We start from the raw sequence: 45,964 nt of genomic DNA, 5'->3' as shown, positions 1-45,964 counted from the left end.
GCCGAAGCTGGCGGACGTCATGGATGACGCCGGGCACGACGTCCCGACCTGCATGACCTTTCCGAGGGAGCATCGTGCCGGGCCGCGCTCCGCGACTCCGATCGAGCGTCCGAACGGCGAGATCCGGGCGGCGCACCGGAGGCGTCGGCGTCTTCCCGATGACGATGCCATCCTCCGCCTCGTCGGCCCGCCGCTCCTCGAACAGGACGATGAATGGGCGGTCCAGCAGGGGGCGGTACGTGACACTGGAACCCATGGACCCTTCGAGCGAAGATGCCATCGTCAGCCTGCCCGTCGCAGCACGCCGATCAGGCACACCCGCGCCGGACGTCATGGCGATCCTCAAGGCCAGATACACAGGTCAGTGGGATACGATCGACGGCCTCGAAGCCTTTATCACTCCTGAAGCGACGCCAGGGCCTTCTTGATCCTCTTGAGCAGGTCCGCCCGGTCCTCGCCTTCCATGCCTTCGCCCGATGCGCGCATGTAGGCCTTCTTGTCGTCGCGCCATTGCTCCAACATGCGGATCTTCTCCGCGCGGCTCAGATCGGCGTCGCGCAGGATGTCCTCCGGCGCTGTGTATTTTCCATGGTAGCTCAAGACGGAACCCCCGTTTGGTGACTTCGCGAAGGGATAACATGCCCGCCGCGACGCCGACAGATCGAACCTTGCCCGAGGTCCAGCTGCCGGCAGCGGCAGGCGGACGCTTTCCGGACGGTCAGTGGCCATACTGCGGTGGACCCCAGCCCTGAGCCTCGCCATCATGTCCCGGCCTATGGCCCACCGTGCGCGCAACGGCCTGCAACAACACCTTCCGGACAAGGGGCCCGGAACGATGAAACGACTTCTCCCCGCCTCCGGCATCGACCGCTGGAGCTGCCGGGCATGGACGACCGGAGCGAATGGCAAAGACGATGACGAACCTGCTCAAGCGACATGGATGGTGGGCGATCCACGCCATCCGCATGACCGTCGCCGGCGTCGCGGCGCTCGCGGCCGTCTATGCGCTCGGCCTCACGGTGGAGCTCTCGGCCGTCATCAGCGCCATCGTCGTGACGCAGAGCAACATCGGCGGCTCGCTGGGCAAGGCTTTCGAACAAGGGGCCGGGTCGTTCCTCGGCGCCGTCGTCGCCGCGGTCGTGGCCCTCCTCCTCCGGCCGGACGATCCCCTTTCGTCCGCTCTCGCCCTGACGCTCGCGCTTGTTCCCCTGTCGGTGCTGGCGGCGTTCTCGGTCGGGTTCCAGATCGCGCCGATCACCGCCACCGTGGTTTTGCTGGGCGCGCCGGGTCTCGACGTCGGGCCTGACGTCCTGGCGGCCGAACGGTTGCTCGGCGTCACCATCGGCTGCGGCGTCGGCCTCCTGACCGGCGTGCTGGTGTTGCCGGCCCGGGCGTCGCGCTCGGCCGTCGCGGTGGCGGCGACCGTCGCGGGCCTGCTCGCCGCTCAGCTGCGCGCCATCGCGCCGGACGACGGCACCGGCGAGGATACGCTCGCCGCGCGAGCGAGCGAGATCCGCCGCGCCCTGCTGGAGCTTTCGACCTTCGCCGCCGAAGCGGCAAGGGAGCGGCGCTTCGCCATCGGTCGCACGCCCGATCCGGAACGGGCGCTGCGCGCGCTCCGCCGCGTGCGTTTCGACGTGGACATGCTGCGCCGCGCCGCGCGGGGCGCGGGCGACGATACGCTCACGGATGCGCTGGCCGAGCCGTGGCGGCGTGCCGCGACCGGCGCGGCAGGCGCCCTAACGCATGTCGAGGCGCTGTTGGCGGGCCGTCCCATCGCCGGCCCGGCCGTGTCGCTGGCGCCCATCGTGCGCGACTACCGCGAGGCGCTGAACGGGATGCGGAAGGCGGGCCGCACGCGCAGCATGTCGACCCCCGAACTCGCCCGTCTGTTCGGGATCAAGTTCGCCCTGCGGCAGCTTGAGCGCGATCTCGTCGAACTGGACGCCGTGGCGCAGGATATCGCGCTTCCCCGCCGGCGTTGGGGCTCCTGACCCGCGCGGGTCCGGCACGCGCGGACCCTATGCGCTCAGGTCAGGACCTCCGGGGCCGCGCCATTTCGACCCAGCATCATGTCGGCCACGTTCTCGGCCAGCATCATGGTCGGCGCATTCGTGTTGCCTGCCACGATGTTCGGCATGATCGACGCGTCGACCACGCGCAGACCGTCGATGCCGCGCAGACGCGCTTCGGGGTCGACGACCGACGCGGCGTCCGTCCCCATCCGGCAGGTGCCCACCGGGTGATAGATCGTCTCGGCCCGCGCGCGGATATCGGCGATAAGCTGGGCATCCGTCCGCACCTCGGGGCCGGGCAGGATCTCGGCGCGCACATGCCGGGCCAGGGCCGGCGCCGCCATGATGCCGCGGGCGATCTTCAGCCCGTCGAGCAGCGTGCCGATGTCGTCGGGATGGCTTAGATAGTTCGCCTCGATCCGGGCGGGCATCGACGTGTCGGGGCCGTTCAACCCGATCCGGCCGCGGCTTTTCGGCAGAAGGTCGCAGACGTGGAGCGTCATGCCATAGCCCCAAGAAAGCTTGCGTCCGTGGTCGCGCAGAAGCGCCGGCAGGAAGTGGAACTGGAGGTTCGGCCGGTCCCGCGACGGGTCGGACCGGACGAAACCGCCCGCTTCGGCCACGTTGGACGTCAACTCCCCGGTCCCGCCCCGCCAATAGGACCAAGCGGCCCGGACGGCGCGGGGCAGGAAGCTCGGCGCCAGCCCGATCCCCTCCCGCCCCCGGGCGGAAGCCATGACCGTGATGTCCAGATGGTCGGCCAGGTTGCTCCCGACCTCCGGCGCATCATGCAGGACGGGGACGCCATGCCGAGCAAGCTCCTCCGCCGGCCCGATGCCCGACAGCATCAGCAGATGCGGTGAGTTCACCGCTCCGCCCGACAGGATGACCTCTCCGCCCGCGTTCAGGCGCAGGTCGCGGTCGCGCAGCGCGACGCCGACCGCCCGCCGTCCCTCGAACAGGATCCGCTCGACCGGCTTCCCCGTCAGCGTCGTGAGGTTCGGCCTGTCCCGGGCCGGTTCGAGAAAGGCGCGCGCCGCGCTGAACCGCCGCCCCTCCCGCTGCGTCACCTGATAGAGGCCCACTCCCTCCTGCCGCGCACCGTTGAAATCGGGATTCTCGGGATACTGGCACTGGGTGCCCGCCTCGACGAAGGCGTGGCTGAGCGGATTGACATGGCGCAGGTCGCTGACGGCAAGCGGCCCGTCGGTGCCGTGATGCGCATCCGATCGCGCGGTGTTTCCCTCCATGCGCAGGAACAGCTCCCGCACGCGCGGCCAGCCCCAGTCCGGCCCCGCTGCCGCCTCCCACCCGTCGTAGTCCTTCGGATGCCCGCGCATGTAGATCATCGCGTTGATCGAGCTCGACCCGCCCAGCGTCTTGCCGCGCGGCCAGAACAGGCTGCGGCCGTTCAGTTCCGGCTCGGGATGGGTGTCGTAGGCCCAGTTGATCCGCTTGCTCCCCACCAGCAGCGCAAGGCCGAGCGGCATGTGGATCAGGGGGTTCGTGTCGCGGGGGCCGGCCTCGACCAAGCAGACGCGCCTGCGCGGATCCTCCGACAGACGGGCCGCCATGACGCACCCGGCCGAACCGCCACCCACGATGATGTAGTCGTACACTTCCTGCCCCCGCAGCCGCTTCGCCATGCCGCGCGACCCGGTCAACCCAAGGGCCCCCGGGTCCGCGGACAAGTGGCTAGCGGCGCATCCGCCGCGCCATGCGCACGGCACGGTTCACATGACGCAGGTTGCCCCCGGCACGGCCCCCGAGATAGCGGCCGAGGCCGCGCATCAGGATCATCTGGATGATACGTCCGAACATATGGTCCTCCCCTGTCGCCGGGCCCAATCAGCTTTCCTCCGGCGGCGACCTTTCGAACATGTCATCGGGCGCGTCATCTTCAACCCCCTGCGCCTCCGTCGGCGGCGGCGTGCCTTCCAGCAGACCCGCCGCGCGCAGCTCCTTCAACCCTGGCAGGTCACGGGGCGAGGACAGGCCGAAGTGGTCCAGGAACGCACGTGTCACGACGAAGGTGACCGGCCGCCCGGGTGTCTGCCGGCGCTGGCCCAGCTTGATCCAGTCCATCTCCATCAATTGCTCGACGGTGCCGCGGCTGACCGACACGCCGCGGATCTCCTCGATCTCGGCGCGGGTGACGGGCTGGTGATAGGCGACGATGGCCAGCGTCTCGATCGCCGCCCGGCTCAGCCTGCGCGTCTCGACCGTCTCGCGCGTCATCAGGAACGCCAGGTCCGGCGCCGTCCTCATCGCCCAGGCGTCCCCCACGCGCTGCAACCGGATGCCGCGCCCTTCGTACCGCTTCGCCAGACGCTCCAGCGCGGCAGGCGCATCGCAACCGTGCGGCAGCCGGGCGTGCAATTCCCCGACCGTCACCGGCGCGGCGGAGGCGAACAGGATCGCCTCGACCATCCGCTCCTGCTCGGCCGGGGGCGGCGCCCGGAACAGGCTGTCCTGGGGCGCGCCGGTCATGCCCGCGCCGCACGCAGGCGGATCGGCCCGAACATGTCGTCCTGACGCAACTCCAGCCGCCCGTTCTTCGCCATCTCCAGCGTCGCGGCGAAGGTCGACGCGGTGGCTGACCGCCGCCGCCCCGGATCGCCGTCCCAGCCGTCGGGCAGGAACGCCATCAGGTCGGTCCAGTCGCCCACGGCGCCGATGATCGGACGCAGGCGCTCCAGCGCCTCCTCCATCGTCCAGATGCCCTGACGGTCCATGACGAAGGGGCGGAAATCGTCGCGGGTCCGGGTGCGGGCATAGCCCTGCATCAGGTCGAGCAGGGTTGCCGTCCAGATCACCTTGCGCGACCGTTCCAGCCCCTGCGGCTCCCCGCGGGCAAAGACGTCGCGGCCGAGCTGATCGCGCGCCATCAGGCGGGCCGCGGCCGTTCGCATCGCCTCCAGCCGCTCCAGCTGGAACGCCAGATGCGCGGCCAGATCCTCGGCCGACGGCCCCTCCTCCTCGGGGTCGGGCGGCAGCAGCAGGCGCGACTTGAGGAAGGCGAGCCAGGCCGCCATCACCAGATAATCCGCCGCAAGCTCGATCCGCAGGGCGCGGGCGCGTTCCACGAAGGTCAGGTATTGCCGCGCCAGTTGCAGCACCGACACCCGGCGCAGGTCCACCTTCTGCGTCCGCGCCAACGTCAGCAAAAGGTCGAGCGGCCCCTCGAAGCCGTCCACGTCGACGATCAGCGCCTCGGCCGCCAGCCGTTCGGCCACGTCGTCGCGGGCCGGTCCCTCGATGAAGTCTTCCGCCATCCCTGCCCCTCAGGACGTGAGGCGGCCAAGTTCCGCATGGGCCGCTTCGATGTCAAGCGGCGCGGGGTCGGCCCGCATGGCGAGGGCGCGGGCGGCGCGGTCGGCGGAGCGGCCCTCCAGACGCGGCGCGGTCGCAGCCACGGCCTCCATCTCCGCCGCTTCGCCGTTGCAGTGCAGGATCACGTCGCAGCCCGCCGCGATGGCGCGCGTGCAGCGCTGCGCCATGTCACCCGGCAGGGCGCCCATGCTGATGTCGTCGGTCATCAACAGGCCGTCGAACCCGATGGTCCCCCGCACCTCGGCCAGCACGGCGGCGGAGATCGTGCCGGGCGCCGTGTCGATGGCGGAATACACCACATGCGCCGTCATCCCCATGGGCAGGTCGGCCAGACGGCGGAACACCTCGAAATCGGTGCGGCGCAGGTCGTCGAGCGGGGTGTCCACGCGGGGCAGGCCCAGATGGCTGTCCACGCTGCCGCGTCCGTGGCCCGGAATGTGCTTCATCACCGGCAGGACACCGCCCGCAAGACAGCCGTCGGCATTGGCGCGGGCCCGCGCGGCGACCGTATCCACCCCGTCGCCATAAAGACGCGACAGAAGGAAGGGATGCGTATGCTCGCCGGCGATATCGGCCGTGGGGGTGCAGTTCACGTCGATGCCCACGTCGCGCAACTCATGTGCGATCAGCGCGGCGCGCAGGAACATCGCGCGTTCGGGGTCGGTGGCACGCGACATCTGCGTCAGGGGACGCGGCCAGCGGGTCCAGAACGGCGGGCCCATGCGCTGCACCCGCCCGCCTTCCTGGTCGATGAGGACGGGCGCCTCGCGCCCCACCGCCGCGCACAGGTCGCCGGTCAGCGCGCGCAGGCGGTCGGGGGTGTCCACGTTGCGCGCGAACAGAATGAAGCCCCAGGGGTCGCTTTCGCGGAAGAACGCCGCCTCCCGCGCGGTCAGGTCCGGGCCCTCGCACCCGAGGATGAAGGCCCCGGCCATGCGGCCTTCAGCGGACGGTGACGGGGATGCAGGCGGCATCCTTGGCCAGAAGCTCGGCGCAGAAGCGGCGCGCGTCCGACCCGTCGTCGAAGCCCACGACCCGCAGGCGCCAGAAGTCGCGTCCGCCGGAGTTCGCCTTCTGGATCAGCCGCCCCTTGCCCGCCATGTAATCGCCGAAGCGGCCTTCCAGACGCTCCCACTCGCTGCGGGCGATGGCCTCGCTGTCGAAGGCGCCGAGCTGCACCACGCGGGTGCCCGGCACCACCGACGTCGGGTCCACGTCGCGGCCCAGGGTCGAGGTCGCATCGGCCGAGGCCACCAGCGTGCCGCGGGGCGAGGCCGGCGCCTCGGTCGGCACGGTGGCGGGCACGCGCACGGCGGCCACGGCCATGTTGGCGGGGCGCTGGCGCGGGCGCGACGAAAGGGCGACGCCGGGTCCGGCGGCGGCCACGACGACCTCGGGCTCCGCCGCGGCCGCGGTGGCGGCGGCGATGGCGGCCACGATCTCGGGCGCGGGCACACCCGCGGCGACCTGCTCGGGCAGGGTGTCGTCGGGGGTGGGCGCGCCGTCGATGGCGGCGACCTCGATCCTCGTGTCGGGCGCCTCGTCCTCGGGGGCGAGCGGCGTCTCGACCGTCTCGGGCTTCTCGGCGGAGGCCATGCGGTCGCCCAGCGCGGGCGCGTCCAGCGACACCGGCGGCGGGGCCAGCACGATCTGGTCGGGTGCGGGGGCGGCCGCCCCGCCCGATGTGATGTCCGACAGCGCGAGGCCCTGGAACGGCGCGACCGTGCCGCCGGGGTTCTCGGGCTCCACCCGCATCGGGCCCTCCATGGCGCGGATAACCGGCACGCCCGACACGTCGCGGAAGGTCAGGTCGACGGCCCAGACCGCCATCCCCGCCGTCAGGCCGAGCGACGTCAGCGCCCCCGCCCAGTTCGCGAACCCGAAGTTGCGCGCCGCTTCCATCAGACGCGACGGCTGCTCGACGCCGTAATCCGCACCGTAGTAATCGAAATCCGCCATGTGCCTGCCCTCCACCCCGGACGCGGCGACGCGTCGAGGGTCGTGTGTCACTGTCACCGAAAATGCGGCCGTGCCGATCTTCGCCTCATATCGTGGCGCGGGGTTTGCCCCGCTGCCGTAACTGCTCTCTCGGCCCGCGCGTCCGCCCGGTGTTCCGGGTCGGCGGCCCGGCCCCGGCGATGCCGGGAACCGTCAGCGCATCTGCTGCGCGGGCTCGACGCCCAAGATACCCAAACCGGACGCGATTACAATGGAGACCGCCCGCGCCAGCGCGATCTTGGACCGGCTGATTTCCGCGTCGTCCTGCACGAAGCGCAGCGCCGGCTCCTCGTTGCCGCGGTTGTAATGGGCATGCAGGGCCTGCGCCAAATCATAGAGGTAGAAGGCCACGCGGTGCGGCTCCTGCGTGCGGGCGGCGATCTCGACCAGGCGCGGCCATTCGGCCAGCTTGGCCGCCAGCGCCTGCTCGGCACTGTGGCCAAGATGCGTCAGGTCCGCGCCGGCCAGATCGGCGTCGGACACATTGATGCCACTTTCCGACGCCTTCGACAGGATGCTCATGATCCGGGCATGGGCGTATTGGACATACCACACGGGGTTGTCCTTCGACTGCTCCAGCACCTCGTCCACGTCGAAGTCGAGCGGCGCGTCGTTCTTGCGGGTCAGCATGACGAATCGGGTGACGTCCCGGCCCACCATCTCGACCACGTCCGAAAGCGTCACGAAGGTGCCCGCCCGCTTCGACATCTTCAGCTGCTCGCCCCCCCGCGTCAGCCGGACAAGCTGCGTCAGCTTGATGTCGAGCGGCACCGCCCCGTCGGTCAGCGCGGCCACCGCCGCCTTCATCCGCTTGACGTAGCCGCCGTGGTCGGCCCCGAACACGTCGATCAGCGCGTCGAACCCCCGCTTCGTCTTGTCGTAGTGATAGGCGATGTCGGGCGCGAAATAGGTCCAGCTTCCGTCCGACTTCATGATCGGGCGGTCCACGTCGTCGCCATAGGCGGTCGAGCGGAACAGCGTCTGCTCCCGCGGCTCCCAGTCGTCGGGCAGCTTGCCCTTGGGCGGCTCCAGCGTGCCGCGATAGATCAGGCCCTTGGCGTCGAGCGTGTCGATCGCCGCCTCGATCCGCCCCGTGCCGTAAAGCGCCTTCTCGGAGCTGAACACATCCATCTCGACGCCCAGGAGCGCCAGGTCGCTGCGGATCAGGTCCATCATCGCCTCGGTGGCAAAGCTGCGGACCTCGTCCAGCCAGTATTGCTCGCCCTTGTCCAAATAGGCGTCGCCCACCTTCGCCTTCAGCGCCTCGCCCACGGGGACCAGATAGTCGCCGGGATAGGTGCCGTCGACGAACTCCACGGGCTTCCCGTGCGCCTCCAGATAGCGAAGGTAGACCGACCGGGCCAGCACATCGACCTGCGCGCCGCCGTCGTTGATGTAGTATTCACGCGTCACCTCGTGCCCGGCAAAAGCCAGCAGCGACGCCAGCGCATCCCCGAAGACCGCGCCGCGGGTGTGGCCCACATGCAGGGGGCCGGTCGGGTTGGCGCTCACGTATTCGACGTTGACCTTCCGCCCCGCCCCCATGTCGGAGCGGCCGTAATCCGTCCCCTCGGCCAGCACGGCGGCCACGGTGTCCTGCCACACCCGCGCCGACAGCCGGATGTTGAGGAACCCCGGCCCCGCCACCTCCGCCGCCTCGACCCGCGGGTCGGCCGTCAGCCGGGGGGCCAGCGCCTCGGCGATGTCGCGGGGCTTCATGCCGGCGGGTTTTGCCAGCACCATCGCGGCATTCGTCGCCATGTCGCCATGGGCCGCGTCGCGCGGCGGCTCCACCGCCACGTTGCCGGTGTCGAGCCCGTCGGGGATCGTCCCGTCGCGGGCCATGTCGGCCAGCGCGGTCAGGGTCAGGGCGCGGATGTCTGCGAAGATGTTCATGGCGGGCCGTCCGATGTCAGGGGTCCCGCCCCTTTAGCCCCGCCCCGCCGCGGGTTCAACGCGCGCGGACCGGCGTCATTCGGCGTGGGTCAACACCACCATCATCGCCATCTCGCAGGTATCGAGGCCGGGCACCTCCTGCCCTTGGGCCTCCATCATCGCGGCTACGTCCATCGTGGTCTGCGATTCGATGCGGTCGGGGGCGGTGATGTGCATCCGCGTGGTGCCGATCCGGGCGCCGGTCTGCGGCAGGGTGATCGCCCCTTCCCAGGTGTCGTCGTCCGCGCGGGTCCATTCGACGCCCTGGCTTGCCGCGGCCAGGCTTTCCTGCGTGGGGTCGAAGGTGCCGTTCCAGACGATCTCGGTCGTCGTCTCCTGCGCCATCTGCGCGGCCATCTGCTCCAGCGCGGGGGCCATCGCCTCCGGGCAGCCGTCGCTCAGGGTCGCGTCCTCGGGCGTGCCGGTCCAAGCGCCGTCCTTCGGCACGATCTGCGCCTGTGCCAGCGCCGGCGTCAGGATCAGGGCAAGGGTCGCGATCTTCCGCATGTCTGTGTCTCCGGTATGCAAAGACGGCAAAGATGCAGGCGCGTCCCATGGCCCGCAACCCTGTCCGGCACCGCCGGCGGCATCCTGCCCGGCGCGTCAGGCCCCGCCGATGAGCCGGTCGTGGGACTGGAGCGCGAAGCGGTCGGTCATGCCCGCAATATAGTCGCAGACGATGCGCGCCAGCTCCTCCTCGGTCGCCGCCTCCTCCACGTCCTTGCGCCATTGCTTCGGCAGGTCGCCCGTATGCGCCATCAGCCAGGGGAACAGCTCGTCGAGAACCTGCGTCACCTGCCGCCGCATCTCGACCACGGCGGGAGCGCGGTACATCCGCTCGAACAGGAAGGCCCGGATCACCCGCAGGTCGGACCAGAGCGCGGGCGAGAACTGCACCATCATCCGCCCCGCCGCGCGGATGTCGCCGGCCGAGCGGGGGTCGAGGTCGCTCAGGTTCGCCTCGGTCACGGCGATCACATCCTCCACCAGCACGCCGAAGAACCGGCGCAGCGCCTCGTGCCGCCGGCGATAGTAGTTCAGCCCCGGATAGGCGGCGTCCACCTCGGCAAAGCAATCCCGCAGGATCGGCAGCTCCGCCAGTTCGTCGGTCGAGAACAGCTCAGCCCGCAGCCCGTCGTGCAGGTCGTGGTTGTTGTAGGCGATGTCGTCGGACAGCGCCGCCACCTGCGCCTCGGCGCTGGCGTGGGTGTGCAGTTCCAGATCGTGCCGCGCGTCGTATTCGGCCAGCGCATAGGGCACCGGCGGCAGGACGGGGCCGTTGTGCTTGGCGATCCCCTCCAGCGTCTCCCACGTCAGGTTCAGCCCGTCCCATTCCGCGTAATGCCGCTCCAGCCGGGTGACGATCCGCAGGGCCTGCGCATTGTGGTCGAACCCGCCCCAGGGCGCCATCAGCCGGTCCAGCGCCTCCTCGCCCGTGTGGCCGAAGGGGGTGTGGCCCAGGTCGTGCGCCAGCGCCACCGCCTCGGTCAGCTCCACGTTCAGGCCCAGGTGCTTGGCGATGGTCCGCGCCACCTGCCCCACCTCGATCGAATGGGTCAGGCGGGTGCGGAAATAGTCGCCCTCATGCTCGATGAAGACCTGCGTCTTGTGCTTGAGGCGGCGAAAGGCGCTGGAATGGATGATCCGGTCCCGGTCCCGCTGGAAGGCGGAGCGGAAGGCGCTTTCACCCTCCGGGTAAAGGCGTCCGCGCGTGTCGGCGGGATCGCTGGCATAAGGCGCGTGCATTGGGTCGCTCGGACAGGTCGGGTCGCGCAGGGGTATAGGCGACGCGGCGGCGAATGACAGCCCCGGAACGCGCGCGGCCCTTGAACCCCGGCGCCGTACCGCACAGATTGATCGCACGCCCCGTCCGAAGGAACCCCGCGATGAACGTTCCCCCCAAGGTCACCCCCCGCGCGTTCGAGCGCCTGTCCGAGATCGGCGCCGCCGCGCAGGGCAAGGGCCTGCGCGTCGCGGTCGACGGGGGCGGGTGTTCCGGGTTCCAGTATCGCATCGACCTCGACACGCCGGGCGACGGCGACCTGGTGCTGGAGGGCGAGGGCGAGCAGGTGATCGTCGACGAGGTGTCGCTGCCCTTCCTCGCCGACGCCGTCATCGACTTCAGCGAGGAGTTGATCGGCGCGCGCTTTACCGTGCAGAACCCCAACGCATCGAGCAGTTGCGGCTGCGGGGTCAGCTTCTCGATGTGACGGGCTCCATGTCGGCGCGGTCCACGATCCGTACGAACCGCCCCGTCAGCGCCACGCCCGCCGCCGCCAGCCCGATGACCAGCCCCATCCAGAGGCCGACCGGCCCCCAGTCCAGCCCGAACCCCAACCCATAGCTGACCGGCAGGCCCAGCGCCCAATAGGCGATGATCGCATAGATCATCGGCCGCCGCGTGTCCTGCACCCCGCGCAGCAGGCCCAGCGCCATGACCTGCGCGGCATCGACCAGCTGGAACAGCGCCGCCACCCGCAACAGCACCACGCCGAGCGCCAGAATGGCTCCCGCCTCCGGGTCGGAGGTGTCGAGAAACCGGCGCACCAGCCATTCGCCGGCCAGCAGATAGACCGCCGTATTCACCACGACCGCTGCCGCCGACAGGATCATCGCGGCGATCGCCGCGCGTTTCAGCCCCGTGGCATCGCCCCGTCCCCAGGCCTGCCCCACCCGCACCGTGGCCGCCGCCGACAGGCCGACATGCACCATGAAGGTGGCCGCCGCGATGGTGATGGCGATGCCGTGCGCGGCCAGCGCCGCCGTGCCGAGCCAACCCATCATCAGGGCGGTCGCGGCGAACAGGCTCGATTCGGCCAGATGCGTCAGGCTGATGGGCCAGCCCAGGCAGAAGATCTCGGCCATCGCGGGCCAGTCGGGGCGGTGGATGTTGCGCAGCAACTCGAACCGTCCCATGCCCGGCGCCCGCGTGGCATAGATCGCCAGAACCACCGCCGTCAGCGAATGCACCGCGACCGAGGCGATGGCCGCGCCCCGCACCCCCAACTCCGGCGCACCCCAGTTGCCGAAGATCAGCAGCCAGTTCAGCCCGGCGTTCAGCACCACGGCAGCCAGCGTCGCGAGCAGAACGATGCGGGTATGCTCCATCGCCGACAGGTGGCTGCGGAACGTCGCGGTCAGCAGCGCGGGGATCATCCCGAAGCCCGCGATCCGCAGATAGGCCTGCGTGTCGGCGGCCACCTGCGGCCCCTGCCCCGCCGCGCTCAGCAGCGGCCCGGAAAAGAAGAACAGCGGCAGCATCCCGAGCGCCAGCGCCCCCGACAGCCACAGCCCCATCCGCGTCACCCGCCGCGTCCGCGTATCGTCCAGCCGCGCCACGGCTTGCGCGACCAGCGGCATGACGGCGAAGGCGAAGCCCGCGCCGACGATGAAGAACAGGAAGAACATCGAATTGCCCAGCGTCCCCGCCGCCAGGGCATCGACCGAATAGCGGCCCAGCATGATCGTGTCGGTCAGCCCCACCATGATCTGCGCCAACTGGCTGCCGACCAGCGGCAGGCCCAGCACCAGCGTGCGTTTCAGATGGTATGACAAGCCGTCCATGGCCAGCCGCTAGCCGCCGCGCGAAGGTCTGGCAAGCGGGCTCAGCCGTCGATGCGGTCCTGTGCGCGGTTGATGACCGTGACGCAGGCGCCCCGGTGGCGGCCGAGCTCGTCGCGGGTCTCGGGGTCGGAGGCACGCGCCTCCACGTCGGTCAGAAGGTCGAGGATGCGGGTGCCGTCCCGCACGACGGCCTTCAGGCCGCTGCCTCCGAATAGCCCGCGCAGCCCCTCCACCAGGCCGGACGTGGCCGACGGCGGTGCCTCGCGGTTGACCAGCATGATCGACACATCCGACCGAAGCGCCGTCAGAACGTCGTGCCAGAGGGCCATGATCTCCAGGTCGGTCTCGGACGCGCCCCGCGGCTCTATCCGCTCGAAGGCCGTCTCGACGGCGACCAGCAGCATCCGCAGGGGTTCGACCATCGCCGCACCGGGCGGCTTGCCGTCATTCTCCGCGGCCTCCGTTGCGGCCATGTAGTTCGCGGACATCTGAGCTGGCGTGGCGGGATCGGTCATCCGGGCTCCTTCCGGACTCAACCGCCTGCGACCCGGCGGGTTCCTGTCAAAGCGTGCAAGGCCCTGGCGGAAACGCGAAAGGGCGCCCCGAAGGACGCCCCGCCACTTCCTGTGCCGACGGCTCAGCCGACCAGTTCGAGACCCGAGAAGAAATAGGCGATCTCCTCCTTGGCGGTCTCGGGCGCGTCCGACCCGTGGACCGAGTTCTCGCCGATGGACAGGGCGAACTCCTTGCGGATGGTGCCCTCAGCCGCGTCGGCGGGGTTGGTCGCGCCCATGACTTCGCGGTTCCTCGCGATGGCGTTCTCGCCTTCCAGCACCTGCACCACGATCGGCTCCGAGATCATGTATTCGGTCAACTCGCCGAAGAACGGCCGGTCCTTGTGGACGCCGTAGAATTCCTGCGCCTGCGCCAGCGTCAGCTGGATGCGCTTGGAGGCGACGACGCGCAGGCCGGCCTCCTCGAACTTGGCGGTGATCTTGCCGGTCAGGTTCCGCTTGGTGGCGTCGGGCTTGATGATCGAAAACGTGCGTTCGAGGGCCATGGGGTCTCTCTTTTCGGGAAAATTCGGCGCTGGCCATAGCATGCGTCCCTGCCGGGTTAAAGACACAACCTGTCGTGACGAAGGGGGCTTTTCAGCCGCGGAAATCGACGTTATCGGAATCCTTACTGAAACACTCGGATTAAGGACAGACCTATGAACCGCCTTCTTCTTGCCGCCGCCATCCTGGCCGGAACCGCCTCGACCCTCTCGGCGCAGACCGCGCACGAACTCACCTATGAGCAGTTCGAGGTGGCGGTCCCCCATGTCGACCTCGAAACCTGCCCGGAGGATCTGGCGCAGGACGGCGTGTTCTGCCGTGGGACGATCCTGCACGACGAGTTGCACATCTTCGTCTTCGCCGACGAGGACGCGCAGGTACTGCGCGGCATGCAGAGCTATCCGCTCGCGACGATCGCCGGACTTCTGGACTGAGTTTGGCGTTGACATGGTGGCGGGGCTGAAAGATGCCTCGCCGCCATGCTACAGATCACCGACCTGACCTATTCCGTCGCCGGGCGTCCGCTGTTCGAAGGCGCCACCGCGACCATCCCCGATGGCCACAAGGTCGGGCTGGTGGGCCGCAACGGCACCGGCAAGACGACGTTGTTCCGCCTGATCCGGGGCGAGATCCCGCTCGACTCGGGCGACATCATCCTGCCCAGCCGTGCCCGCATCGGCGGCGTCGCGCAGGAGGTGCCGTCATCCGCGACCTCGCTCATCGACACGGTGCTGGCCGCCGATACCGAACGCGCCGCCCTGATGGCCGAGGCCGACACCGCGACCGACCCCCACCGCATCGCCGAGGTGCAGGCCCGGCTTCAGGACATCGACGCCTGGTCCGGCGAGGCGCGCGCCTCCGCCATCCTGCGCGGCCTCGGGTTCGAGGTGGAGGAACAGTCCCGCCCCTGCTCGGCCTATTCCGGCGGCTGGCGGATGCGCGTGGCGCTGGCCGGCGTCCTGTTCGCGCAGCCCGACCTGCTGCTGCTGGACGAGCCGACGAACTACCTCGATCTCGAAGGGGCGCTCTGGCTCGAAAGCTACCTCGCGAAATACCCCCATACCGTCATCATCATCAGCCACGACCGTGCCCTTCTGAACCGCGCCGTGGGGGGCATCCTGCATCTCGAGGACAAGGGCCTCACCTATTACACCGGCCCCTACGACACCTTCGTGCGGATGCGCGCCGAAAAACGCGCGGGCCTCGCCGCCGAGGCCGCGAAGCAGGCCGCCCGCCGCGCCCATCTGCAAAGCTTCGTGGACCGCTTCAAAGCCAAGGCGTCCAAGGCGAAACAGGCCCAGTCCCGCGTCAAGATGCTGGAGCGGATGGAGACGATCCGCGCGCCCGAGGACGCCGCCCGCACCGTCTTCACCTTCCCCCAGCCCGAGGATCTGTCGCCCCCGATCCTGCGGCTCGACGGAGCGTCGGTGGGCTATGGCGGCCCGCCGGTCCTGCAACGGCTGAACGTCCGCATCGACCAGGACGACCGCATCGCCCTGCTGGGTCGCAACGGCGAGGGGAAATCCACGCTGTCCAAGCTGTTATCGGACAGGCTTCAGGTGATGGAGGGCGAGCGGATCGCCTCGGGCAAGCTGCGGATCGGCTATTTCGCGCAGCACCAGGTCGACGAGTTGCACATCGACGAGACCCCCCTCGACCACATCCGCCGCGAGCGCCCCGACGAGACCCCGTCCCGCCTGCGCGCGCGGCTCGCGGGCTTCGGGCTGGGCGTCGACCAGGCAGACACGCAGGTCGCGCGGCTGTCGGGCGGGCAGAAGGCGCGGCTGTCGCTGCTGCTCGCCACGCTCGACGCGCCCCACATGCTGATCCTGGACGAGCCGACCAACCACCTCGACATCGAAAGCCGCGAGGCGCTGGTCGAGGCGCTGACCGCCTACACCGGCGCGGTCGTGCTGGTCAGCCACGACATGCACCTGCTCAGCCTCGTGGCCGACCGCCTGTGGCTGGTCAAGGGCGGCACCGTCGGGCCGTATGACGGCGATCTGGAGGAATACCGCCGGATGCTCCTGCAGGGTGAGGAGCGCCCTTCAAAGACCTCCAAGGAAAAGGAAAAGCCCGTCAGGCAGCAGGTCGGCCGCGACCGCATCCTGGAACTTCGCGCCGAAGCCCGCCGCGCGGAGGACCGCGTCCGCAAGATCGAGGCGATGCGCGACAAGCTCGCGAAGAAACTGGCCGACCCCGCGCTCTACGAAGACGCGCGCAAGGGCGAGCTAGAGACCTGGAACCGCAAGTATGCCGAGGTGATGGAGGCCACCGACCGGGCCGAGACCCTGTGGATGGCGGCGATGGAATCGCTCGAAAAGGCGCAGGCGTGACCTCGGTCGAGGCGGTCACGGCCTTCACGGCCCTGTTCGTCGTCATCGACCCCATCGGCCTCACGCCCATCTTCGTGGCCCTCACCGCCGGCATGTCCGCGCGCCACCGCCGCGCCATCGCCATCCGCGCCTGCCTCATCGGGGCGCTCCTGCTCATCGCCTTCGCCTTCCTGGGCGAATCCATCCTCGGGTTCCTCGGCATCTCCATGCCCGCCTTCCGCATCGCGGGTGGCATCCTCCTGTTCCTCACCGCGCTGGAAATGCTGTTCGAGAAGCGCACCCAGCGGCGCGAGGGGCAGGCCGATCATCCTCCTCCCGATCCGTCCGTCTTTCCGCTGGCGCTGCCGCTCATCGCGGGGCCGGGCGCCATCGCCACGATGATCCTGCTCACCGACCAGGCGTCGACGCTGGGTTCGGTGCAGGCCATCGGCGTCATGCTCGCGGTGATCGCCGTCGTCTTCGTCCTGTTCCAGCTCGCCACCCCGATGGAGCGGATGCTTGGCCACACCGGCAACAACGTGGTCACGCGCCTTCTGGGAATGCTGCTCGCCGCGCTGTCGGTGCAGTTCGTCCTCGATGGATTGTCGGATTTTCCGGGTTGGTGATCGGCCGGATCATGCCTACATCTGGGCCATGACCGGCAACGACACCGCTTATCTGCTCTATCTGACGCTCTTTGGCCTGCTGATCGGCGGGTCGTATCTGATCGCCAATCGCAACCGCATGGGCCAGGTCTTTCAGCACGCGGCGATCTGGTTCTTCATCTTCGTCGGCGCCGTTCTCGTGATCGGCAACTGGGACAGCATCGAACGCGCCGCCCTTCCGCGGCAAAGCGTCGAGACCAGCGAACAGGGCGTCTTCATCGACGTGCCCCGGTCGCGCGACGGGCATTACTACATGACGCTCGACGTGAACGGCGAACCCGTCGATTTCGTGGTCGATACCGGCGCGACCGAAATCGTGCTGAGCCGGGCCGACGCCGCCAAGATCGGCATAGACCCCGATGGCCTGCGCTACCTGGGTCAGGCGCTGACCGCCAACGGCAGCGTGCAGACCGCGCAGGTCGTGCTGGACGAGGTGCGGCTGGGCGACATCACCGACCGCCGCGTGCGCGCCATCGTCAACGACGGCGACCTGCGGACCAGCCTTCTGGGCATGTCCTACCTGGGCAGCTTCGGCCGGATCGAGATCGAGGACGGGCGCCTGCGCCTGACCCGCTGACGGCTCAGACGTTCTTCGACGCCTTCTCCTGCCACTTGCCCGTCTCCTCCGACCAGTAGCGCGCGCCGCATCCCGCCTCCGTCAGGGCCTTCCACTGCTGCCGCGCGCGGCTCAGCGCCTCGCCGTCGAGCCCGTCGAACAGGATGCAGGTCCGCTGCATCGCCGCCACCTCCTCCGCCGCGACATCGGCCCCGTCGACCACCATCAGGCAATCGGGCGCGTTGTCCGCGGACCCGGTGGTCAGCAGGATGGGCTGCCGCGCGTCATGCGGCCCCCCGGCCAGCCCATGTGCCAGAAACGCGTCCACCGGCCCCAGCCACAGCTTCTGGTCCAGCCGCTCCAGCCGCTCCGCATCGCCGCCCCGCACCGCGACGCGCCACTCCTGCCGCCGCGCGCGGTCCAGCAGGGTGGCGAGCGTCGCCTCCACCGGCTCCCGCGTCAGGTGGTAGAAATAGACCTCACCCATCGACGTCCGGGGACTCGACGTCCGGGGTCTTTTCGTCGGGCGTCTCGTAGCCGTCCCGCACCAGTCGGTCGAGCGCGCGCACCCCCCAGCCCGTAGCCCCGGCGGGCGAAAGCGCGGTGCCGTCGGACACCGAGGCGACGCCGGCGATATCCAGATGGATCCACGGCACGTCGTCCTTGACGAAGCGTTGCAGGAACTGCGCCGCGGTGATCGACCCCGCGGGCCGCCCGCCCACGTTCTTCATGTCCGCCACGCGCGACTTCAGCTGCTTGTCATAGGCCTCGCCCAGCGGCATCCGCCATGCGCCCTCGCCTGTGGCCTTCGCGGCCTTGAGGAACGCGTCGCACAGCTTGTCGTCGTTGGAAAAGACGCCCGCGTTCTCATGGCCCAGGCCGATGACGATGGCCCCGGTCAGGGTGGCGAGGTCGATCATCGCCGCGGGGGCGAAGCGGTCCTGCGCATACCACATCACGTCGCACAGGACGAGCCGGCCTTCCGCGTCGGTGTTGATGACCTCGACCGTGTCGCCCTTCATGCTGCGGACCACGTCGCCGGGCCGCTGCGCGCGGCCGTCGGGCATGTTCTCGACGATGCCGACCAGGCCCACGACGTTGGCGCGGGCCTTGCGGGCGGCCAGCGTGTGCATCACGCCCGCAACGGTTCCCGCGCCGCCCATGTCCATGGTCATGTCCTCCATTCCGGCGGCGGGCTTGATGGATATGCCGCCGGTGTCGAAGACGACGCCCTTGCCGACCAGCGCCAGCGGCGCGGCATCCTCGCCGCCCTTCCATTGCATCACCACCACCTTCGACGGGCTCTCAGATCCCTGCCCCACGGCCAGCAGGGTCCGCATGCCGAGCTTTTCCAGCTCGGCTTCCTCCAGCACCTCGACCTCGACCCCCAGGTCGCGCAGCTTCTCCAGCCGCGCGGCGAACTCGGTCGTGGTCAGGACGTTCGACGGCTCGTTCACCAGATCGCGGGTCAGGAACACGCCCTCGGCCGCCGCGCGGGCGCCGGAGTATGCGGTCTCGGCCTCCTCCCGTCCGGCGGCCATCACGGTGATGGGCGCGGCCTCCGGCTTGTCGTCGCCGGTCTTGTGGTCGGCGAAGTCATAGCCCCGCAGCACCGTGCCCAGCGCCACGTCCTCCGGCCGGACCAGCCCGCCCGCCAGCACCAGAAGCGCCCGGCTGCCGCGCAGCTTGGCCAGCGCGGCACCCGCCGCCAGCGCCTTCGCCATCGCCGGACGGCGGTCGAGCTTGACGAGCGCGGCCGTGGTCGCCGCCATACCGGCGGGAAAGCCCAGGTCCAGCACCTCGCCTGCCGACAGCTTCTCGAAGGCGGGGCTTTCCACCGCGCGCTTCACCGCTCCCCGCGTCAGCTTGTTCAGCCGCCGCGCCTCCGGCCCCATCTTGCCGTCGGCGGTGACGAAACAGGCGACGACGCCCTCGAACTCGGCGACCGCATCAAGGTCGGTCTCGGCGAAGGTCACGGTGGCGGGTGTGGTCATGTCGGGGCTCCGGGATATGGGGATGCGAGGGGTTCCGGGCGGACCCTAGACCCCGCCCCGGCGGTTTTCCAGACCGCCGTCCGCATGGGGGGTTTGATGGCCTCCCCAACCCGGCTAGAAGGACCGGGAGCAGCGATCGGGGCGTTCGGTTGGGAATATTCGACAGATACCTCGCGGGGCAGCTTCTGGTCTACTTCGGCTTCTTCAGCCTCGTGCTGGTGGCCGTCTATTGGGTCAACCGCGCGCTCGGGCTGTTCGACCGGCTGATCGCGGGCGGCTCCAACGTGCTGACCTTCATCGAATTCACCGCCCTTGCCCTGCCCAACGTCATCGCCGTGGTGCTGCCGGTCTCGGCGCTGGTGGCCACGCTCTACGGCATCAACCGCCTCGCCGCCGATTCCGAGATGGTCGTGGCGCAGACCACGGGCCTGTCGCCCTGGCGGCTGGCGCGGCCGGTGCTGGTGTTCGGGCTGGCGGTGGGGCTCATGGTGGCTGTGCTGGGGCATATCCTCGTGCCCGCATCGCGCACGGCGCTGGCCGAACGCGGGGCGGAGCTGTCGCAGGACATCACCTCGCGCTTCCTCAAGGAAGGCGAGTTCCTGCATCCCGGCACCGGCGTCACCGTCTACGTCCGCGAGATCACGCCCAAGGGCGAACTGCTCGGCCTGTTCCTGCAGGACCGGCGCAGCCCCGCCGTCCGCACCTCCTACACCGCCGAACGCGCCCTCCTGGTGCGCGCCGACGACGGCACCCGCCTGGTGATGTTCGATGGCATGGCGCAGAGCGTGCAGACCGCCGACCGCACCCTCGTCACCACGACCTTCGACGATTTCGCCTATGACCTCGCGGGCCTGGCCGGCGGCGGCGACGGCACCCGCCGCCGCGACCCGAGGGAGCTTTCGACCCTCGCCCTCCTGCGCGCCGACGCGGCTGCCCAGCGGGCCACCGGCGACGACGTGGCCAAGCTGCGCTACGAGGGCAACGCCCGCTTCTCGGAGGCGCTGTTCGCCTTCGCCCTGCCGCTTCTGGCGCTCGGGTTCCTGATGCTGGGCAACTACTCCCGCCTCGGCCTCTGGCGGCAGATCCTGGGCGCGGTGGTCGCGGCCGTCGTCCTCAAGATGCTGGGCAACGTCGCCGAGACGTCGGCACGCGGCGACGCGACCCTCTGGTGGCTGACCTATGTGCCGCCGCTCCTGACGCTGGCACTCGGGGCCGGGCTGGTCTGGCACGACACGCGGGGCATCGGCGGGCTGCGGCGCGGGGCTGCGGCATGATCCTCGCGCTCTACATCGGACGGCGGTTCTTCGGCCTCGTGTTCATGGTATCGCTCGTCTTCACCGGCCTTCTGCTGCCCATCGACCTGATGGAACAGCTTCGCCGCCTCGACGGCAAGGGCGCGGGCGTGGGCGACGGGCTGCGGCTCGCCGCGCTCAACCTGCCCGCGGCGCTCTACCAGATCCTGCCCCTCATCGTGATCCTGGCGACGCTGGCGCTGTTCCTGTCGCTCGCGCGATCGTCGGAGCTCGTGGTGGTCCGCGCCGCCGGGCGGTCGGCCATGCGCGCGGCGCTGGCCCCGGTCGGCGGCGCGCTTCTGCTGGGCATCGCGGCGCTTGTGGTCGTGAACCCCATCGTCGCCGCCACCCAGGGCCGCTACGAGCGGGAGATCACCGCCTGGCGGACCGGCAGCAGCAGCATCCTGTCGGTCAGCGAGGAGGGCATCTGGCTGCGTCAAGGCGACGGCTCGGGCCAGACGGTGATCCGCGCCGCGCGGTCGTCGCTCGACGGGACCGTCCTGTTCGAGCCGAGCTTCATCGCCTTCGACGCCGACGGCACCCCGATCGAACGCACCGACGCCCGCCGCGCCGAACTCTCCGACGGCGAATGGCTGCTCAGCGAGGCCAAGGTCTGGCCGCTGGGCACCTCCGACAACCCCGAGCGCGACGCGACGGAACAGGCCACCGCGACCATCCCCTCCACCCTCACCCGCGACCAGATCCGCGACAGCTTCGGCGTCCCCTCCTCGATCCCGATCTTCCAGTTGCCCGGCTTCATCCGGCAGCTGAACGACGCCGGCTTCTCGGGGCGCAGCCACCGCATCTGGCTCCAGATGGAACTGGCCAATCCGCTGATGCTGGCGGCGATGGTGCTGATCGGCGCGGCCTTCTCCATGCGCCACGCGCGGGCGGGCCATTCGGGGATGCTGGTGCTGATCGCGCTGCTTCTGGGCTTCGGCATCTTCTTTCTGCGGAATTTCGCGCAGGTTCTGGGCGAAAGCGGGCAATTGCCCATCGCGCTGGCCGCCTGGGCGCCGCCGCTGGCCGCGATCCTGCTTTCCGCCGGCATCATCCTGCGGCAGGAAGACGGATGATGACGATGCGAACCCTCCTTGCCCTGATCCTGACCCTTGTCGCCTGGCCCGTCCTGGCGCAGCAGGCGCCCGCGACGCTCGTGGCCGACCGGATCGACTTCGACGAGCGGCGGCTGACCGCCGAAGGCGGCGTCGAGATCTATTCCGACGGCCGCATCCTGCGCGCCAGCCGCGTCACCTACCTGCGCGACGAGGACCGGGTGACGGTCGAGGGGCCGCTGACCCTGATCGATGGGCCCGATGCCATCCTGGTCGCCGATTTCGCCTCCCTTTCGCCGGACCTGCGCGGGTCGGTCCTGCAAGGCGCGCGGCTGGTGCTGGACGAACAGCTTCAGATCGCGGCCACCGAGATCGCCACGGGGGCCGAGGGGCGGTATACCCAACTCTACCAGACCGTCGCCTCCTCCTGCGAGGTCTGCGCCGCGTATCCCGTCCCGCTCTGGCAGATCCGTGCGCGCCGCGTGATCCACGACCGCGAGGCGCAGCAGCTCTACTTCGAGGGCGCCCGGTTCGAGGTGGTGGGCGTGCCCGTGGCCTGGTTCCCCCGCCTGCGCCTGCCCGATCCGACGCTGGAACGTTCGACCGGGTTCCTCTCGCCGCGCGTGACCTCCGACGACCTGCTCGGGACGGGGCTGACGGTTCCCTACTTCATCACCTTCGGCCCCTCGCGCGACCTGACGCTCGCCCCCTTCGTCACCGCCTCCGAGACCCGGAGCCTCGGCTTCCGCTACCGGCAGGCCTTCGATACCGGCCTGATCGAGGTCGAGGGCGCCGTCTCGCAGGACGAGGTCCGCCCGGACGAGACGCGCGGCTACCTGTTCGCGGAAGGCGGCTTCCTCCTGCCCCGCGACTACCGGCTGGAGTTCGACCTGGAGCTGGTGAGCGACGCCGACTACCTGCGCAACTACGACGTCACCGACAAGGACCGGCTGGATTCGCGCCTTGCCGTCACCCGCATCGACCGCGAAGACCTGTTCCGTGCCGAGGTCGTCGCCTTCAACACCCTCCGCTCGGGGGAGCGCAACCGCTACCAGCCCACGCCCGTCATCACCGTGGAGCGCAAGCGGCGGGAGCCCGGCCCCGTGCTGGGCGGCACCCTCACCTGGACGTTGCAGGCCCACGCCCGCCAGCGCACGGCCGAGCGCGTGCCACCGGGGCTGCCGTCGGATTCGGCGCGCGACGTGCTGCGCGCCTCCGCCGCCGTCGACTGGCGGCGCAGCCACATCACGGACGGCGGGCTGGTGGCCACGGCGATGGCCGGGCTCGACGTCGATGCCTACGACGTGGACGAGGACGCGACCTTCCAGGACGATCCCTTCCTGCGCGGCGTGCCCTATACCGGGCTGGAGCTTCGGATGCCGCTGGCGCGATCCACGCCTGCGGGCGTCCGCCACGTCATCGAGCCGGTGGCGCAACTGATCCTCGCGCCCAACGACCGTCGCCCCACCCCGAACGAGGACAGCCTCACGCCCGAGTTCGACGAGGGGAACCTGTTCTCCCCCCAGCGGTTCGCCGGTCGCGACACGCGCGAGCTGGGCAATCGCCTGAACCTCGGCGTCACCTGGACGCGCCTCGACCCCAGCGGCTGGGAGGTCGAGACGACCGCCGGCCGCGTCTGGCGCGCCGACGACCTGGGGCAGTTCCGCCCCGCCACGGGCCTTGCGGGCACCACGTCCGACTGGCTGCTGTCGGTCAGCGCAAGCTACCGCGACGGGTTCCGCGTGATGCAGCGGTCGCTGGTGGACGACGACCTCGACTTTTCGCGCTCGGACACGATCCTGCGGTGGGCGGGCGACCGGCACGCGCTGGAAACCACATATACCTTCCTCGAAGCCGACGCGGGCGCCGGGCGCCCCATCGACACGTCGGAATGGTCGCTCGACGCCTCGCGCGATCTGGCGGGCGACTGGACGGGGCGGGCGAAGTGGCGATATGACTTCGTGACAAACGATGCCAGCAGCGCAGGTGTCGGGCTGACCTACCGGTCGGATTGCGTCACGGTCGATTTCGATGTGGAGCGGCGCTTCACCTCGACCACGACGCGGGAATCCTCGACCAGCTTCGGCCTGGGCGTGGAACTTGCGGGCTTCGGGGCGGACGATCGCCGCAAGCGGAAACGACGCTGCGGAATTTGAGAGAAGGGCGGGCGATGAACGGATTTCTGGCGACACTCGGACTGGCGGCGATGCTGCTGACCGGGGCCCTCGGGGCGCCCGTCGCGGCGCAGCAGCCCTTCGCCGCGGCGGCCACGGTGAACGGCCAGGCCATCACCAACTTCCAGGTGCAGCAGCGCGCGCTGTTCTTCGGCCTGCTGCGCGCGCCGGGCGCCGACACCGAGAGCGCCACGCAGGCGCTGATCGACGAGACGCTCCAGAACCAGGCCGCCCGCGCCGCGGGCATCGCGCTGACGGAGGAGGAGCTGGACGAGGGAATGGTCGAATTCGCCGGCCGCGCCAACCTGTCGCCCGACCAGTTCATCGCCGCCCTGGCCCAGGGCGGGGTGGAGCCCGAGACGTTCCGCGATTTCGTCCGCAACGGCATGCTCTGGCGCAGCTACGTCCAGCAGCGGTTCGGCCCCGTGTCGCGCCCTTCCGACGCGGAGATCGACCGCAAGCTGGCCCGCGGCGGCGCCCCCGGCGTCCGCGTCCTGCTGTCCGAGATCGCGCTGCCCCTCACCCCCGAGACGGCGGGCGAGGTTCAGGCCCTGGCCCAGCGCCTGTCGGACACGATCACCACACAGGCCGGATTCGAGGCCGCGGCACGCCAGTATTCCCGCTCCAACACCGCGCAGCGGGGCGGGCGGCTCGACTGGCTGGACCTGTCGAACATGGCGCCCCCCATCGCCGAACAGGTGCTGACCCTTGCCCCCGGGCAGGTGTCCGACCCCGTCAACCTCGGCTCCTTCATCGGATTGTTCATCCTGCGCGACCTCGACGAGAATGCCCCCACGCCGCCGGCGGGCCTTTCCATCGACTACGCCGAATACCTGATCCCCGGCGGCCGGACGCCGCAGGCGCTGGAACAGGCCAGCCGCCTGCGCGCCCGCGTGGACGTCTGCGACGACCTCTACGGCGTCGCGCGCGAGGACCGCGCCCCCGAAGGCACGCTCCGCCGCGAGACGCGCCCTGTCTCCGAGATCCCCGCCGACCTGCGGCAGGAGCTCGCCAAGCTCGACGCGGGCGAAGCGTCGATGCTGCTCGCGGGCAACGGCTACCTGCGGTTCGTGATGCTCTGCGGGCGCGACGCCAATGCCTCCGAGGACGCTTTCCGCACGCTGGGCCAGCAGCTTCTGAACCAGCGCCTGACCAGCTATTCCGACGGTTATCTGGAAGAACTGCGCGCCGATGCCGTCATCACCCGCTAGCCCCCCCCTCGTGGTCACCTGCGGCGAGCCTGCGGGCATCGGACCCGAAGTCATCGCAAAGGCGCGCGCCCTGATCCCCGACGTGCCGTTCTTCGTGCTGGGCAACCCCGATCATTTCGACGGCTTCGGGGTCGAGACGCACGTGATCGACGATCCGGCGCAGGCGTCGTCGACGGTGCTGTCGATCCTGCCCCACGACATCCCCGGCCCCCGCACGCCCGGGGTGCCCGACGAGCGGCAGGCGGCGGGCGTCATCTCGGCCATCGCGCGGGCGGTGGACATGGCGAGCACGGGCGCGGCCTCCGGCATCGTGACCGCGCCGATCCACAAGAAGGCGCTCAAGGATGGGGCGGATTTTCCGCACCCCGGCCACACCGAATACCTTGCCGCACTGGCCGGCGGGGCGAAGGTGGTGATGATGCTCGCCTGTCCCGAGTTGCGCGTCGTGCCCGCGACCATCCACATCGCGCTCGACCGCGTGGCGGCGGAGCTGACGCCCGACCTTCTGGAAACCGTGCTGCGTGTCACCCACGCGGGCCTGCGCCGCGACTTCGCCGTCGCGGCCCCCCGCATCGCGGTCGCGGGCCTGAACCCCCACGCGGGCGAAGGCGGCACCATGGGCCGGCAGGAGGTGGAGTGGATCGCGGCCCTTGTCGCCCGCCTCGCCCCCGACCTCGGCTGCTTCGGCCCGCTGCCCGCCGACACGATGTTCCACGCGGCGGCCCGCGCGACCTATGACGCGGCGGTCTGCATGTATCACGACCAGGCCCTGATCCCGATCAAGACCATCGACTTCGCCGGCGGTGTGAACGTGACGCTGGGGCTGCCCTTCATCCGCACCTCGCCCGACCACGGGACGGCCTTCGACATCGCCGGTCGCGGCGTCGCGGACCCCACGTCGATGGTCGCCGCGATCCGCATGGCCCGCGACATGGCCGCCCGGCGCGCCTTGGCTTGACCCCGCTGGCCCGCTAAGGCGGGACATGATCGACGACCTTCCCCCCCTGCGCGAGGTGATCGCGGCACACGACCTGCGCGCGAAGAAGGCGCTCGGGCAGAACTTCCTGCTCGACCTGAACCTGACGGCGCGGATCGCGCGGATCGCGGGGCCGCTCGACGGGGTCGACGTGCTCGAGGTGGGGCCCGGCCCCGGCGGCCTGACGCGCGGATTGCTGGCCGAAGGGGCGCGCAAGGTGCTGGCCGTGGAAAAGGACGCGCGTTGCCTGCCCGCGCTGAAGCAGATCGCGGCGGCCTGGCCGGAGCGGCTCGAGGTCGCCCACGCCGATGCCCTGACGCTCGACGTCGCGGGGCATCTGGCTCCGCCGTGGCGCATCGTGTCGAACCTGCCCTACAACGTGGGCACCGAGCTTCTGGTCCGCTGGCTCACGCCCGCGACCTGGCCGCCGCCCTGGGACAGCCTGACCCTGATGTTCCAGAAAGAGGTAGCGGAGCGGATCGTCGCCGCGCCGGGATCGAAGGCCTATGGGCGGCTCGCCGTTCTGGCGCAGTGGCGCTGCGATGCCCGCATCGCCATGACCCTGCCGCCGGAGGCGTTCAGCCCCCCACCCAAGGTCCATTCCGCCGTCGTCCACCTGACCGCCCTGCCCGAGCCCCGCTTCCCGGCCGACCCGCAGGTCCTGGAACGCGTGGTGGCCAAGGGGTTCAACCAGCGCCGCAAGATGCTGCGCGCGGCGCTGCGCGGCCTGGCCCCGGACATCGAGGACCGCCTGCGCGCCGCCGGGATCGAGCCGACGCAGCGCGCCGAACAGGTACCGCTGGAAGGCTGGTGCGCCCTGGCGCGGCAGCTGGCCTAGGCGGCGTCTTCGGGGGTCGCGTCGGGCGTGTTCGACGGGGCATCCGACGCCGGCGCCTTCTTGCGGGTGCGGGTGCGCTTGGGCTTTTCGGGCTTGGGCGCGGCATCGGCACCCGACTCCGGCGTCTCGACCGGGCCGCTGTCGGCCTCGGGCGCGTCGATCACGTCGCTTGCGGTCTGCTGCGGTTCGGGCTTTTCGCGCCGGCGGTTGCCGCCCTGGGGCGCACTGCGCTGCGGCCGGCCGCCCTGCGGGGCGTTGTCCTGCGCCTCGGGCTGGCGATCCTGCTGGCCGCCGTTCTGGTTGTCGCCCTGCGGGTTTCCACCCGGCTGGCCACCGCCCTGCTGCTGGCCACCGCCCTGCTGCTGTTGGCGCGCGTCGATTTCCTTCTGCGCGGCCGCAAGCATCCGCGTATAGTGTTCGCCGTGCTGCTGGAAGTTCTCGACCGCGACCCGGTCGCCCGAAAGCTGAGCGTCGCGGGCAAGCTGGGCGTATTTCTCGATGATCTGCGCGGGCGTGCCGCGCACCTTGCCCTCGGGCCCCGAGCTGTCGAAGACGCGATTGACGATGTTTCCGCCGCCCTGGGGGCCGCGGCTACGGTTCTTGTTCCGCGAACGGGACTTGCTGCTTCTCATAAGTGGGGTGTTTCCGCTGGTCTTTGCCGGGGACCGGTGCCCGCCCACGCGGGTCGTCACGGTCCGGATTGATCGGGCGTGCATCCCGGATGAGGGGCTGGGCCGGAAATCACCGACGCCGCGTCAACTTTCGGATGCAGGTCGGTTATGAAAGCCTATTTTCCCGATCACAAGCCGATTCGTCAGGAACGGCGGCTTTTTTCCGCCCGAACCACGCGATTTCGGCCATTTATGTCGCAGACCACCGTAATTCCGGCGAACCCCGCTTCCGCGAACAGCGCCGACACCACATCGGCCTGGGTCGGCCCGATCTCGACCATGAGGTGCCCGCCTTCCGCTAGATGCGCCCCCGCCCCCGCCGCGATGGCGCGATAGGCGTCGAGCCCGTCGCCGCCGGGGGTCAATGCGCCCTGCGGCTCCCACTCGCGGACCTCGGGCTCAAGCTCGGCCATTTCGCCCTCCGCGATATAGGGCGGGTTCGACACGATCAGGTCGAACGGGCCCTCCACCCCGGCGAACCAATCGGCGCGCCGGAACCCTGCCCGCGCGCCCACGCCCGTCGCCGCCGCGTTGCGCCGCGCCACCGCCAGCGCCGCCTTCGACACGTCGGTGCCGAGGCCTGTCGCCGCGGGGCGTTCGTGCAGCAGCGACAAAAGGATGCAGCCCGATCCGGTCCCGAGGTCCAGCACCCGGTCGAAGGGTTCGGCCAGCGCCGCCTCGACCAGGGTTTCGGTGTCGGGCCGGGGGTCCAGCACGTCGCGGGTCACGATGAAGTCATGCGCCCAGAACGCGCGCCGCCCGATGATCTGCGACACAGGCTCCCGCACCGCGCGGCGGTCGAGCCAGACGGCGAAGGTCGCGTCGTCGGGGGCTTCGCGGCGCAGGCGGGCCGCGTCGCCCGCCGGGTCCGGCACGCCCGCCGCTGCCAGCCGCGCGCGGGCGTCGTCGGTCACGCCCCCATCTCGGCCAGTTGCGCCGCCTGAAGGTCGGCGGTCAGCGCGTCGATCACCTCGTCCAGGTCGCCCTGCATTACCGCGCCCAGCGAATAGAGGGTCAGGTTGATCCGGTGGTCCGTCATGCGCCCTTGCGGAAAGTTGTAGGTGCGGATGCGCTCCGACCGGTCGCCGGTGCCGACCTGGCTTTTCCGGTCGGCCGACCGCTCGGCATCCCGCGCCGCCCGTTCCGCGTCATAGAGCCGTGCGCGCAGGACGTTCATCGCGATCTCGCGGTTGCGATGCTGCGACTTCTCGGAGGACGTCACCACGATGCCGGTGGGCAGGTGGGTGATCCGCACGGCCGAGTCGGTGGTGTTGACGTGCTGCCCGCCCGCGCCCGATGCGCGCATGGTGTCGATGCGGATGTCGGTCGCGGGTATCTCGATGTCCACCGCCTCCGCCTCAGGCAGGACGGCGACGGTCGCGGCGGAGGTATGGATGCGCCCGCCCGATTCCGTCGCCGGAACGCGCTGCACGCGGTGCACGCCGCTTTCGAACTTGAGGCGCGCGAAGACGTTCTCGCCCTCGATCCGGGCGACCAGCTCTCGCACGCCGCCGAGGTCGCTCTCCTGCCGCTCGACCACCTCCATGGTCCAGCCGCGCGCCTCGGCATAGCGGCGGTACATCGCCTCCAGGTCGCCCGCGAACAGCGCCGCCTCCTCGCCGCCGGTGCCCGGCCTGATCTCCAGGATGGCGGGGCGCGCGTCGGCCGCGTCGCGCGGCAGGAGCGCGATCTGCAATTCGTCCTCGGCCCGCGCCAGCGCCACCTGCAGCTCCGGCAGCTCGGCCTGCGCCAGCTCGCGCATCTCGGGGTCGGGCAGCATGGCCTCCGCCTCCGCGATCTGGTCCGACAGGCGCCGCCAGTCCGCGATGCGCTCGGCCACGGGCTTCAGCTCCGCATACTCCCGCGTCAGCCCGGCGATCTCGGACGCATCGGGCCCGGCGTTCAGCCGCGCTTCGAGGTATTCGAAACGGGCGGTGATCTGGTCAAGGCGCTCGGTCGGGATCATGGCGGCGTGATGAGGCGCGGAGGGGGGTCAGGTCAAGGGCGGGCTTGTGCTATGATGGCTGCCGGAGGTGTCGTCGATGACCCGTCTCGCAATCCTGCTCTGCCTCGCGGCCCTGCCCGCACTGGCGCAACCGACCTATCCCGGCGGACGGCCAATCGAATGTTATTGCACCGCCACCGATGGCGGCCGTTTCGAGCTGGGCGAGCGGACCTGCCTGACGGTGGGCGGGCGCAGCTTCATGGCCCTGTGCGACATGTCCCTCAACGTGCCGATCTGGCGCGACACGGGGCAGCCCTGCGTCACGGGCTGATCCGCAGGTACCGCGTCAGGGCCCGGTAGTCCTTGCGCGGCCCCCGGACCCGCCAACGCAGGGTCCAGCGCGTGCGGGCGCGAAAATCGTAGGCGATGTCATAGACATCCGGCGCGCAGTCGTGGCGCACCACCGCCCGGTCGCCGGGCACCGGCAGACGGTGAAAGGGCCGCCCGTCGGCGAACAGGACCTCCACCCCCTGCACCGTGGCCCGCCACAGCGTCACGCGATGCGCCTCGTATCGACGGCCTGCCTGCTCCAGCGTTCCGGCTTCGGTGCAGCGCAGGACCGTGCCGTCGGGGGCCCAGGTGCTGACGCCGAGGAACCGCGCGCGGGTGCCGTCGCCGTGGCGCAGGACGCGCAGGGTGCGCCAGCGTCCGGCAAGGCCGGCAAGTCGGTCGGCTGGGGTCATCGGCGGGGTTCCTTGCGGGTGCGGCCCCCGCACCCTATGACGCGGCCATCCCGCATGCCACCGAAACGAGGTCCGCCATGATCCCCCGCTACTCCCGCCCCGAGATGGTGGCGATCTGGTCACCCGAGACCAAGTTCCGCATCTGGTTCGAGATCGAGGCCCACGCCTGCGACGCCATGGCCGACCTGGGAGTCATCCCGCGTGAGAACGCCGAGGCCGTGTGGAAGGCGCGCGACGCGGAGTTCGATGTGGCCCGCATCGACGAGATCGAGGCGGTGACGAAGCACGACGTCATCGCCTTCCTGACCCATCTGTCGGAAATCGTCGGCAGCGACGCGGCGCGGTTCGTGCATCAGGGCATGACCTCCTCGGATGTGCTCGACACCACGCTGAACGTGCAGCTGACGCGCGCCGCCGACCTTCTGATCGCGGATGTGGAGGCGCTGATGGCCGCGCTGAAGCGCCGGGCGTATGAGCACAAGGACACCATCCGCATCGGGCGCAGCCACGGCATCCACGCGGAGCCCACGACGATGGGCCTGACATTCGCGCGGTTCCACGCGGAAATGTCCCGCAATCTGAAGCGGTTGAGGACCGCGCGGGAGGAGGTGGCGACGGGAGCCATCTCCGGCGCGGTCGGCACCTTCGCCAACATCGATCCTGCGGTCGAGGCGCATGTTTGCGAAAGGATGGGCCTGACGCCGGAGCCGATCAGCACGCAGGTCATCCCCCGCGACCGCCACGCCGCCTTCTTTTGCGCCTTGGGCGTGGTGGCCAGCAGCATCGAGAACATCGCCACCGAGATCCGCCACATGCAGCGGACCGAGGTGCTGGAGGCGGAGGAGTTCTTCAGCGCCGGCCAGAAGGGGTCGAGCGCCATGCCCCACAAGCGCAATCCTGTGCTGACCGAGAACCTGACCGGGCTCGCGCGCCTTGTCCGCATGGCGGTGACGCCCGCGCTGGAGAACGTGGCGCTGTGGCATGAGCGCGACATCTCGCACAGTTCCGTCGAACGCGCGATCGGGCCGGACGCGACGGTGACGCTCGACTTCGCGCTGGCGCGGCTGACCGGGGTGATCGACAAGCTGGTGATCTATCCCGACAACATGCTGGCGAACATGAACAGGTTCCGGGGCCTCGTGATGTCGCAGCGCGTGCTGCTGGCGCTGACGCAGGCCGGCGTCTCGCGCGAGGACAGCTATCGCCTTGTGCAGCGCAACGCGATGCGGGTCTGGGAGGAGGGCGCCGATTTCCAGACGGAGCTTCTGGCCGACGACGACGTGCGCGCCGCGCTGGGCGAGGATGAGATCCGCGAGAAGTTCGATCTGGGCTACCACACGAAGCACGTCGACACGATCTTCGCGCGGGTTTTCGGCGAATGATCGCGGGGGCGGTGGAAAACGGCTTTGCCGAACGCGATGTTTGCGCTACCGTTACGTCACCCGGAACCAGATGGAGACGCCTATGACGCAGTTCAAGACACTCCTTGCCGCCGCCGCCCTCGCGGGAGCCCCCGGTATGGCACTGGCCGAAGGCTGTAACTGGACCAAGCCTGATCAGGTGACGATGTCCTGCGCCCCCGGTACCGTGCTCGATGCCGCAAGCGGCACCTGCGTCGCGGAAGCGACAAGCTGAGTTCAGGGTCGCCCGGTCTTCATCGGGCGACCCGCGACATAGGTTTCCGCGACGGCGCGGTCGTCGCCCATGACGATCGTCGGAAACACCGCCTCCCAGATATCCCCGGCGCGCGCGTTACGCTGCGCGATCGCGGGGGTGGAGGCCAGATCGAGCACCACCAGATCGGCCATGTTGCCGGGCCCCAGCCGCCCGATGTCGCCCGCATGCAGCGCGCGGGCCGAGCCTTCGGTGGCGAGCCACAGAAGCTGCGCGGGATGCAGGGCAGTGCCGCGGAGCTGAGCCACCTCGTAGGCGGCGGCCATGGTCCGCAGCATCGAAAAGCTGGACCCGCCGCCGGTATCCGTCGCCAGCCCCACCCGCATCAGGCCCGAGAGCCCCATGTCGAACAGGCCCGAGCCGATGAAGGTGTTGGACGTGGGGCAATGGACGAGCGCGGCGCCCACCTCGGCCAGGCGGTCGCGTTCCCGCGGCTCCAGGTGGATCGAATGGCCATAGACGGCGCGGTCGCCCAGCAGGCCATGCGCCTCGTAGACGTCGAGGTAATCGCGCGCGTCGGGGAACAGGTCGCCGACCCAGGCGATCTCGTCCGTTTGCTCCGAAAGATGCGTCTGCATGAGGCAGTCTGGGTGTTCCGCCCAGAGCGCGCCCAGGGCCGAGAGCTGCTCCGGCGTCGATGTCGGTGCGAAGCGGGCCGTGATCACATAGGACGCGCGCCCCTTGCCGTGCCATTTCGCCAGCAGCGCGGCGCTGTCGTCATGGGCCAATTGCGCGGTGTCGCGCAGGTCGTCCGGGGCATTGCGGTCCATGCAGGTCTTGCCCGCCCAGACGGCCATGCCGCGCGCGTCCGCCGCGTCGAAGATGGCATCGACGCTTTCGGGGTGGATCGTGCAATAGCTGCTGACCGAGGTGGTGCCGTTCGCTAGCACGAGATCCAGATACCGTTCGGCGATCTCGCGGGCGTGGTCCGGATCGCCGAACCGCGCCTCCTCCGGGAAGGTATAGGTATTGAGCCAGTCGATCAGCCGCTTGCCCCAGGACGCGATGATCGCGGTCTGCGGATAATGCACATGCGCGTCCACGAAGCCCGGCAGGATCAGCGCATCGCCGTGGTCGATCACCTGCGCCTGCGGGTGGCGCGCGCGCAGGTCGTCGGCCGTGCCGGTGTCGGTGATCCGCCCGGCGTCCACGGCCACCGCGCCCCGTGCGTCGTGCCGGGCGGCGTCCGCGGGCGGCGTGGCGAAGGGATCGGCGGCGAAGGCCAGCGTCTGGCCGAGCAGGAGCGTTGTCATCCGGCTGTCGTAGCCTGCAGCGGAAATCGCCGCTACCCCTGACGCGCGCCACGGGTTATCCCCCGCGCACCGACCCCGGAGGACCGATGGCCGAGACCGACGATCAGACCCTGACCGACGCCCAGGACGACCCCATCGAGGAGGACGTCGAACTGGACCAGCCGCGCCTGCGCCAGATCCGCGAGGCGGTCGAGGCGGGTGACGGCGAGACGCTGGCGCACCTGCTGGAGCCCCTGCACGGCGCCGACGTGGCCGACCTTCTGGAGCAGCTGGACGACGGGCCGCGACGGCGGCTGATCGCGCTCTGGCCGCACGGGATCGACGGGGAGATCCTGTCGGAACTGGACGAGTCGCTGCGCGAGGAGGTGCTGGCCGCCCTGCCCCCGGAGGACGTGGTCGAGGCGGTGCGCGAGCTCGACACCGACGACGTCGTCGACCTGATCGAGAATCTGGAGGACGCGAGCCAGGCGGGCGTCATCCTCGATGCGCTGGAAGCCGTGGACCGGGTGGCGGTCGAACAGGCGCTCGGCTTCCCGGAATATTCCGCTGGCCGCCTGATGCAGCGCGAAGTCGTGATCGCGCCGTCCTTCTGGACGGTGGGTCAGGCCATCAACCACCTCCGCGGCGCCGACGACCTGCCGGAGCAGTTCTACCACGTCATCCTGGTCGACCCCCGGATGCGGCCCGTGGGCTATGTCACGCTGGGCAAGATCCTGTCGTCCGCGCGGGAGACTCCGCTGGCCGAGATCGAGGAGGAGAGCTTCCGCACCTTCTATGCCACCGACCCGGAGAGCGAGGTGGCCTATGCCTTCAACCAGTACCACCTGATCTCGGCCGCCGTGGTCGATGCCGACGACCGCCTGCTGGGCGTCATCACGATCGACGATGCCATGGCGGTGCTGGACGAGGAAGCCGAGGAGGATATCCTGCGCCTGGCCGGCGTCGACAGCGAAGGGTCGCTGTCGGACCGGGTGCTGGGCACGGTGCGGCGGCGGTTCCCGTGGCTGGCGGTGAACCTGCTGACGGCGATCCTGGCATCGGTCGTCATTTCGCAATTCGAGGGGGTCATCACCGAGATCGTGGCCCTCGCCGTCCTCATGCCCATCGTGGCGTCGATGGGCGGCAACGCGGGCACGCAGTCGCTGACCGTGGCGGTGCGTGCCCTGGCGACGCGCGACCTGACCGGGGCGAACGTCTGGCGCGTCATCCGGCGCGAGGTTCTGGCGGGAGGCATCAACGGCGTGGCCTTTGCCGTCATCATGGCGGTGGTCGGGCTGCTCTGGTTCGGGTCGCCCATGCTGGGCCTGGTGATCGCGGTCGCCATGGTCATCAACCTGGTGGTCGCGGGTCTGGCCGGGGTGGGCATTCCCGTGATCCTGCAGAAGATCGGCGTGGACCCGGCGCTGGCCTCGGGGGCGTTCGTGACGACGGTGACGGATGTGGTGGGGTTCTTCGCTTTCCTCGGGCTTGCCGCGCTCTGGCTGCTGTGAGGCCACGCGGAAGGCCGCCGGGGCCGTGTCACGGGCCGGGGCGGTGGAAGGGTCGCTCGGGTACCGAAGTCCAACATCGCTGCGGCGCCGGGTTCCGGGTGGAACCTGTCGGGCCGATCCCCCGTGCCATTGGGGGACATCCCTGCCCCTTGGGTAGACCCAAGGAGGCCCGTGGCGGACCACGGGCGTGCCGGCGGGCGGGAAAGCCCGTCATTCGATGTGAGGTGCGACCGCTTTCCAGGGCGGACCGCATCTCTGCGCGCAGGGCCGTTCTGAGGGCGATCGGTTAAGGATCGGTTGACGCGCGGGAAATTTTCAGACCGCGGCGTCGAGAAGCGCCTGGGCCGCGCCGCGCGCCGCGTCGGTGATCGTGTCGCCCGCCAGCATCCGCGCGAGTTCGTCCACCCGCTCATCCCGCGCAACGGGCGTCACGGTGGAGAGCGTCACGTCGCCCGAGATGCGCTTTTCCACGCGCCAGTGATGGTCGCCCAGGGCCGCGACCTGCGGCGAATGGGTCACGACCAGCACCTGCCCGCCGTCGGCCAGCGCCTTGAGCCGGCGGCCCACGGCATCGGCGGTCGCGCCGCCCACGCCGCGGTCGATCTCATCGAAGATCAGCGTCAGGCTGCGGTCGCCGCCGGTCAGGCAGACCTTGAGCGCCAGCAGGAAGCGGCTGAGTTCGCCCCCCGAGGCGATCTTGTTGAGCGGGCCGGAGGGGGCGCCGGGGTTGGTCGCCACCTCGAACGCCACCTCGTCGACGCCGTCGGGGCCGGGCGTGCCGGGGAGGACGAGCGTGGTGAAGGTCGCGCGGTCCATCCGGAGCGGCGCCAGTTCGCGGGCCATGGCCGTGTCGAGCCGCGCGGCGGCGGCGGTGCGAGTCGCGGTCAGCTCCCCGGCGGCGCGGTCGTAGTCGGCCTGGGCGGCCCGTTCCGCAGCGGCAAGCTCCGCCAGCCCACCTTCGGACGCGTCGAGCAGGTCGAGCCGTGCGCGCAGGTCCGCGCCGAGGTCGGGCAGGTCGTCGGGCTGCACTCCGTGCTTGCGGGCCAGCGCGCGGATGGCGAACAGGCGCTCCTCGGCCTCCTCGAGCTCATGCGGATTGAACGACAGCGCGTCGAGACAGGACTCGACGCCCGCCTGCGCTTCGGAGAGTTCGACCATGGCACGGTTCAGCGCGTCGATGGCGGGCACGAGCGTTTCGGCCGCGTCCTCCATCGCCCCTTCGAGCCAGCGGGTCGCGTCGATCATCTGCCCTTCGGCACCTTGCGGGCCAATGGCGGTCAGCGCGCGGCCGACGTCATCGCGGATGCGCTCGGCGCCCTGCATCGTGCGGCGGCGGGTGTCGAGCTCGGCCTCCTCGCCCGGCTGGGGGTCGAGGCGCTCGAACTCGGCGGCGGCGTGGCGCAGGAAATCCTCCTCGGCCTTCGCCTCATTCCGCCGCGCCTCGGCCTGCTTCAGCGCGCGCCGCGCGAGGCTGAGCGCGGACCAGGCGCGGGCCACGGGGGCGATGTCGCTGCCCGCGAAGGCGTCGAGCAGGGCGCGGTGGCCATGCACGTCGAGAAGGCCGCGGTCGTCGTGCTGCCCGTGCAGCTCCAGCAGCGTGTCCGACAGCGCGCGCAGCACATCGCCCGACACGCGGGTGCCGTTGACCCAGGCCGTCTTGCGCCCGTCTCGGGTGTTGACGCGCCGCAGCAGCAGTTCGCCGTCCTCCGCACCGATGGAATGTTCGGCGAGCACGGCGTGGGCGGCATGGCCGGGGGGCAGATCGAAGCTGGCCGTGACCTCGCCCTGATCGGCGCCCTGCCGGACCAGTTCGGCGCGGCCGCGCCAGCCCAGAACGAAGCCCAGGCTGTCGAGAAGAATGGATTTGCCCGCCCCGGTTTCCCCGGTCAGCACGTTCAGCCCCGCGCCGAGGTCCAGCGCCAGGCGGTCGATGATGAGCATGTCGCGGATTTCAAGCGAGCGGAGCATGGCGTCCAACAGGGGCGGGCCGGGCCCACCGGCGCATCAAAGCCAGCGGCCCTGGATCGTGCGGCGGTAGACATCGTTGAGCCAGTTGGTTCCCGCAGCCTCGGGGGCGAGGCCCTGGCCGGTCAACTGCCGATAGGCGTCGTCGTAGAAGGGGGAGGACTGGAAGTTGTAGCCCAGGATCGCGCCCGCCGTCTGCGCCTCCTGCGTGAGGCCGAGGGCCAGATAGGCCTCGACCAGGCGCAGCAACGCCTCCGGCGTGTGGGTCGTGGTCTGGAACTCCTCGACCACGGCGCGGAAGCGGTTGATCGCGGCTGGGTAATGGCCCCGCTTGAGGTAGTAGCGCCCGATTTCCATCTCCTTGGCGGCGAGATGGTCGAAGGCCAGATCGAACTTCAGCATCGAGGACCGGGCATATTCGCTGTCGGGATATTGCTCGATCACGGTACGGAGCGACTGCAGCGCCTGGAAGGTCAGCCCCTGGTCGCGGCCGACCTGGTCGATCTGATCGTAATAGCTGAGCGCGAGGAGATACTGCGCATAGGCCGCGTCTTCATCCGCCGGATAGAAGTCGATGAACCGCTGGGCGGCGGCGCGGGCATTCTCGTAATCGCCGTCCTTGTGATAGGCGAAGGCCTGCATGATGAGGCCGCGCTTGGCGAAATCGGAATAGGGATAGAGGCGCTCCACCTCGGCAAAGAGGCGCGCGGCGTCGTCGGCCTGCCCGCGCGACAGCTGCAACTCGGCCTGGCGATAGATGGTGTCGGCGTCGGTATCCTCGAGCGCGAGTTCCCGGTCGCCGCCGCCGCAGGCCGCCAGAACAGAACAAATCGCCAGTGCCGCCAAAGGCTTGACGATGCGCAACTGAAGACGTTCGGTCATTCGGTCAATTCCCTGCCCACGCCCGCCGGGGGCATGGCGGCACCATAGTCCAGCGGGTCGGGGCTGTGAAGCACCGGGCGGCGAAAAGGCGGCTCACAGGTGCTCGAAGACGTCCTGCTCCAGACCGGCGCCCGGCAGCAGGCGGCACTCCGCCTCGGTCAGGGTGCGGATGCGGTAGGCGAGCGGATCGGCGAACAGCGCGCGCAGCAGGCGGTTCGTCATCGCATGGCCCGCGCGCACGCCGGTGTAGCGGCCCAGGATCGGCGCGCCGGCGAGCGCCAGATCGCCCAGGGCGTCGAGCATCTTGTGGCGCACGGCCTCGTCCACATGGCGGAAGCCCTCGGGGTTCACCACGCGCGCGCCGTCGACGACGACCGCGTTCGCCAGGCTGCCGCCCAGGGCCTTGCCCGCCGCGCGCATGGCGTCGACGTCGGACTGGCGGCAGAAGGTACGGCTGTCGCAGAGTTCGCGCACGAAAGTGCCGTTCGACAGGCGCAGGATCTTGCGCTGGTGGCCGATGGCGGCGTCGGCGAAGTCGATGCAGAAGTCGATCTCGAGCTCGTCGGCCGGGGTCAGCGTGGCGGAAGCCAGGCCGTCGGTGACACTGACGCGACGCAGCACCTCGATCACGTGGACAGGCGCGTCGAGACGACGGACGCCGGTCCGCAGGATGGCGCGCACGAACTCGGCAGCGGAGCCGTCGAGGATCGGGACCTCGGGGCCGTCGATGTCGAGGATGGCGTTCAGCACGCCGCAGCCCGACAGCGCCGCCATGACGTGTTCGATGGTCGAGACGGAGACTCCGGCTTCGTTCACCAGCAGGGTGCAGAGGGGCGAAGCCTCGACCGAGTCGTGGCGCGCGGGGATCATGGTATTGCCGTCGAGATCCGTGCGGCGGAACCAGATGCCATGGTTGGCGGGCGCGGGATGGATGGTCAGGCGCGCGGGCAGGCCGCCGTGTAGACCGGTGCCTGCGAAGCGGATGACGTCCTTGACTGTCGTTTGCATGTGCCTACCCGATCTATTCTGCGCGCCGCGTTTCCGGCACTTTCCTTGATCGTCAGCTAGGCGCCCCTGCCCCGCCACGCAATTCAACCTCGGTTACGGGGTGAAACAGGCGGCGGACGGGATAGGCGGAAACTTGCCCATGTCTTCCGGGGCGGCGTTTACCGCATGGTAATCAGTCTGTTGGCATCATGCGCGGCAGGCGGCCGGCGACCGTGGCGGCGGGCAAACGTGAAGGGCCGGGGCGATGGATTCCGCCTTCCGCAACGGCAACGGCGGCCCGTTGGGGCCGCCGCCAATGCAGGGTTCGGGTGCGTTCCCGGCCGGTCAGTTCGCCTGACGGCGCAGGAAGGCGGGGATCTCGATCCGCTCGTCCTCGGGCTGCTGCTGGGCGGCGGGGGCCACGGGGGCCGCGGCAGGACGCTGCACCGGGGTGTCGCCTGCCGTGCCGGTCATGCGGTTGATGAGGGAGCCGATGCCGAAACGGGCCCCCGCATCGCCCTGCGGCGCGGCGGACGGACGCGGCGGCGCTTCGCGGCGTTCGCCGTTCAGCACGGCCGCACGCAGACGCTCCATCGCCTCGGGCGAGGGGGCGCCGGAAGGGCGCGGCGCGGTGAAGGCGGCAGGCGCCTCGGCCGCGTGGACGACGGGCTGCGGCGGCGCCGGGGTATAGGCGGGGGGCGGCAGGTCGTCGGCGGCGGTCGGGCTGCCGAAGAACTGGTCGGCGGCCTCGGCTTCCTCGGCCTGCTCCTGGTCGACGGCGTCGAAGAAGCTGGGCGTCGACGGCTCGACACGGGTGGCGGCAGGTGCCGGCTCGGAGGCGGCTTGCGGCGCCGCGGCCGCGGCAGCGGGCTTGGCCTCGACCGCGGGGGCGCCGGTTTCCGACAGGCGACGGCGGGGCATCGGCGCCTCGGTCGTGGCACGGGCGTCGATGCCGGTGGCGACCACCGACACGCGCATCACGCCCTCCATCGCCGGGTCGAGCGTCGAGCCCACGATGATGTTAGCATCCTCGTCCACTTCCTTGCGGATGCGGTTGGCGGCTTCGTCCATCTCGAACAGGGTCAGGTCGTGCCCGCCGGTGATGTTGATGAGAACGCCCTTGGCGCCCGACAGCGACAGTTCGTCAAGCAGCGGGTTCGCTATGGCCTTTTCCGCGGCCTCGACGGCGCGGTCGTCGCCTTCGGCCTCGCCCGTGCCCATCATGGCCTTGCCCATCTCGTCCATGACGGAGCGGACGTCGGCGAAATCGAGGTTGATCATGCCCGGACGGACCATCAGGTCGGTCACGCCCTTGACGCCCTGATAGAGCACGTCGTCGGCCATCGAGAACGCCTCGGTGAAGGTCGTCTTCTCGTTGGCAAGGCGGAACAGGTTCTGGTTCGGAATGATGATGAGGGTGTCCACGACCTTCTGCAGGGCCTCGACGCCCTCCTCGGCCTGGCGCATGCGCTTGGAGCCCTCGAACTGGAAGGGCTTGGTCACGACGCCGACGGTCAGGATGCCCAGCTCGCGCGCGGCCTGCGCGATGATCGGGGCCGCGCCGGTGCCGGTGCCGCCGCCCATGCCGGCGGTGATGAAGCACATGTGCGCGCCGGACAGGCGGTCCACGATCTCCTCGATCGTCTCCTCCGCGGCGGAGGCGCCGACCTGCGGGCGCGCGCCGGCGCCCAGACCCTCGGTCACGCGGGCGCCGAGCTGGATGCGGGCGGGCGCCTGGTTCTGGGCCAGCGCCTGCGCGTCGGTATTGGCGACGACGAATTCGACGCCCTCCAGGTCTTTCTGGATCATGTTGTTGACGGCGTTGCCACCTGCCCCACCGACGCCGAAGACGGTAATGCGCGGACGCAGGTCCAGCTCAGTGGTCGCACCGGGAATGGTGAGGTTCAATGTCATTGCTCTTGTCCACCTGTGATTTACGGCCCTGCCTCAGGCCAGCTTTGCAGCGTTTTCCGCTTATTCTTCACCTTAAGGTAACGGGTTTGAAAACGTCCGTCACCCCAAAAACGAATCGACTGTCTCAAATGTGGCGAAAAATTGTCTTGTTTCACCAATTGTCGCGGAACCACCTGACGGCGCGGCGCAAACTGCGACCCGACGCGCGCTCGGGAACGGGCTCGAAGTCCCAGAATTCGTCCTGCGGCTCGGCGCCCTGCATGCAGAGGCCGACGCAGGCCGCGAAGGCCGGACCCTTGGCCGCTTCGGGAAGGCCGTGGACGCGCAGCGGCCGGCCGAGCCGGACCTGGTTGCCGAGAATGCGCGCGGCGAGCTGATCGAGGCCCGGAAGCTGCGAGGCGCCGCCGGTCAGGACGATGCGCTGGCTCGGCAGGTCGCGGAAGCCCGCCTCGTCCAGCCGGGCGCGGACCTCCTCCAGGATCTCCTCCATCCGGGGGCGGATGATGCCGATGAGTTCGGTGCGCGTGACCGACCGGCGGTCGTGGTGCCAGTCGCCGGTATCCGCCTCCAGCGCGATGAGTTCGCGGTCGTCCATCCCGGTCGCATGGACCCCGCCGTAGCGCGTCTTGATCTTCTCGGCCGCGTCCGCGGGGATGCGGAGGCCCTGGCTGATGTCGGAGGTCACATGCGCTCCGCCGAAGGGCACGGTGTCGGCAAAGACCATGTGCTTGCGCATGAAGATCGAGATGCCGGTTGTGCCGCCGCCCATGTCGATGCAGGCCGCGCCCAGTTCCTTCTCGTCCTCGACCAGCGCCGAAGTGGCGGCGGCATAGGGGGCGGAAGCGAGGCCCGCGAGTTCCAGGTCGCAGCGGTGGATGCAGGTAAGCAGGTTCTCGATGGCGTGGGCGTCGACGGACAGCAGATGCATGTCGGTGCGCAGCATCTCGCCGGTCTGACCGCGGGGATCGCGCAGGGTGGTGCGGTGGTCGATGCCGAAGTTGACGGGCTGGGCGTGCAGCACCTCGCGCCCCGGCCCGATATCGGGGGTCTCGATCGACGACAGAACGCGGCCGACGTCGTGGACGGTGCACGGTCCGGCGTCGAGCATCACCTCGCCAGACAGTGGCCAGGAGGTCGGGCGCCCGCCGGAGAAGCAGGCGATGACGTGATCGACGCGGACGTTCGCCATCTTCTGCGCGCCCTGGATGGCGGTGCGGATGGCGCGTTCGGTCTCGGGCATGGCGTCGACCTCGCCCTGCCGGATGCCGCGCGACCGGGTGGTGGAGGCGCCGATGACGCGGAAGTTCGACTGCCCCGCCATGTGGCCCACGCCCTCGCCCTGGGGGGTGTTCTCCTCGAACCTGAGGACGAGGCAGGCGGTCTTGAAGGTGCCCACGTCGAGAATGGCGACGACGCCGCGCTGGAGGGCGGCCTGACGTTTGCGGCGCATGGCGCGTTGGGCGTGGAAAAGACGGCTCATTCGATGCTCTCGATATCGGCTTCGGACAGGGAAAGGGACAGGCGCTCAAGCTCCTGCAGGTCCTTCAGCTCGGCGCGGGCGGCGGGGCTGAGGCGCAGGACGGGGCGGCCGGGAAGGCGCAGGTCGACCACGGTGACGTCACGCGACAGCACGTCCTTGACGGCATGCATCGCCAGCGCACGGTCGAGCGCCGCGGCGGGGCCATCTTCGGGCAGCGCGATGCGCTGGCCGCGCGTCAGAACCACGTCCCAGCGGCGGTTGCCCACGCGGGTCAGGCCGATCAGGCGGTCGGTGATGGGGGTGGCCGCGCCGATCAGGGTCAGCGCCTCGGGCACGCGGGTCTCGGCCCCCTCGCCCGCGATGAGCGGCAGCGCGCCCGCCGAGGCGATGTCGTCGAGCGTGGCGACGCGGTGACCGGTGGCGTCCAGCACCTCGACCTTGCCGTCCTGGATCCAGGCGACGGCGGGCTGGCGTTCGGTGATCTTGAGGAGTAGCACGCCGCCCGATTTCACCCGCACCTCGGCATCCAGAACCGGGTCGAGGCTGACGAGCGCGGCGTGGAGCGCGTCGATGTCGAGCTGGAATTGCGACAGCGGCAGGTCGATGGGCAGCGCCTCCTGGATATCGGACTGAAGCTGGTCGCTGGCGCCTTCGATCCGCAGGAGGCCGACCATGAACTCCGGACGGTCCTGAAAGCTGCGGATGATGCTCTCGTAGCCATCCACGATGGCCGTGACCCGGACGGGGTCGTTGATGTACCAGGTGAACAGGAAGACGAAGCCGAAGCTGGGGATGCCGGTGCGCACCAGCGCGCGGAACAGCGGCGTGAGCCACAGCCGCTGCATCCGGTACTGCCATTTCGACGGCGCGGGATCGGTGCCGGCGGGGCGCTTCAGCGGTCGCATGACGCCTCCTCGACCAGCTGGCGGCAGAGCGCGCCGAAGGTGATGCCGTGGTGCGCGGCCTGCTCGGGGCTGAGCGATGTGGGCGTCATTCCGGGTTGCGTGTTCGTCTCCAGCAGGATCAGGCCCGCGGCCCCGCGGGTGTCGTCCCAGCGAAAATCGGTGCGGCTGATCGAGCGGCAGCCGAGGGCCGCGTGGGCACGCAGGGCGTAATCCTGACAGGCCGCGAAGATTTCCGGCGGCAGGTCGGCGGGCAGCGTGTGGCGGCTGCCGCCGGTGGCGTATTTGGCGTCGTAGTCGTACCAGCCGTCGGTGTGGATTTCCGTCACCGTCAACGCCCGGTCGCCCAGCACGGTGCAGGTGAGTTCGCGGCCGGGCGCATAGGTTTCGACCATGACGGTGCCGGGCATGGTGTCGGCCAGTCGCGGCGGCTCATCGGTGCCTTCGTGGACGATGTAGATACCGACGGAGGAGCCTTCGTTGTTCGGCTTGACGACATAGGGCGGCGGCAGGACGTGGGCGGCCATGGCCTCGGCGCGCGACACGATCCGGCTTTCGACCACCGGCAGGCCCGCGGCGCGATAGATGTCCTTGGTGCGCGTCTTGTCCATGGCGGTGGCGGAGGCCAGCACGCCCGAATGGGTATAGGGCAGGCGCAGCCATTCGAGCAGGCCCTGCACGCAGCCGTCCTCGCCCCAGCGGCCGTGCAGGGCGTTGAAGACGACGTCGGGGGCCGTGGCGCAAAGGAGCGCGACGAGATCGTCGCCCGCGTCGATCTCGGACACGTCGAAGCCTTCCTCGCGCAGCGCGAAGGCACAGCCGCGTGCCGACGAGAGGCTGACCTCACGCTCCGCCGAAGGGCCGCCCATCAGGACGGCGACATGCTTGGGTGTCCTGCCCGACATACCCGATATCCTGCGCCTCGCCGGGTCGTTCGTGCCTCGGCTTGTTCTTGTCTCCCCGGCCTCTCGCGGGCCGTTGCGGGGTGCGGGTCATTCGCCCGACTGGTCCGGGCCGTCGCCGACCCGCATTATCTCCCACTCTAGCGTCAATCCGCTGGTCTCGAAAACCCTCTTTCGCACCTCCTCGCCCAATCCTTCAAGATCGGCGGCAGTGGCATTGTTCTGATTCACCAGAAAGTTGGGGTGCTTCGGCGACATGATGGCCCCGCCGCGCGTCGCGCCGCGCATCCCCGCATCGTCGATCACCTTCCACGCCTTCAACTCCTGGCTGTCGTCGGCGCGGCCGGTGCTGCTGAACCCCGCGGGGTTGCGGAAGGTGGAGCCGGCGCTGCGGTCCTTCGTCGGCTGGCTCGCGTCGCGACGGGCGAGTTGATCGGCCATCCGCTGCTCCAGGGCCTGCGGGTCGCCGGCGTCGGCGCGGAAGGTGGCGCGGGTGAGGACGTGGCCGGGCGGAATGGCGCTGCTGCGATAGGCGAGCTTCAGGTCGGCGGCGGGAATGGTCACGAGGTCGCCCGTGCGGGTGACGGCCTGAACTTCCTCCAGTCGGTCGGCCACGTAGCTGCCGTAGCAGCCCGCGTTCATGGCGACGGCGCCGCCGATGCTGCCCGGGATGGTGCGAAGGAAGGTGAGGTCGCGCCCCGCCTGCGCCGCCTTGCGCGCGACATGGGCGTCGAGCGCGGCGGCCCCCGCGTGGACCCGGTCGCCGTCGATGTCGATGCCGTTGAAGCCGCGGCCCAGGCGGACGACCACGGCCCGCAGCCCCCCGTCGCGCACGATCAGGTTCGACCCCACGCCCATGGGGAAGACCGGGACCGCGGTGTCGAGTGCAGCGAGAAACGCGCGCAGGTCGTCGAGGTCGGCGGGCTGGAACAGCGCATCCGCCGGTCCGCCGACGCGCAGCCATGTCAAGTCGGCGAGGGAGCGGTTTTCGGTCAGGGTGCCGCGCACCTCGGGGTAGGTCATCGCAGCAATCCCCGCGCCCAGCGAAGCGCGTATCGCAGCGGCCAGCGCAGGACGAGCGCGAGGACCGCGACCCCGACGAGGAGCCAGCCCGCCCCCATGGACCGGCCGAGCCACACGAGGAGCGGCACGCCCGTCACGATCAGCCCGCCCGCGGCATACCATGTCTGGCGGCCGCGAAGCGTGACCATCAGCACCCAGGCCGCCACGACCCAGAGGCAGAGCCCGACGCCCGCCATGCCGCCCGTCAGGCCGCCGCCCGGTTCAGCCGGGCGGGCAGCGCGACGGCCCAGCCCGAGATCGTGCCCGCGCCGAGGCAGACCACGATATCGCCCGGCCGCGCCTGTTCGCGCACGAGACGCTCCAGATCGTCCTCGCCCGTCACGGCGCGGGCATGCCGGTGGCCGGTTCGGATGAGACCCGCCACCAGATCGTCACGGCCCGCACCCTCGATCGGATCTTCGCCCGCCGCGTAGACGTCGGCGATGCCCACCACGTCGGCATCGGCGAAACAACCGCAGAAGTCGTCGAACAGGTCGCGCAGACGCGAGTAGCGATGCGGCTGGTGGATGGCGATGACGCGGCCGGTGTCGCCGATGGATTGGCGTGCAGCGCGCAGGACGGCGGCGATCTCGACCGGGTGGTGGCCGTAGTCGTCGATGATGGGCACGCCGTTCCAGTCGCCCACGCGGGTGAAGCGCCGGTTGACGCCGCCGAAGGCCGCGAGCGCGTCGCGGATGACGCCCTTGGGCACGCCGAGTTCGCGCGCGACGGCGACGGCCGAGAGGGCGTTCGACACGTTGTGATCGCCCGGCATCGGCAGGGTGCAACCCTCGATCACGGCATCCTCGGCCTGAAGCTGGATGTCGAAATGCGCGACGCCCGCCTTGTAGGTCAGGTTGACGGCGCGCACATCGGCCTGCGCGTTGAAGCCGAAGGTGACGACGCGGCGGTCGGTAACGCGGCCCACCAGCGCGCGCACCTCGGGGTGGTCGGTGCAGCAGACGGCGAGGCCGTAGAACGGGATGTTCGACACGAAGTCGGTGAAGCCCTGGCGCAGCTTCTCGATGCTGCCCCAGTGCTCCATGTGCTCGAGGTCGATGTTGGTGACGATGGCGATGGTGGCGGGCAGGCGGTTGAAGGTGCCGTCCGACTCG

Annotated in this window: 47 protein-coding genes (1 of these 47 only partly in view); 17 read left to right on the top strand and 30 right to left on the bottom strand. The window is 70.0% G+C overall.

Going from position 1 to position 45,964, the window contains the following annotated elements:
• The first annotated feature begins 19 nt into the window (after positions 1–19).
• Positions 20–406, top strand: a complete 387-nt coding sequence (locus tag JAN5088_RS19630) for a transposase (protein ID WP_082429835.1) — start codon at positions 20–22, stop codon at positions 404–406.
• On the opposite strand, the gene JAN5088_RS05890 is transcribed toward JAN5088_RS19630, so the two are convergent.
• On the bottom strand, positions 397–600 hold the full coding sequence (locus tag JAN5088_RS05890; protein ID WP_055681884.1) for a hypothetical protein: 204 nt from the start codon (positions 598–600) through the stop codon (positions 397–399). The two genes, JAN5088_RS19630 and JAN5088_RS05890, sit on opposite strands and share 10 nt — an antisense overlap.
• A gap of 302 nt (positions 601–902) precedes the next feature.
• Here JAN5088_RS05890 and JAN5088_RS05885 point away from each other — a divergent pair, with 302 nt between their 5' ends.
• Positions 903–1,994, top strand: a complete 1,092-nt coding sequence (locus JAN5088_RS05885; RefSeq protein WP_055681883.1) for an FUSC family protein — start codon at positions 903–905, stop codon at positions 1,992–1,994.
• Positions 1,995–2,029: 35 nt separating this feature from the next.
• Here JAN5088_RS05885 and JAN5088_RS05880 read toward each other — a convergent pair whose 3' ends face one another.
• The 9 genes from JAN5088_RS05880 to JAN5088_RS05845 form a co-directional block, all read right to left on the bottom strand.
• Positions 2,030–3,661 (bottom strand): GMC family oxidoreductase, encoded by a 1,632-nt coding sequence (locus JAN5088_RS05880; protein WP_233489724.1) that lies wholly within the window; start codon positions 3,659–3,661, stop codon positions 2,030–2,032.
• Between the two features lie 49 nt (positions 3,662–3,710).
• Positions 3,711–3,836, bottom strand: coding sequence for a hypothetical protein (locus JAN5088_RS19405; protein WP_267885367.1), 126 nt, complete (start codon positions 3,834–3,836; stop codon positions 3,711–3,713).
• Positions 3,837–3,863: 27 nt separating this feature from the next.
• Complete coding sequence (scpB, locus tag JAN5088_RS05875; protein ID WP_055681882.1) at positions 3,864–4,505, bottom strand: SMC-Scp complex subunit ScpB; 642 nt, start codon at positions 4,503–4,505, stop codon at positions 3,864–3,866.
• Complete coding sequence (locus JAN5088_RS05870) at positions 4,502–5,290, bottom strand: segregation and condensation protein A (RefSeq protein ID WP_055681881.1); 789 nt, start codon at positions 5,288–5,290, stop codon at positions 4,502–4,504. The genes scpB and JAN5088_RS05870 overlap by 4 nt, the downstream gene beginning before the upstream one ends.
• Before the next feature lie 9 nt (positions 5,291–5,299).
• Positions 5,300–6,283 carry a glycoside hydrolase family 3 N-terminal domain-containing protein gene (locus tag JAN5088_RS05865; protein WP_055681880.1) on the bottom strand — a complete coding sequence of 328 codons (984 nt, stop codon included), beginning with the start codon at positions 6,281–6,283 and terminating at the stop codon, positions 5,300–5,302.
• Positions 6,284–6,290: 7 nt separating this feature from the next.
• Positions 6,291–7,307: an SPOR domain-containing protein gene (locus JAN5088_RS05860; protein WP_055681879.1), complete on the bottom strand. Its 1,017-nt coding sequence runs from the start codon at positions 7,305–7,307 to the stop codon at positions 6,291–6,293.
• Between the two features lie 192 nt (positions 7,308–7,499).
• Positions 7,500–9,242 (bottom strand): arginine--tRNA ligase, encoded by a 1,743-nt coding sequence (gene argS / locus JAN5088_RS05855; RefSeq protein ID WP_055681878.1) that lies wholly within the window; start codon positions 9,240–9,242, stop codon positions 7,500–7,502.
• Positions 9,243–9,317: 75 nt separating this feature from the next.
• Positions 9,318–9,788 (bottom strand): hypothetical protein, encoded by a 471-nt coding sequence (locus JAN5088_RS05850; protein WP_055681877.1) that lies wholly within the window; start codon positions 9,786–9,788, stop codon positions 9,318–9,320.
• 96 nt (positions 9,789–9,884) lie between these two features.
• Positions 9,885–11,027 carry a deoxyguanosinetriphosphate triphosphohydrolase gene (locus tag JAN5088_RS05845; RefSeq protein WP_055681876.1) on the bottom strand — a complete coding sequence of 381 codons (1,143 nt, stop codon included), beginning with the start codon at positions 11,025–11,027 and terminating at the stop codon, positions 9,885–9,887.
• Positions 11,028–11,167: 140 nt separating this feature from the next.
• Between JAN5088_RS05845 and JAN5088_RS05840 the strand changes: the two genes are divergently transcribed.
• A complete protein-coding gene (locus JAN5088_RS05840) occupies positions 11,168–11,491 on the top strand; it encodes a HesB/IscA family protein (protein WP_055681875.1) in 324 nt (107 codons plus the stop codon).
• Here JAN5088_RS05840 and JAN5088_RS05835 read toward each other — a convergent pair.
• From JAN5088_RS05835 to ndk, 3 genes are all read right to left on the bottom strand, one after another.
• Positions 11,475–12,845, bottom strand: a complete 1,371-nt coding sequence (locus JAN5088_RS05835; protein WP_055681874.1) for an MATE family efflux transporter — start codon at positions 12,843–12,845, stop codon at positions 11,475–11,477. The two genes, JAN5088_RS05840 and JAN5088_RS05835, sit on opposite strands and share 17 nt — an antisense overlap.
• A 41-nt stretch (positions 12,846–12,886) precedes the next feature.
• Complete coding sequence (locus JAN5088_RS05830) at positions 12,887–13,360, bottom strand: hypothetical protein (protein WP_055681873.1); 474 nt, start codon at positions 13,358–13,360, stop codon at positions 12,887–12,889.
• A gap of 122 nt (positions 13,361–13,482) precedes the next feature.
• Entirely contained in the window at positions 13,483–13,905 is a 423-nt protein-coding gene (ndk, locus tag JAN5088_RS05825; RefSeq protein ID WP_055681872.1) for a nucleoside-diphosphate kinase, read from the bottom strand.
• 153 nt (positions 13,906–14,058) lie between these two features.
• On the opposite strand from ndk, the gene JAN5088_RS05820 reads away from it, so the two are divergent.
• Genes JAN5088_RS05820 through JAN5088_RS05805 form a run of 4 tightly spaced genes read left to right on the top strand, consistent with a single transcriptional unit; the run spans position 14,059 to position 17,460 of the window.
• On the top strand, positions 14,059–14,337 hold the full coding sequence (locus JAN5088_RS05820; protein WP_055681871.1) for a hypothetical protein: 279 nt from the start codon (positions 14,059–14,061) through the stop codon (positions 14,335–14,337).
• A 45-nt stretch (positions 14,338–14,382) separates the two neighbouring features.
• The gene (locus JAN5088_RS05815) at positions 14,383–16,239 is read left to right on the top strand and encodes an ABC-F family ATP-binding cassette domain-containing protein (RefSeq protein WP_055681870.1); all 1,857 of its coding nucleotides are present in this window, start codon (positions 14,383–14,385) and stop codon (positions 16,237–16,239) included.
• A complete protein-coding gene (locus JAN5088_RS05810; RefSeq protein ID WP_055681869.1) occupies positions 16,236–16,844 on the top strand; it encodes a MarC family protein in 609 nt (202 codons plus the stop codon). The genes JAN5088_RS05815 and JAN5088_RS05810 overlap by 4 nt, the downstream gene beginning before the upstream one ends.
• Positions 16,845–16,872: 28 nt before the next feature.
• Positions 16,873–17,460, top strand: coding sequence for a retropepsin-like aspartic protease family protein (locus JAN5088_RS05805; RefSeq protein WP_055681868.1), 588 nt, complete (start codon positions 16,873–16,875; stop codon positions 17,458–17,460).
• 4 nt (positions 17,461–17,464) lie between these two features.
• Here the strand turns inward: JAN5088_RS05805 and JAN5088_RS05800 are convergent, their stop codons facing one another.
• Both JAN5088_RS05800 and JAN5088_RS05795 read right to left on the bottom strand, forming a co-directional pair.
• Positions 17,465–17,926, bottom strand: a complete 462-nt coding sequence (locus JAN5088_RS05800) for a DNA polymerase III subunit chi (protein WP_055681867.1) — start codon at positions 17,924–17,926, stop codon at positions 17,465–17,467.
• A complete protein-coding gene (locus JAN5088_RS05795) occupies positions 17,919–19,433 on the bottom strand; it encodes a leucyl aminopeptidase (RefSeq protein ID WP_055681866.1) in 1,515 nt (504 codons plus the stop codon). Before JAN5088_RS05795 ends, JAN5088_RS05800 begins: the two co-directional genes overlap by 8 nt.
• 149 nt (positions 19,434–19,582) lie before the next feature.
• Between JAN5088_RS05795 and lptF the strand changes: the two genes are divergently transcribed.
• Genes lptF through rsmA form a run of 6 tightly spaced genes read left to right on the top strand, consistent with a single transcriptional unit; the run spans position 19,583 to position 26,979 of the window.
• Entirely contained in the window at positions 19,583–20,707 is a 1,125-nt protein-coding gene (lptF, locus tag JAN5088_RS05790) for an LPS export ABC transporter permease LptF (protein WP_055681865.1), read from the top strand.
• Positions 20,704–21,801 carry an LPS export ABC transporter permease LptG gene (gene lptG, locus JAN5088_RS05785; protein ID WP_055681864.1) on the top strand — a complete coding sequence of 366 codons (1,098 nt, stop codon included), beginning with the start codon at positions 20,704–20,706 and terminating at the stop codon, positions 21,799–21,801. The genes lptF and lptG overlap by 4 nt, the downstream gene beginning before the upstream one ends.
• Positions 21,802–21,806: 5 nt before the next feature.
• Positions 21,807–23,936, top strand: coding sequence for an LPS-assembly protein LptD (locus tag JAN5088_RS05780; RefSeq protein WP_158448470.1), 2,130 nt, complete (start codon positions 21,807–21,809; stop codon positions 23,934–23,936).
• Positions 23,937–23,950: 14 nt separating this feature from the next.
• Positions 23,951–25,165, top strand: a complete 1,215-nt coding sequence (locus tag JAN5088_RS05775) for a peptidylprolyl isomerase (RefSeq protein ID WP_055681862.1) — start codon at positions 23,951–23,953, stop codon at positions 25,163–25,165.
• Positions 25,146–26,123 (top strand): 4-hydroxythreonine-4-phosphate dehydrogenase PdxA, encoded by a 978-nt coding sequence (pdxA, locus tag JAN5088_RS05770; protein ID WP_055681861.1) that lies wholly within the window; start codon positions 25,146–25,148, stop codon positions 26,121–26,123. The genes JAN5088_RS05775 and pdxA overlap by 20 nt, the downstream gene beginning before the upstream one ends.
• 25 nt (positions 26,124–26,148) lie before the next feature.
• The gene (rsmA, locus tag JAN5088_RS05765; RefSeq protein WP_055681860.1) at positions 26,149–26,979 is read left to right on the top strand and encodes a 16S rRNA (adenine(1518)-N(6)/adenine(1519)-N(6))-dimethyltransferase RsmA; all 831 of its coding nucleotides are present in this window, start codon (positions 26,149–26,151) and stop codon (positions 26,977–26,979) included.
• On the opposite strand, the gene JAN5088_RS05760 is transcribed toward rsmA, so the two are convergent.
• The 3 genes from JAN5088_RS05760 to prfA all read right to left on the bottom strand — a co-directional run bounded on the left by JAN5088_RS05760 (position 26,976) and on the right by prfA (position 29,616).
• On the bottom strand, positions 26,976–27,611 hold the full coding sequence (locus JAN5088_RS05760; protein ID WP_055681859.1) for a DUF4167 domain-containing protein: 636 nt from the start codon (positions 27,609–27,611) through the stop codon (positions 26,976–26,978). The two genes, rsmA and JAN5088_RS05760, sit on opposite strands and share 4 nt — an antisense overlap.
• Positions 27,612–27,793: 182 nt before the next feature.
• The gene (prmC, locus tag JAN5088_RS05755; RefSeq protein ID WP_055681858.1) at positions 27,794–28,564 is read right to left on the bottom strand and encodes a peptide chain release factor N(5)-glutamine methyltransferase; all 771 of its coding nucleotides are present in this window, start codon (positions 28,562–28,564) and stop codon (positions 27,794–27,796) included.
• Positions 28,561–29,616, bottom strand: coding sequence for a peptide chain release factor 1 (gene prfA, locus JAN5088_RS05750; RefSeq protein ID WP_055681857.1), 1,056 nt, complete (start codon positions 29,614–29,616; stop codon positions 28,561–28,563). Before prfA ends, prmC begins: the two co-directional genes overlap by 4 nt.
• Positions 29,617–29,692: 76 nt before the next feature.
• On the opposite strand from prfA, the gene JAN5088_RS05745 reads away from it, so the two are divergent.
• The gene (locus JAN5088_RS05745) at positions 29,693–29,926 is read left to right on the top strand and encodes a hypothetical protein (protein ID WP_055681856.1); all 234 of its coding nucleotides are present in this window, start codon (positions 29,693–29,695) and stop codon (positions 29,924–29,926) included.
• Here JAN5088_RS05745 and JAN5088_RS05740 read toward each other — a convergent pair.
• On the bottom strand, positions 29,916–30,338 hold the full coding sequence (locus JAN5088_RS05740) for a DUF6314 family protein (RefSeq protein ID WP_055681855.1): 423 nt from the start codon (positions 30,336–30,338) through the stop codon (positions 29,916–29,918). The two genes, JAN5088_RS05745 and JAN5088_RS05740, sit on opposite strands and share 11 nt — an antisense overlap.
• Positions 30,339–30,415: 77 nt before the next feature.
• On the opposite strand from JAN5088_RS05740, the gene purB reads away from it, so the two are divergent.
• Both purB and JAN5088_RS19045 read left to right on the top strand, forming a co-directional pair.
• On the top strand, positions 30,416–31,720 hold the full coding sequence (gene purB / locus JAN5088_RS05735) for an adenylosuccinate lyase (protein ID WP_055681854.1): 1,305 nt from the start codon (positions 30,416–30,418) through the stop codon (positions 31,718–31,720).
• An 82-nt stretch (positions 31,721–31,802) separates the two neighbouring features.
• The gene (locus JAN5088_RS19045; protein ID WP_177220069.1) at positions 31,803–31,973 is read left to right on the top strand and encodes a hypothetical protein; all 171 of its coding nucleotides are present in this window, start codon (positions 31,803–31,805) and stop codon (positions 31,971–31,973) included.
• A 2-nt stretch (positions 31,974–31,975) separates the two neighbouring features.
• On the opposite strand, the gene guaD is transcribed toward JAN5088_RS19045, so the two are convergent.
• Positions 31,976–33,265: a guanine deaminase gene (gene guaD / locus JAN5088_RS05725; protein WP_055681852.1), complete on the bottom strand. Its 1,290-nt coding sequence runs from the start codon at positions 33,263–33,265 to the stop codon at positions 31,976–31,978.
• A gap of 86 nt (positions 33,266–33,351) precedes the next feature.
• Here guaD and mgtE point away from each other — a divergent pair, with 86 nt between their 5' ends.
• Positions 33,352–34,755: a magnesium transporter gene (mgtE, locus tag JAN5088_RS05720; protein ID WP_055681851.1), complete on the top strand. Its 1,404-nt coding sequence runs from the start codon at positions 33,352–33,354 to the stop codon at positions 34,753–34,755.
• A gap of 315 nt (positions 34,756–35,070) precedes the next feature.
• On the opposite strand, the gene recN is transcribed toward mgtE, so the two are convergent.
• The 10 genes from recN to murC all read right to left on the bottom strand — a co-directional run.
• Positions 35,071–36,723 carry a DNA repair protein RecN gene (gene recN / locus JAN5088_RS05715; protein ID WP_055681850.1) on the bottom strand — a complete coding sequence of 551 codons (1,653 nt, stop codon included), beginning with the start codon at positions 36,721–36,723 and terminating at the stop codon, positions 35,071–35,073.
• Between the two features lie 36 nt (positions 36,724–36,759).
• Positions 36,760–37,602, bottom strand: a complete 843-nt coding sequence (locus tag JAN5088_RS05710; RefSeq protein ID WP_055681849.1) for an outer membrane protein assembly factor BamD — start codon at positions 37,600–37,602, stop codon at positions 36,760–36,762.
• 93 nt (positions 37,603–37,695) lie between these two features.
• Positions 37,696–38,610, bottom strand: coding sequence for a UDP-3-O-acyl-N-acetylglucosamine deacetylase (gene lpxC, locus JAN5088_RS05705; RefSeq protein WP_055681848.1), 915 nt, complete (start codon positions 38,608–38,610; stop codon positions 37,696–37,698).
• 324 nt (positions 38,611–38,934) lie between these two features.
• On the bottom strand, positions 38,935–40,503 hold the full coding sequence (gene ftsZ / locus JAN5088_RS05700; protein WP_055681847.1) for a cell division protein FtsZ: 1,569 nt from the start codon (positions 40,501–40,503) through the stop codon (positions 38,935–38,937).
• 151 nt (positions 40,504–40,654) lie between these two features.
• Positions 40,655–41,983 (bottom strand): cell division protein FtsA, encoded by a 1,329-nt coding sequence (ftsA, locus tag JAN5088_RS05695; RefSeq protein WP_055681846.1) that lies wholly within the window; start codon positions 41,981–41,983, stop codon positions 40,655–40,657.
• The gene (locus tag JAN5088_RS05690) at positions 41,980–42,888 is read right to left on the bottom strand and encodes a cell division protein FtsQ/DivIB (protein ID WP_055681845.1); all 909 of its coding nucleotides are present in this window, start codon (positions 42,886–42,888) and stop codon (positions 41,980–41,982) included. The genes ftsA and JAN5088_RS05690 overlap by 4 nt, the downstream gene beginning before the upstream one ends.
• Complete coding sequence (locus JAN5088_RS05685) at positions 42,876–43,790, bottom strand: D-alanine--D-alanine ligase (RefSeq protein WP_055681844.1); 915 nt, start codon at positions 43,788–43,790, stop codon at positions 42,876–42,878. The genes JAN5088_RS05690 and JAN5088_RS05685 overlap by 13 nt, the downstream gene beginning before the upstream one ends.
• Positions 43,791–43,877: 87 nt before the next feature.
• Complete coding sequence (gene murB, locus JAN5088_RS05680; protein WP_055681843.1) at positions 43,878–44,810, bottom strand: UDP-N-acetylmuramate dehydrogenase; 933 nt, start codon at positions 44,808–44,810, stop codon at positions 43,878–43,880.
• A complete protein-coding gene (locus tag JAN5088_RS05675) occupies positions 44,807–45,046 on the bottom strand; it encodes a DUF2484 family protein (protein ID WP_055681842.1) in 240 nt (79 codons plus the stop codon). The genes murB and JAN5088_RS05675 overlap by 4 nt, the downstream gene beginning before the upstream one ends.
• A gap of 8 nt (positions 45,047–45,054) precedes the next feature.
• Positions 45,055–45,964 carry the 3' portion of a UDP-N-acetylmuramate--L-alanine ligase gene (gene murC / locus JAN5088_RS05670; protein ID WP_055681841.1) on the bottom strand. The gene runs 500 nt beyond the window's last position, so the window shows 910 of its 1,410 coding nt (coding positions 501–1,410); its start codon lies beyond the right edge, outside the window; the stop codon is at positions 45,055–45,057.

It is taken from the genome of Jannaschia rubra, from assembly GCF_001403735.1.
GTDB classification, from domain to species: domain Bacteria; phylum Pseudomonadota; class Alphaproteobacteria; order Rhodobacterales; family Rhodobacteraceae; genus Jannaschia; species Jannaschia rubra.
Note: the sequence above shows the minus strand (reverse complement) of the source record. Positions and strands in the feature narration are given on the sequence as shown.

Excerpts from the sequence above, each read along its gene's own strand:
- JAN5088_RS05885 (WP_055681883.1), top strand. The coding sequence starts at position 903 with ATGGCAAAGACGATGACGAACCTGCTCAAGCGACATGGATGGTGGGCG.
- JAN5088_RS05870 (WP_055681881.1), bottom strand. The coding sequence starts at position 5,290 with ATGGCGGAAGACTTCATCGAGGGACCGGCCCGCGACGACGTGGCCGAA.
- JAN5088_RS05745 (WP_055681856.1), top strand. The coding sequence starts at position 29,693 with ATGACCCGTCTCGCAATCCTGCTCTGCCTCGCGGCCCTGCCCGCACTG.
- murB (WP_055681843.1), bottom strand. The coding sequence starts at position 44,810 with ATGACCTACCCCGAGGTGCGCGGCACCCTGACCGAAAACCGCTCCCTC.
- JAN5088_RS05675 (WP_055681842.1), bottom strand. The coding sequence starts at position 45,046 with ATGGCGGGCGTCGGGCTCTGCCTCTGGGTCGTGGCGGCCTGGGTGCTG.
- argS (WP_055681878.1), bottom strand. The coding sequence starts at position 9,242 with ATGAACATCTTCGCAGACATCCGCGCCCTGACCCTGACCGCGCTGGCC.
- scpB (WP_055681882.1), bottom strand. The coding sequence starts at position 4,505 with ATGACCGGCGCGCCCCAGGACAGCCTGTTCCGGGCGCCGCCCCCGGCC.
- JAN5088_RS05760 (WP_055681859.1), bottom strand. The coding sequence starts at position 27,611 with ATGAGAAGCAGCAAGTCCCGTTCGCGGAACAAGAACCGTAGCCGCGGC.
- rsmA (WP_055681860.1), top strand. The coding sequence starts at position 26,149 with ATGATCGACGACCTTCCCCCCCTGCGCGAGGTGATCGCGGCACACGAC.
- JAN5088_RS05860 (WP_055681879.1), bottom strand. The coding sequence starts at position 7,307 with ATGGCGGATTTCGATTACTACGGTGCGGATTACGGCGTCGAGCAGCCG.
- ftsA (WP_055681846.1), bottom strand. The coding sequence starts at position 41,983 with ATGAGCCGTCTTTTCCACGCCCAACGCGCCATGCGCCGCAAACGTCAG.
- purB (WP_055681854.1), top strand. The coding sequence starts at position 30,416 with ATGATCCCCCGCTACTCCCGCCCCGAGATGGTGGCGATCTGGTCACCC.
- JAN5088_RS05710 (WP_055681849.1), bottom strand. The coding sequence starts at position 37,602 with ATGACCGAACGTCTTCAGTTGCGCATCGTCAAGCCTTTGGCGGCACTG.
- lpxC (WP_055681848.1), bottom strand. The coding sequence starts at position 38,610 with ATGCAAACGACAGTCAAGGACGTCATCCGCTTCGCAGGCACCGGTCTA.
- JAN5088_RS05815 (WP_055681870.1), top strand. The coding sequence starts at position 14,383 with ATGCTACAGATCACCGACCTGACCTATTCCGTCGCCGGGCGTCCGCTG.
- JAN5088_RS05840 (WP_055681875.1), top strand. The coding sequence starts at position 11,168 with ATGAACGTTCCCCCCAAGGTCACCCCCCGCGCGTTCGAGCGCCTGTCC.
- JAN5088_RS19405 (WP_267885367.1), bottom strand. The coding sequence starts at position 3,836 with ATGTTCGGACGTATCATCCAGATGATCCTGATGCGCGGCCTCGGCCGC.
- guaD (WP_055681852.1), bottom strand. The coding sequence starts at position 33,265 with ATGACAACGCTCCTGCTCGGCCAGACGCTGGCCTTCGCCGCCGATCCC.
- ndk (WP_055681872.1), bottom strand. The coding sequence starts at position 13,905 with ATGGCCCTCGAACGCACGTTTTCGATCATCAAGCCCGACGCCACCAAG.
- JAN5088_RS05830 (WP_055681873.1), bottom strand. The coding sequence starts at position 13,360 with ATGACCGATCCCGCCACGCCAGCTCAGATGTCCGCGAACTACATGGCC.
- JAN5088_RS05850 (WP_055681877.1), bottom strand. The coding sequence starts at position 9,788 with ATGCGGAAGATCGCGACCCTTGCCCTGATCCTGACGCCGGCGCTGGCA.
- JAN5088_RS05795 (WP_055681866.1), bottom strand. The coding sequence starts at position 19,433 with ATGACCACACCCGCCACCGTGACCTTCGCCGAGACCGACCTTGATGCG.
- JAN5088_RS05685 (WP_055681844.1), bottom strand. The coding sequence starts at position 43,790 with ATGTCGGGCAGGACACCCAAGCATGTCGCCGTCCTGATGGGCGGCCCT.
- JAN5088_RS05835 (WP_055681874.1), bottom strand. The coding sequence starts at position 12,845 with ATGGACGGCTTGTCATACCATCTGAAACGCACGCTGGTGCTGGGCCTG.
- JAN5088_RS05805 (WP_055681868.1), top strand. The coding sequence starts at position 16,873 with ATGACCGGCAACGACACCGCTTATCTGCTCTATCTGACGCTCTTTGGC.
- JAN5088_RS05740 (WP_055681855.1), bottom strand. The coding sequence starts at position 30,338 with ATGACCCCAGCCGACCGACTTGCCGGCCTTGCCGGACGCTGGCGCACC.
- JAN5088_RS05820 (WP_055681871.1), top strand. The coding sequence starts at position 14,059 with ATGAACCGCCTTCTTCTTGCCGCCGCCATCCTGGCCGGAACCGCCTCG.
- JAN5088_RS05690 (WP_055681845.1), bottom strand. The coding sequence starts at position 42,888 with ATGCGACCGCTGAAGCGCCCCGCCGGCACCGATCCCGCGCCGTCGAAA.
- JAN5088_RS05775 (WP_055681862.1), top strand. The coding sequence starts at position 23,951 with ATGAACGGATTTCTGGCGACACTCGGACTGGCGGCGATGCTGCTGACC.
- JAN5088_RS19630 (WP_082429835.1), top strand. The coding sequence starts at position 20 with ATGGATGACGCCGGGCACGACGTCCCGACCTGCATGACCTTTCCGAGG.
- pdxA (WP_055681861.1), top strand. The coding sequence starts at position 25,146 with ATGCCGTCATCACCCGCTAGCCCCCCCCTCGTGGTCACCTGCGGCGAG.
- JAN5088_RS05780 (WP_158448470.1), top strand. The coding sequence starts at position 21,807 with ATGCGAACCCTCCTTGCCCTGATCCTGACCCTTGTCGCCTGGCCCGTC.
- JAN5088_RS05865 (WP_055681880.1), bottom strand. The coding sequence starts at position 6,283 with ATGGCCGGGGCCTTCATCCTCGGGTGCGAGGGCCCGGACCTGACCGCG.
- mgtE (WP_055681851.1), top strand. The coding sequence starts at position 33,352 with ATGGCCGAGACCGACGATCAGACCCTGACCGACGCCCAGGACGACCCC.
- JAN5088_RS19045 (WP_177220069.1), top strand. The coding sequence starts at position 31,803 with ATGACGCAGTTCAAGACACTCCTTGCCGCCGCCGCCCTCGCGGGAGCC.
- lptG (WP_055681864.1), top strand. The coding sequence starts at position 20,704 with ATGATCCTCGCGCTCTACATCGGACGGCGGTTCTTCGGCCTCGTGTTC.
- recN (WP_055681850.1), bottom strand. The coding sequence starts at position 36,723 with ATGCTCCGCTCGCTTGAAATCCGCGACATGCTCATCATCGACCGCCTG.
- prfA (WP_055681857.1), bottom strand. The coding sequence starts at position 29,616 with ATGATCCCGACCGAGCGCCTTGACCAGATCACCGCCCGTTTCGAATAC.
- JAN5088_RS05800 (WP_055681867.1), bottom strand. The coding sequence starts at position 17,926 with ATGGGTGAGGTCTATTTCTACCACCTGACGCGGGAGCCGGTGGAGGCG.
- ftsZ (WP_055681847.1), bottom strand. The coding sequence starts at position 40,503 with ATGACATTGAACCTCACCATTCCCGGTGCGACCACTGAGCTGGACCTG.
- JAN5088_RS05845 (WP_055681876.1), bottom strand. The coding sequence starts at position 11,027 with ATGCACGCGCCTTATGCCAGCGATCCCGCCGACACGCGCGGACGCCTT.
- JAN5088_RS05880 (WP_233489724.1), bottom strand. The coding sequence starts at position 3,661 with ATGGCGAAGCGGCTGCGGGGGCAGGAAGTGTACGACTACATCATCGTG.